Here is a 57,671-nt window from a genome sequence, read left to right on the forward strand (position 1 = left end):
GATCCTGCGGTTCGCCACCGACCTGACGGTCCCGTTCTCGAACAATCTCGCGGAGCGCGACGTCCGGCCGGTCAAGGTCCAACAACGCGCCTCCGGCGGCTGCTGGCGCACCCTGGAAGGCCTCGCCGACTTCGCGATCGTCCAGTCCTACCTGTCCACCGCCAGCAAATGGGGCCTCGACACCCTCGACGCCCTCACCCGGCTCTTCACCACCGGCCCCTGGCTACCACCAGCGGCACAACCCGTCTGATGACCAGCACAATCAGCTACGACGCCAGCTGAACAGCTACCTCGCGAGCATGTGGATGCCGCCCGTGCCCGAGGACGCGCTGGCGCCGGTCACCGAGCCAGACCTTCACGTCACGTACGCCAACGACGAATTTCTCCTAGCCACGAAGCTGATCGCCCAACGCCGCAAGGACTCACTCGACATCCTGGAACTCGCGGCGCGCACGGGAATGATGGATGCCACCGCGGACAAGCTCGAAGCACTGATCTACCGTCACTCCACCGATGTCGGAGCATTCGAGTTCATCGTCGACGGTACGGATATCCCGACGGAAATTCGGCTACTGGCCGAGCATGCTGCCCAGCTCCTCGCGCGTGCCCGGTCACTCGACGGGTGAGCCGCGCCGGCTCGCCGACGTGGTGGCGCTACGGCGCGGACAGCGATCAAGGCGGTGCGCAAGCCTGTGCCAGCAGCTGGTCGCCTGAGGCGACCTGGCCCGGCCTGACCTGACCTGGCCTGGCCTGGCCTGGCGAACGGGTCGCGCGAGCACCTCCAGCGCGGTCCGGTCGCGATTGACTCGATCGCCCTCGGCCCCCGGACGCCCACACAACCCGTTCCGCCCGTCCCGGCGACTACCATCCTTTCGAATTCGAACAGACGAACGAACACGGAAGCGATGCTCCCCGAAGGGGCCGCGGCTGGCCGGTATAGCTGTCGGCCTAGCACGTTGAACTGGCTTGTTAAGCCGAAACCAGGGTTCACCGGACCCCGCCGCCCTATGATTCTGGCGAGTCAAGGCGAGGGGTGGTGACGTGGCCGCGACCGGATCGCGTGTCAACCGACCCGCCGGAACGGGCAGCCGCGCGTCAGCCATTCCGGCGACGACGGAAAACGGCGATTACCTAACGCAACCGTCGGCCCTGGCCAAGGCAGCCCAGCTTGCCCTGGACATCGACGGAATCGAGCGCCAGATTCTGCAGCTCAAGGACCTCCTGAGGCAGCTGCGGCGTCATCACGAGAACTGGGTGGCCGGCGGGCGTGGCGAGCAGAACGTGACTCGCGTGCTGGTCGGGATGGACGACGCGGGGTGGCACGTCCTCCCGGACCGGCGGTGGCCCGGCAGCCGCCGCGCGAACATCGACGTGATTCTCGTGGGGCCCGGCGGGGTCTTCGTCATCGACGTGAAGAACTGGCGGGAGGCGAGCGTCCACGACGGCCGGCTGTGGCGGGGCGACGCCGACGCCGAGGACGACCTGGGCAAGCTGGTCAGGCAGACGGTCGCGGTGGAGGAGGTGCTGGCCGAAGCGGGCCTGCCACCGACCGAGGTGGTTCCGCTGCTCGTCCTGGCCGGTCGGCGCGGTATCAGGGCGTCTCTCGATCGGGTGATCGTGATCGGCGAGGACGACCTGGTTCGTGAGGTCGTCCCTCGCGGTGCCCGGCTGGCGCCGGAGATCGTGGAGCGCCTGCTGAGCTGCCTGGAGCAGGGCTGCCCGCCCATGCCACGCACGGAAGCCCTGGCGCGCCAGCCCGTTCGCCCTCGGACGGCCACCCCGCCGCCGCCGGCCGGGCCCGCGGTCCCGCCGGCTGCGGTCGAGGCGAGGCGCATCCCGTCGCGGCGAGACCCCGCGTCCTCGCCGGCGCCGGGCTGGACGCCGACGATCGAGGTCGAGCCCGCGCAGCCAGTGCAGTCCGCGCAGCCGGTACAGCCCGTACAGCCCGTACAGGAAACGCTGATGACCCGGGAGGAGCTCTGGCGAGAGCTCCTCGACGCCGCCGCGCGGGAGCCGATCGAGTCATGGATGACCTGGCTGCATCCGACGCAGGCTCGGCTGCCAGGCCGTCGCTTCTCCGGCCCGGCCCGGATTCGGGGCGCCGCCGGCACCGGCAAGACGGTGGTCGCCCTGCACCGCGCCAAGTACCTGGCCGCCCGCGGCGACCGCGTCCTGTTCACCTCGCTGGTGCGCACGCTCGGACCGGTCTACCGCCAGTTGATGACCACAATGGCTCCCGACCAGGTCGATCGGGTGGAGTTCGCCACTGTCCACGCCGTCGCCACGCGTTGCCTGCGCGAGCACGGCCTCGAGCGGCGCCACCAGCAGGATGCCGCCGAGACGTGCTTCTGGCGCGCCTGGGCGCAGGCCGGGAAGGGCTCGGTCCTGCCCGGGCTCGGCCTCTCGCCGCAGTACTGGAAGGAGGAGATCGGCACCGTCATCAAGGGCCGCGGGCTCACGACGTTCGAGCAGTACGCGAAGCTGGCGCGCATCGGCCGCCGCACCCCCCTGCCCGCGGGGCACCGCCGAGCGGTCTGGGACCTGTACGAGCTGTACGAGCGGCTGCGAACGGAACGCGGGATCCTCGACCGGGACGACGTGCTGCTGCTCGCCGCCGAGCTGGTCCGGGCGGACGGGCGGGCGCGGTACGACGCCGTGATCGTCGACGAGGTGCAGGACCTGACCTGTGCCGGTCTGCGGCTGCTGCACGCGTTCGTCGGTGACCGGCCGGACGGCCTGCTCGTCGTCGGCGACGGGCAGCAGTCCATCTACCCCGGCGGTTTCACGCTGGCTGAGGCCGGCGTCTCCGTCGTCGGCCGTTCCACGGTGCTCACTCGCAACTACCGCAACCGCGAGAGAATCGTGCGGTACGCGCAGGCCGTCGTCGCGGACGACAGCTTCGATGACCTCGACGGCGTCCAGGAGACCGGCAGCCGCGCGGTCGACGTCGACCAGCCCGGCGGAGACGTTTACGAATTCGCCGTCGCCTCGGCCACGGCCCAGGAGAAGGCGCTCTGCGACCACCTCGTCGCGCTGCACACCGCCCGGAGGGTTCGGTACCGCGACATGGCCGTCCTGGTCCCGACGAACGCCGCCGTCGCCTACTGGTCGCGAGTGCTGGCGCGGCGCGGCATTCCCGTGGTCTCCCTACGGGACTATGACGGGAGTGGCGACGAGGCGGTCAAGATCGGCACCTTCCACCGGGCCAAAAGCCTCGACTTCGGCCACGTATGCGTTCCGGACCGCAATCGCTTTCCCGAACCACGCCGCCCCGCCGAATCCGCCGAAGCGTTCAGCGAGCGCGCCCAGCTGGAGCGCCGGCAGCTGTATGTGGCCATCACGCGGGCGCGAGACAGCCTGTGGGCGGGCATGCGTGAGGAACTCGGGGCCGACCGACCGTGTGCTTCCACATAGGCGACATGCTCGTCCGGGCCACCGCCCACGATCTGCCCGACGAGCCCCGCGTGGAGCAGCTCCGATCGCGGTCCAGAATGGTGGTCACCGCCATCCACAGTCCGTTCACCAGCGACGAGCCGGCCGATCTCGGTGCGTCCGCTTCAAGTGCGGACAGCGCAGGAGTTGACCCATCGATGGCCGCGAGCCCGTTCCAGGCAGTTCGGACCTGGCGCCCCGCCACCGCTGCCGCACCCCTGGCCGCGGCCATCGCCCTCGTCGTTGTTCTGTGCATGGCCGCTACCGGATGTTCCTCTGGTGGCACATCTGGGCACCCGGATGCTCCCGCCGCGCCCCTGTCGCCCGCCGAGGCCGTCACCGCCGTACCACCGGGTTCTGGCAGGAACGTCGCGGTGAGCACGTCGGACGAGCTGACCGCCGCCATAGCCGGCGCCCGCCCCGGCGACACCATCGACCTCGCCGACGGCACCTACACCGGCAAGAAGGCGGTCGGGAAATACACGGGAAGCTTCTCCGTCACGACGGCGGGGACCGCGGCCGCGCCCATCACGCTCCGAGGGGGGCGTGGCGCGGTCATCGACGGCGACGGCCCCGGCGGGCACTACGGGCTGTACCTGGTGAAGGCCGACTACTGGCGGATCCAGGGAATCTCCGTGACGAACGCGACCAAGGGCGTGGTGCTCGACGGCTCGAACCATGTCCTGATCGACCGTGTCAGGGTCTCCAACACCGGCCAGGAGGGGGTTCACTTCCGCGCCTTCTCCAGCGACAACACCATCTCGGACTCCGAGGTGACGGCCACGGGCAGGCGCACGGCCGGATATGGCGAGGGCGTCTACATCGGCAGCGCCAACTCGAACTGGGGCACCTACACCGAGGGCCGGCCGGACGCCTCGGACCGCAACCAGGTCATCGGCAACACCTTCAGCGACACCGCCGCCGAGAACATCGACATCAAGGAGGGCAGCACCGGCGGCCTGATCCGGGGGAACCACTTCGACGGCGCCGGCACGGGACAGACGAAGGACGGCGTCCGCAAGTCCGCCAACTCCGCCGACTCGTGGATCGACGTCAAGGGCAACGACTACACGATCATTGACAACACCGGCGCCCACGCCCTCTCCAACGGCTTCGAGATCCACGACGTCAAGGACGGCTGGGGCAGGGGCAACGTCTTCCACAACAACACCCTGGACGTCGACGCCTACATCACCGACGACCCCAAGCACTCGGGCTTCGGTCTCTGGGTGCAGAACACCGCTACCGGCAACGTCATCGGCTGCGACAACAMGGTCACCAACGCGGTGTCCGGGTTCGCGAACGTCGCCTGCACGCAGCGGAGCGGCTGATCACCTGATCGCGGCGCTCCGCTGAGGTCAGATCTCGCCGTACCTCGCCAGATACATTCTGAAATCGGCGAAGATCCTGTTCCGCAGTGGAATGATGTCCAGGTATTCCTGCGCGAAGAAAAGGCCCTCCGCGAGCTCCTCCGAAGGAAAATCGACAACCATGATCAGATCCGGGTTATGGGAGCCATAGAGCGTCTTCTTGACGAGCTGGCGGCGTACCACGGTTCCCTGGTTCTTCTCAAGATACGCCCGCACGAGCCCTGAGTACTCCGCGAAATGCGCCTCATATCCTTCCCTGAAGGAACCCTCGACCACGATCGTCGCCTGGCTCACCCTGACCCCCTCCGGTCGTGCCTTCCGGATCGCGCCCCACGCACGGTCTCACAGGCCGAATCCGCCACCCGGCGCGGCGGCGACCCGGCGAAGATCAGGCGAGCTGCTCGCGCAGCCACGAAAGGGCGTGGCCTTCGAGGCTCGCCAGGCCCTCCTCGGCGGTCAACGCGGTCGAGGCGACGACCGGAAAACGCCGCAACAGCCGGGACGCGGGATAGTAGACGATGCGCTCGCCGAACTCCGACCAGAGCCGGAACGAGCCAACCCAGGAAGCAACTCTTTCGTCCGTGCCCCGCGCGGCGAGCAGCGCCTCGGCGCTGGAGAAACGCTCGACGAGGTCCTGCTGGTCCTTCCGGTCGATCGAGTAGTAGGCGTAGATGTTCTCGATCGGGTCGAAGAAGTAGCCGAACTCGTGCCACTGGTCGGCTTCAAGGGTCAGGAGGGGGTAGGCCTTCGAGGTCACGGCGACGAACTCGCGCACGGAGAGCTGATCGTCAGGCATGTCCCGCACCCTACGACCCGAAGCGGGCAGCCGCGACCTGCGCTATCCGCGCTCGTAGCTCGCTCTCAAAGGCCGGCGTCGTCCAGTCGTCGCCCGCGAACTCGGTCCCCACCTCGGCCGTGACCTCGCCCACCTGCCGGGCGCCGTCGAACACCCTGACCACGTAGTAGCAGAGTTCACGGTACTGGTCGTAGCTGTCGAATACCGCCGTCCACGAGCGCTCGCCGTCGGCGGTCTCGTTCGCCGCGAACTCGGGCCAGGAAAACACCATCACCCGCTCCTGGGGCCGCGGCCCCGGGTGTCGGCATCGTCGCGAAGTCCCGTCCAGCCACAGGAGCCGGGCTACGCACCGCTGCCCTGTTTGCTGGTGGCCGCCAGGAGGTCCTCCGTCTGGGCGTCCGGGAGGAAGAGGGCCGCGACCGCCGCCGCGGCGGCGAGGACCGTGATCGCGATGGCGACGGTGTGCAGGGCGGGCACCTGACCGACGTGTGCGCTGCGCTGGGTGAACAGGGTCGCGACGACCCCGATCCCGAACGAGCCGAGAACCCGCTGGACGACGTTGAAGGCGGTGTTCGCGTCGGCCTGCTGCTCGGGCCGCAGCGGCTCGGTCGCCACCAGGACCAGCGGCGTGATGACCAGGCCGACCGCCGCCGCGCGGAGCGTGAGAATCAGCCCGGTGAGCCACAGCGGCGTTCCCGCGCCGATCGCGAACAGGCCCGCGCTGGAGGCGACCAGCAGGACAAACCCGCCCAGGACCGTCGGGCGTACCCCGATCCGCGCGGCGGCGCCCGCGCCCGCGAGCGTGCCGACGCCGGTCACGATCCCCTGTGGCAGCAGCGCCACGCCGGTGATGAACGCCGAATGGCCCTGGCCCGACTCCAGGAAGATCGGGACCACGAACACGATCGACCAGGCCGCGACCGACGCCGCCCCGCACAGGGTGAAGGCCAGCGCCACGGACCCCTGGCGCAGGATCGACAGGTCGAGCGCCGGATGCGCGACCCGGCCGGAGCGGACCGCGTAGACGGCGAGAACAGCGACGCCGGCGGCGATCGGCCCCCACGTCGCCGGCGGTGTGAGCGCGCCACGGGTGATCCGGTCAACGCCGTAGAACACGGCGACGAGTCCGACCGCGAGCAGGCCGAGGCCGGCGAGGTCGGGCCGGGCCGCCGGCTGGGCCGGCGGCCCGAGGTTCGCGGGCAGCCGCCGGGCCGCGGCGACGGCCAGCAGCCCGATCGGGACGTTGATCAGGAAGATGGCCCGCCAGCCCTCGCCGCCGCCGATCGCGCCGAGCAGCATCCCCCCGATGCTCGGGCCGAGCGCCGGGCCGAGAAAGAGCAGGACGCCGGCGGCCGGTGACATGCGCCGCGATCCGCCGGACCCGCCGAGCAGCATCGACATCGCCAGCGGCACGAGCGGCGCGCCCGCGAGACCCTGCAGCACCCGCGCGGCGATGAGCATCCGCACGCCCGACGACGCCCCGCACAGCGCGGACGCGGCGGTGAAGGCGGCGAGGAAGGCGGTGTACGTGGGGATGGTGCCGAAGCGTCGGGACAGGTAGGAGGTGAGGACGAGTCCTGTGCCGAGAGCCAGCAGGTAGCCGCTGACGATCCACTGCACCGTCGGCAGCGACGTGCCCGTCTGCCGGGAGATCGGCTCGACCGCGACGTTGACGATGCTGGAGTCGAGCATCGTCAACAGCGGGCCGGCGAGCAGCGCGTACTGCGCGCCCGCGCGGAACCGTACTACCTGGGTTGTCTCGGCGGCCGTCCTCGGCATGGCCTCGGTCACCACGTCCGTGCCTCCTCCCTGACCTGTGGCGTCGTGTGCTCGGCCAAACTGTCGGGCCAGGCGCCATCGTGACATGCGTCGTTTGCCTGCCTCGGGTCGGGACGCGCCAGGACAGGCGTTTGGTCCGCGAAGGACACGGTCAGCCCACCCTCTCGGGATCAGCGTGGTGTGGGACCCGCCGCCACCGTGGTCACGGCCATGGCCTCGTCCGGCACCGGGACGATCCCCGCCGCGCGCTCCAGGCCCTCGATCTCGGCCAGCCACAGCTCGGCCAGCTCCTCGGCGCCCGGCACCGGCAGGGTGAAGCCGGCGGTGGCCGTCCGCCCGAGGCCGCCGAGCGTGATGACCACCTGCCGGCGCCCCTCCCGCATGGCCGGTATCGGCAACGCCGTGGTGACCGGCGCTCCCACCACCGCCAGCGGGCCGGGGATCGGTCCCAGGTTCGTCGTGTTCGCGGCGGCCGTGCGGAGCTCCTGGCCGCCCCCGATGGTGCGGCGCCCGAGTCGGCTGGGTACCCGGTCGGACCAGAAGCGCTCGCCGAGGCTCGCGCTGGAGCCCCCCTTGTAGGGAGCGGTCTGGCGGTGCACCTGCTCGAAGCGCTCGGCCGGGGAGGCCGGCCCCAGGGGCAGCGCCACCCGGGTCGCCACGAAGGCGTTGCCGAGCATCGAGCGCTCGGCCGGGCGCCGGGCACTGACCGAGAGCACCGCCCGCACCGGCGACCGGCCCACCGGCGACGACCAGGCGGCGAGCGCCCCGCCCACGGTGACCAGGTAGACGTCGTTGACCGACCCCCCGTAGGCCTGGCCGACCGCGCGTAACCGGTCGCTTCCGATGGACGCCCACCCCACGCTGGGGCGACCGCCGCCCGGGCCGGTGAGCGCCGCGAGCCCGCCGGACGGCCCTGCCCAGCTGGTGGCCTGGCGCCGCGCGGCCGACACGAGCATGCCGGGCGTCAGCTTCCCGCCCCGCGTCCAGGCCGGGCCGGCCCCGGCGGTGGCCTCGTCGCCGAACAGGAACGTCAACACCCGGTTCTGCGAGAGCCCGTCCACCCAGACGTGGCTGGCGCGGAAGAGAACATGGACGTCGCTCGCGCCAGGGCTGGCGAGCAGGCCGACCTCCCAGGCCGGCCCGTCCAGCGGCGTCACCACCCCCGCCAGCCGGACGGCCTCCGCTCGCGCGTCGTCCTCGGTCGCGCCCGCCGGCAGCGGATACTCCCGCACGTGCCGGGTCACGGCGATCGGCCCGCCGGGTTCCCACCGCGGCGCGCGGCCACGGCGCTCCACCAGTCGCTCCGTGAGCACGGGGAACGCCCGGACGCGGTCGAGAACGGCGGCCCGCAACGCGTGGACGTCCGGCGCCCCGGACAGTCGCAGCAGGTAACAGCTGACGCCGACCGGACGGGTGGGATAGGCCCGTTGGAAGTCGAGCATGTACCGGTCCATCCGGCTCAGCGGCCGGCCACCCCCGTACATGCCACCACCGGGCTCCGTGCCCTCGAGGAACTGAGCGCCACCACCGGATTCAGAGCCACCAGCTGACTCAGAGCGCATCCCGACCCCCGTCTCGCGACGCAGGCCCTACGCCGGCGCCAGGCCCGCCGCGCGTGGAAGGATCTCCGTTTCTTCCGGCCGAGGCCGGTAACCACGCGTGACCGTAACGCCCTGTATGGGCTGTACTGCGCCAGCAGCCTACTGAGGCGCCGGCGAGCGGCCGCGAGGTGGTACGGATCCGGTAAACCCGCGGAGCCTGGAGCTTGCTGTCCGACCGGTGCGGGCCGCGGGGGCGGGCCGCGCCGAACCGCGTAGGTCTTCYAGCGGATTGACGGTGCGTCTGGAAACATTCCCGCGGYCGTTTCCACGCACCATTCACGATCATCGTTACTCGGCCGACAAGGCTCACCCCGTGGCCGCGGACCGCGGTATACCGCCCCGCGCCCCACTCCTTCGCGTTGCGCATACCCGCCACGCGATCAGTGGGGCACGGCGGCGCGCCGTCGCCAGCCTCGCAAAGATCAACCGATCATGGTTCCGCATCCCCGACCGGAGCCGGTCCAGAACTCTTATCCTCGTGAATCTCCGACGGAGTCCGTGCGCACGGCGCTATTACACCTCGACCTCCACCCATAGGTAGTCATAAAACAGTACCCATGCTGTCGCGTCGGCGACATCATCCTCCCCGCCCGCCTGCGCGCGCTGTCCAGTATCTGTCTTCGGCCCAGGGTTGCCAACACCTGAGCGCGGGCCTTCCCGGGTCCACCGCGGACCATCGGCAATACCATTTCCCCAGGTCAGGACACCAGCCATGCGGAGCCTCTCCCAAGCCGCCTGGGAGCTGGCCCCCAGGCGAGCCGGGAAATCCCGGGGCCCGCTTACCAGGTCTTTCCCAGGTGCTCGGGCCGTGACGCACCTATATTCATCCTTGTCGTTCGGTTTGCGGCCGGCATCGCCGCAGGGGGCGGCTCCCCGCCCCAGCGCGCCGGATGCAAATCGGTTTCCAGCCCAGCCAGGGAGCCAGTCGTGAAAATCGCGTGGCGAACCATCGGCGTTATCCGGAGCGGTCCGTGATGACAAGGGCGAGCGGCGAGACGGAAACGCGCGGGCGGGCCACGGCGAGCACCGACGGCTACCCGGACGGGCGAGCACTCACCGCCGTCGACAAGATCACACTTGGATACCAGCGGGCGTATCCCCGGACGCGACTCGCGGTCGGGAACCTGCTGGTCGGTCACGGCCMGGCGCCGGATATCCAGGAGCTGCGGGACCTGGTCGCGGACCGGGCCCGCGCCTTTCCACCGCTCACCCACCGCGTCGCGCGGGCGGGGTGGGGCCGCCTGGTCTGGACCGCCGACACCGACTTCGACCCGGCGCGGCACGTCCAGGAGTGCGGGGTGCCGGCCGGCTCGGGACTCGCCGGACTGCGCGAGGCGATCGAGCGGCTGTCCGCCATCGAGATCCCGATGGACGCCCCGCCGTGGCAGGTCTGGCTGCTCCACGGCAGTCGCCCCGACGGCTTCGCCGTGCTCTTCCGCGGCAGCCACGCCCGGATGGACGKGGCCGCGCTGGACCTGGTGCTCGGGAAACTGTTCGGCCCGCCCAGCCCGGGGGCTCGGCGCGAACCTCCCCGCCCGTTGCCCGACAGGCGCCGGCACAGCCTCCTCGCGGTCGCCACGGCGGCGGCGCGGTCGCTCGGCTGGCTGGCCAGCACGACCGCGATCGGCCCGTTCACCGCGGCCCCGACCGGGCAGACCCGCCACGCGTGGCTGGAGATCGACCTCGCCAGGCTGCGGGCGATCGGCCGGGCGTACGGGGCGACCGTGAACGACATCTTCCTCGCCGCGCTCGCCGGTGCCCTGCGCGCATGGTGCCCCCCGGAGGCCGGCGCGGCGCGCCGCGCGGCGGCCGGCCGGGGCGCGATACACGCCGCGATGCCGGTCAGCACCCGCCTCGCGGCCCAGCGGGACGTGGTGGGCAACTACCTGACCACCGTGCGCCTCGCGCTGCCCTACGGCGAGGCGTCCATGCGCGGGCGGGTCGAGGCGGTCCACCGGCAGACCGCCCGGCTCAAGCGGAACGGGGCCCCCGGCGTCGCGGAGCGCCTCTTCCTCTGGACGGTTCCGGCCCCGTTGCGGACCGCGGTGCTGTCCACCGGGATCGCCACCCGCGGCTTCGCGCTGACCGCGTCCAACCCGGCCGGCCTGACCGGCCCGTTCGAGATCCTCGGCCGGCCCGTCGTCGACGCCGTTCCCGTGCCGCCGGTCCCCGCCGGCCAGCGCCTCGCGGTGCTGCTCAGCGGGCTGGACACGCAGGTGCGCGTCGGCTTCTCGACGGACGCCTCGGTGCCCGGCCACGCGCGCCTGGCCGAGCTGTTCGCGGCCGAGCTCGACGCCCTCGAGGCCGCCGGCGGCATCCACCCCGACCCGTCGGGCGGGCCGGTGGCGGGCCCGGTGGCCAGCCTCGCCGGGCTGACCCGCCCGGCCACACCGCATTCCCTCGACACACCCGCCGTGGGCCCCGGCCCGCGGCCGGCGGATCCGTCGACCGCGGGTCCGGGACCGTCCAGCAGACCAGACAGCGACGAAAGAGCGGTTCAGCGATGACCATGCATGCGCGCCTGGTTGATCTCACGGTGGTGACGGCGCCAGACCCGGACACCGCGCCTCCCGTCCCCACGGCCTCTGCCCCCGCCGCTGCCACCTCCGCGGCTCCCGCGTCCGCGGCCGACCTCGTGGACGCCGCCGACCTCGCCGACCTCGCGGGCCTGCGGGTCCTGATCGTCGGGACCGGCCTGATCGGCACGTCAGTCGGCATGGCGCTGCGCCGGCACGGGACCGACGTCCTGCTCTACGACCGCGACCCGGCCCAGACGGCCGTGGCCGCGCGCCGCGGCGCCGGCCGGGCCTGGCCGTTCCCGGATCCCCGCCAGGCCGGCGTCATCGGGCCGCGGCAGGCGGGCACGGCGGATGACCCGGCGGCGGGCGACCCGGCGGCGGGCACCGGCGGCGCCGTGGCGAGCGTCGGACAGGCCGTCGACCACGTCGTGATCGCCGTCCCTCCGCGCGACGTCGGCCAGACGCTCGTCGCCTGGCAGCTCCTGCTTCCCCGGGCGACGTTCAGCGACACGGCGTCCGTCAAGGTCGAGCCGCTGACCGACGCCGAGCGGCTGGGCGCGGACATGTCCCGGATCTGCGGCGCCCATCCGGTGGCCGGCCGTGAGCGGGGCGGTCCCGAGTGGGCCGTGGCGGACCTGTTCGTCAACCGGCCCTGGGTCGTCACCCCGTCGGCGGTGACGTCCCGGCTCGCCCAGCGGCACGCGAGCCTCATGGCCGTCGGCTGCGGCGCCTGGGTCGCGCACCTCGACCCGCGCACGCACGACTTCGCCCTCGGCCTGCTCAGCCACCTGCCGCACATCGTGGCCAGCGCCTTCGCGGCCCGGCTGGCGACCATGCCGGAGGACCTGGCCCGCCTCGCCGGTCCCGGCCTGATGGACTTCACCCGGATCGCCGGGGCGAACGCCGACCTGTGGACGGAGATCGTCGGGGCCAACGCGTCCCCGCTGGCCGACCTGCTCGCCGACGTCGTCGCCGACCTCGGCCGGGTGCGGGACGCCCTCGGGGCGGGCGCGGTCCAGGGCAGCGGGACCGATCCGGTCGTCGAGTCGCTGTTCCGGATGGGGAACACGGGCCGCTGCCGGCTGGAGGCGGCGAAGGCCCTGCCCGCCCCCCGGGCAGCCGTCGACGACCACCTGAGCGGCGTCAACCACCTCAGCGGCGTCAACGGGCGGCTGTCGGCATGACCACCGAGGCCGCCGGCGGGCTCGGCCCGCTCGTCGCCGGGCTGCTCCCCTCGCCGTCGCCGATTCGTTTCCTGGACCCCGCCGGCGCGCGGGTGGACGAGCACGGCGGCTACCAGCCGCCGCCGGACGAGCTCCTCGGCCGGGCGTTCGAGGCCATGGCGCTGGTCCGCCGCTTCGACACCCAGGCCACGGCGCTGGCCAGGCAGGGCCGGGTCGCGGCGTTCCCGTCATCCTCGGGCCAGGAGGCGTGCCAGGCCGGCGCGGCGCTGGCGCTGCGCCCGGGCGACTGGCTGTTCCCGACCTACCGGGACAGCGGCGCGCTGCTGACCCGGGGTGTCGACCCGCTGGAGGTGCTGGCCCCGGTCCGCGGCCACGTGCACTGCGGCTACGACCCCCTCGCCCATCGATGCGCCCCGATGAGCACGCCGCTGGCGACGCAGGCACCGCACGCCACCGGCCTGGCCGTCGCGTCCCGTTGGAAGGGCACGGACGAGGTCGCGCTCGTCCTGCTCGGCGACGGGGCGACCAGCGAGGGCGACTTCCACGAGGCACTGAACTTCGCCGCGGTGTTCCGCGCACCGGTGGTGTTCCTGGTGCAGAACAACCGCTACGCGATCAGCGTGCCCCTGTCCCGGCAGAGCGCGGCGCCGTCGCTGGCCTACAAGGGCGTGGGCTACGGGGTGCGCGCCGAGCAGGTCGACGGCAACGACGCGGTGGCGGTGCTGGCGGTGCTGGCCGAGGCCGTGGGCCATGCCCGGGCCGGCCTCGGGCCGATGCTGGTCGAGGCGCACACCTACCGGATGGGGCCGCACACCAGCTCGGACGACCCCGGCCGCTACCGGGACGACGACGAGGTGGCCCTCTGGCGGGCACGCGACCCGATCGAGCGTCTGCGGGCGTACCTGCGCGGGCGCGGCCTGCTCGACGACGCCGCCGAGGCCGCCGTCGCGGCGCGGGCGGAGACGCTCGCCGCCCAGGTGCGGGCCGGCGTGGCCGACGACCCGCGGGTCGCCCCGACAGAGATGATCGACCACGTCTACGCCGTCACGCCACCCTTCCTGGCCGAGCAGCGGGCGGCGCTGCTGTCCGAGCTCGGCGCGGGCGGCGGGGGCGCGCGATGACCACGAGCCAGTCCACCGCGGTCCCTTCCAGGGCCCCCGCGGGCCCGGCGGAGCGGATCCGGCGGGTTCGAGGGCAGGCCGGTGCTCCGCCGTCGGCGACGGCATCGGCCCCAGGCATGGACGCGGGCACGGGCACGGACCCGGGCGAGGCGGGGCCGGCGTCGGCGTCGGCGTCGGCGGTGACCATGACGCAGGCGCTCAACCAGGCGCTGCGGGACGCGATGGCGGCGGACGAACGGGTGCTGGTGCTCGGCGAGGACGTGGGCCGCCTCGGCGGGGTCTTCCGCGTCACCGACGGGCTGCTCGCCGCCTTCGGCGAGCGGCGCTGCCTCGACACGCCGCTGGCGGAGGCCGGGATCGTCGGGTTCGCGGTGGGCCTGGCGATGTACGGCCTGCGGCCGGTCGTGGAACTGCAGTTCGACGCGTTCGCCTATCCGGCGTTCGAGCAGGTGGTCAGCCATGTGGCGAAGCTCGGCGCGCGGACCGCGGGCCGCCTCCGGCCGGCCATGGTGCTGCGCATCCCCTACGGGGGCGGAGTCGGCGCGGTGGAGCACCACTCGGACAGCTCGGAGGCGTACTACGCGCACACGGCGGGCCTGAAGGTCGTCACCCCGGYGACCGTCGCGGACGCCTACTCCCTGCTCCGGGACGCGATCGACGATCCCGACCCGGTGGTGTTCCTGGAGCCGAAACGGCTCTACTGGAACCGGTCGCCGGTGGAGCTGCCCGTGCGCGCCGAACCGCTGGGCCGGGCGGCGCTGCGCCGGGCCGGGCGGGACGTGACGGTGGTGACGTACGGGGCGACCGTCCCGGTCGCGCTGGAGGCCGCCGAGGCCGCCGCCGGGTACGGCTGGGATGTCGAGGTCGTCGACCTGCGCTCGATCGTGCCGTTCGACGACGACACGGTCGTCGCCAGCGTGCGGCGCACCGGCCGCTGCGTGGTCCTGCACGAGGCCCAGGGGTTCGCCGGGGTCGGCGCGGAGATCGCGGCGMGCGTCCAGGAGCGCTGCTTCCACTCGCTYGCGGCGCCGGTCCTGCGGGTCACCGGGTGGGACGTCCCGTACCCCGCRCCAAAGCTGGAACGCCACCACCAGCCGGGTGTCGCGCGCGTCCTGGCCGCGTTCGAGCGCCTGCAGTGGGACGACGAGCCGGACACCCGCTGGCTCGACCCGCCGGGGAGTCGGACGTCATGACCGGTACACGTGAGGCAGCCACCGCGGTCCCCACCGCCCGCGCGGGCGGCACCGGTGGCGCGAGCGGAGGCGGAGGCGGGGGCGGGGGCGGGGGCGGAGTCGGAGGCCGAGTCGCCGAGTTCGCCGTCCCCGACCTCGGTGAGGGGCTGACGGACGCCGTCGTGGTGCGGTGGCTCGTCGAGGTCGGGGACCAGGTCGAGGTCGACCAGCCCCTCGTCGAGGTGGAGTCGGCGAAGGCGCTCGTCGAGGTGCCCTGTCCCTACGCCGGGATCATCGAGGCCCGCCACGGCCACGCCGGCGACGTCCTTCCCGTCGGCTCTCCTCTCGTACGGGTCCGGGAGCGGACTGTCCCCGTCCCCGACCGGCCCACGCGGCCGGCACTCCCGCGGGTCCCGGATCCGATGCACCCGCCGGTCACGGGCCCGCCGCGGGCGATGGGTGAGACTCCGCGCCGGGCTCCGGCGGTGGCCGCGCCGGCACTCGTCGGCTTCGGCCCCGCCCCGACGGAACCCGCCCCGGCCAGGCGACCGAGGCCGCCGACGGCGCCCAGCGCGACCAGCGCGACCAGCGCGACCACCGCGACCACCGCGACCACCGCGACCACCGCGACCACCGCGCCGAGGGTCATCTCGCCGGTGGTTCGGCGGCTCGCCCAGGCCGCGGGCCTCGATCTGGCCGCGGTGCCCGCCACCGGCGCCGGCGGCGTCGTCCGCCGGGCCGACGTCGAACGGCTGCTGCCCGCGCCCGGCCGCGCCCAGAGCGATCCCCCGGAGTCCCGCGAGCCGTCCGCCGCGCCCGCGGTCCGCCGGATCCCCCTGGCGTCCCGGCGGGCGGTCGTCGAGCGGATGGTGCGCAGCCGCCGGGAGATCCCGGAGGCGACGGCCTGGCGCGACGTGGACTTCACCGGTCTCCTCGCGGCCCATGACGCGATCAACGCCCGGAGCCCGGAGCGGCCGGTGAGCGTGCTGGGCCTGCTGGCCAGGATCTGCGTCGCGGGGCTCGCGCGGCATCCCGAACTCAACGCCACCGTGGACACCGAGCGGGGCGAGATCGTCCGGTATCCGTCGGTCAACCTGGGATTCGCGGTCAACGGCGCCGGGGGCCTCGTCGTCCCCGTGGTCAGGAACGCCGACGCGCTGACGGCGCCGGGGCTGTCCGAACGGCTCCGTGAGCTGACCTCCCGGGCCCGTGACCGCTCGCTGACGCCAGCCGAGCTCACCGGCGGCACGTTCACCATCAACAACCACGGCGCCCTCGGCACGGACGGCGCCGTCCCGATCATCAACCATCCGGAGGTCGCGCAGCTCGCGGTGGGCCGGATCGCCGAGCGGCCGTGGGTCGTCGACGGCGAGATCCGCCCGCGGCGCGTGGCTCAGCTCACCGTCGCCTTCGACCACCGCGCCTGCGACGGCGCACCGGTCGCCGGCTTCATCACGTTCCTGGCCCGCTGCGTCGAGCAGCCGCTCCTCATGATCGCCGAGCTGTAGGAAAGAACGAAGGACGAGGTACCGAAGATGGGCGCGCGAACCGGCAAGGAGTTCCTCGAGGGGCTGCTGGACGACCGCGAGGTCTGGCTGGACGGCCAAAGAGTCACCGACGTGACCACRCATCCGCGGACCGCCGGCGCCGCCAGGAGCCTCGCCGGCCTGTTCGACCTGCAGCACGAGCGGCCCGACCGCTACCTGGCCGTGGAGCCGGAGAGCGGCGAGACGGTCGCGGTCACGCACCTGATCCCCCGTTCGGCCGCGGACCTGGCCCGCCGGCACGACGCGATCGCCGGCATCGCGCGGCGCACGCTGGGGCTCATGGGCCGCAGCCCCGACTACCTCAACGTCACGCTCGCCGGCTTCACCGGGCGTCCGGACGTGTGGAGCCGCGGCGGCAACGACGAGGGCACCGCCAACCTGATCGCCTACCACCACCAGGTGATGAACGACGACCTGGCGCTGACCCACGCGATCGTCAACCCGACCGTCGACCGGTCGCTGCCGGAGACCGCCGCCGGCGACGGCGAGGTCGTCGTGCACAAGGTGGCCGACACCTCGGAGGGGATCGTTGTGCGCGGCGCCCGGGCGCTGGCGACGCTCGCGCCGTTCGCCGACGAGATCTTCGTCTACCCCGGCTATCCACTGGCCGAGGGCGACGAGCGCTACGCCGTGATCTTCGCCATCCCGATGTCGACCCCCGGCCTGAAGGTGCTCTGCCGGGACAGCTACTCCTCGCCGGCGCCGGCGGCCGACGCCCCCCTGTCGAGCCGGTTCGACGAGCAGGACGCCGTCATCGTCTTCGACGACGTGGAGGTGCCGCGCCACCGCGTCTTCCTCGACGGCGACGTGGACCTGTACAACCGCGTGATGCAGCGGTCCGRCTGGACCGCGAACGTCATGCAGCAGACGACGATCCGGGCCGTCTCGAAGCTTCAGTTCGCCTGGGAGCTCGCGACCAGGATGGCCGAGGCGGTGAACAACACCAGCCCCGCGGCCGTCGAGATGCTCGGCGAGATCTGGAGCTACCTGGAGCTGACCCGGTCGGCGCTGACCGCCGCGGAGGCCGGCGCCCACGAGTGGGGGGCGGGAACGTGGTTCTGCGCCGAGCCCCCGTTCGCGGCCCTGCGCCCCACCCTGCCACGCTGGTTCCCGCGGGTGACCGAGATCATCAAGCTGCTGGGCAGCCACAGCCTGCTGGCCACCCCGACCCGGGCCGAGCTGGCGAACCCGCTGCTGCGCCCGCTGCTGGAGCGCTACTACCAGGGCGCGAACGGCCTGCCCGCCGACGAGCGGACGGCGTTGTTCCGGCTGGCCTGGGACTTCGTCGGCACCAGCCTCGCCGGCCGCTCCGACCTGTACGAACGGTTCTACCTCGGCTCGCCGGGCCGTTTCCTGCAGCTCGCCCAGCGCCAGGCGGCCCGCGACGCCGACTTCTCCCTGGTCGCCTCGGTCCTTTCCTGACCTGGCCGCGGCGAGCGCCACCCCGGGTTCTGCCTGCGACCCGGCGTAGGCGAGCGGTCGCGGCGGCATGATCTGATGGGATTTTCGCCGCTCTGGCTCTGAAAATTCCACCAGATCATGAGGAAACGGCGCCACCGGGAATCCGGACAGGACGACAGCTCGCGGTCTTCTGTCAGACGCCTGTTTTCGCCGCGTTCATCCGACGGACGGCGCCCGGTCGGCGGGACCGGCCGTGCGAGGCCTGGAACCGAGCTTTGTCGGGCAGCCGTCAGCGATCGGAGAGAACGGTGATTGACAGGTGTCGGCGGCCTGGGAGGAGGATCGGGGCATCGATTCCACGCAGAGAGATCCCCGATGAACACGTCAGTTGTGCTGCCGGTCGCCGGCGGCGTCGTCGTCCTGGCGGTGATCGCGCTGGCTGTGTGGGCGGTGCTCGCCCACAACCGGCTCGTCCGGCTCCGGACGCAGGTCCAGTCGTCGTGGGCGCAGATCGACGTCCAGCTCCGGCGGCGCCAGTCGCTGGTCCCCAACCTGGTCGACACGGTGAAGGCGTATGCCGCCCACGAGCGCGCCGCCCTCGACGCGGTCGTCGCGGCCCGGTCGGGCGCGATGGCGGCGGCGAGCCCCGGGCAGCGCGGCGCGGCCGAAGGAATGCTCTCCGAGGCGATCGGCCGGCTTTTCGCGGTCGCCGAGGCATATCCCGATCTGAAGGCCAGCCAGAACTTCCTCGCGCTGCAGGGTGAACTCGGCGAAACCGAGAACAAGATTGCCTATGCGCGGCAGTTCTACAACAGCGCCGTCCAGTCACTCAACGCGGCCGTCCAGTCCATCCCGACGAACATCGTCGCGGGCGCGGGCGGTTTTCACCAGGAGCCGTTCTTCGAGGCGGCGCAGGCCGAGCGCGCGGACGTCCGCGTCCGGTTCTGATGGGCTTCGAGCTGGGCCTCGCGGTCCCCGCGGTCGTCGGCTGGTTCGCCCTGTTCGGGGCATGCCTGCTGGTGACCAGACCGCGCCAGGTGACGCCCGCCGCGCCGACGCAGGACCTCGGCGGCGACGAGCCGCCGGCCGTCGTGAGCCTGCTCGCGAACGGCTGGCGGCACACCGGCGCCGCCGCCCGCTCGACCCTGCTCGACCTCGCCGCCCGCCGCCTCGTCGAGCTGCGCCAGCCCGGTGGCGACCCACGCCAGACGACGGTCCACCTGCCCCGGCGGGACGGGGACGGCGGCGCCAGCCTCACGGGCTACGAGCGACGCGTTCTCGACCGGGTGCGGGGCCTCGCCACCGGCGACGTGGTCCCGCTGACCGCGCTCACCTTCCGCGACTCCGGCCAGGCGAAGGCCTGGTCCCGGCGGCTGAAGGCCGAGGTCATCGCCGACGCCCGCCGGCGCGGGCTGACCCGCCGCCGGTTCACCCGCCAGATCAGGACCGTGCTGATGGTGGCCGCGGCGGTGGCGACGCTCGCGGTGCTCGTCGCGACGCTGCACTACGACCACCGCGCGCATCCCCACGACAACCCGGCCGCCCCGGTGGCGATCATGACCTTCCTGGTGCTGGCCGGGATCGCCAGCGTGCCCCTGGGCGAGCGGGACACCCCGGCGGGCCGGGCGGCGGCGGCCCGCTGGCTGGGGCTGCGGGAGTTCCTGCGCGGCGACGAGGCGTTCACCGAGCTCCCGCCGGCCGCGGTCGCGGTCTGGGACCGCTACCTGTCCTACGGCAGCGCCCTCGGCGTGACCCGCGTCTGCGACGAGGCCATCGACCTGGGGATGGGCGACCGCACCCTGGTGTGGTCGTCGTTCGGCGGCGGCTGGCACCAGGTGCGGGTGCGGTATCCGAGCCTGTGGGGCCGGTACGGCATGAAGCCGCTCCCGCTGGCCGTCTGGGCCGCCTGCTGCCTCGTCGCCGGCGTCGCCGTGCTGAACTACCGCGGCCGGGTCGGCGGCGGCGGGGCCGGCCAGGTCCACGACCTGCTCTGGCTCGTCAGCCTGCTGCTCGGTCTCTACCTGGCGATGCGGGGGGTGTACCGGCTGTTCCGCGTCGCCGTGGACGTGTCCTCGCCGGTGACCGTGACCGGCGAGGTGCTGTGGGACGAGCCCTGGCGGTCGAACTCCAGCGGGGACGACGGCGACAGCGTGCCCTGGCTGTACTACCTGGCCGTCGACGACGGCGGCACGGACGGCTCCGGGTATCCCGGCACGACCGCCTGGGGCGCGCCCAGGGAGCTGTGGGACCGCTACCACGTGGGCGACGTCGTGCGCCTGACCGCCCGGCCGTGGACCCGCCGGGTGCTGGAGATCACCGTCGTCGAGCGTGGCCGGGCCCGTGAGCTGCTCGAGTCGACGTCCGGCGACTCGACCGAACAGCTCGTCGCCGACGCGATGGGAGTCCCGCGAGCCGGCAGGAGGCGGGCCGAGACCGGTGGCAAGGGCGTGCCGGCCGCCGGCGGGCTACTGACCGTGGAGGAGGTCAGCCGCGCCGTGGGCAGGCAGGTGACAGCACTCGCCTCGCCGGTCCCCACACCGATGCCGGCGTCGATCCAGCTCTTCGAGGCGGACGGCCGCCAGGCGGCCGCGGTCGTCGTCAGCACGGGACTGGCCGGCCGGCTCGCGCTGCGCTCCCGCCGGGGCGGCACACCGCTCGCGGGCATCGGCGACGAGGCCTACCTGGGTGACCGGTGGGCCGTCGCCCGCACCGGGGACCGCGTGGTGAGCGTACGAATCGAGAGCCGGGTTGGCCCGGCCCACCCCGACAGCCTGCCCTGGCTCCTGTCGACCGCGGTGAGCCGCCTGCCGCGCGACCAGCCCCGCCGCGGCATCCCCAGCTCTTCCGCGTCGTAGTGAGCTGTTGGCACCGCCGCCCCCGAGCCGCGGCGGTGCCAACAGCGGCGCGCCTCCCGCTCGCGGCCTGCGCGGGAAGCACGCTGCCAGGTTGGACGCCGGGCATGGCGGGCGCGTTGCTCCGTCTTCGGCCGAATCCGCGACGAGTTTCCGGCCGGACAGGTCCCAGCCAGTCGGTCTGCCTGCCGGGCGGCCTGCCGGGCGCACGGCACGGCCGCACTCGGAATTCGATACTCGGGCCGGCCGCGGGCGGGCGGGCGGTTCAGCGCTGGCTGCCGCCCAGTTGAAGGCCGATGACACCGAGGATGATGAGCCCGAGGCAGCTGGCCTTGAGGACGCTCATCTCCTCCTTGAAGGCCAGCACACCGATCATGGCGACGATCGCGGTGCCGGCACCGGACCAGATCGCGTACGCGACCGCGAGCGAGATCGTCCGCAGCGCCCGGGAGAGCAGATAGAACGACACCGGGTAGCAGGTCGCGACCAGCAGGGTGGGCCAGAGCCTGGTGAAGCCGTTGGACTGGCGCAGCGCGGTCGTCGCCACGATCTCCAGCACGATGGCCAGGGCGAGCTGCACAGCCGCGGTCACTATCCGACCCTAGCCCGCGAAACCGCTGGCCGCGGGCCTGATCCGGCCATGTCACGCGGCGTTCAGCCGACGTCCTCGCGACCGCGCGGACGCGGTCGCGAGGGGCCCCGGGACGGTTACCAGGGGCGACCGCCGGGCCCTCCTGGCTGGCCGAACAGGCCGCCGAGGGCACCGCCCAGGCCGCCCTGCAGGTGGCCGGGCTGGCCGGGGCCGTGCGGGTTGCCCTGGCCGCCGAGCCGGTTGCCGGCGAAGCCGCCCTGGCCCATGCCGAACAGGCCGGCCGGACCATTGCCGGACAGCGCCTGGTACGGCGGCAGCAGCTCACTCGGCTGGATGATCGCGTAGCCGTCGCCGGCGAACGACATCTGCCAGCTCTCGCCCGTGTTGCCGCGCGGCTTCCACGCCGACGAGGACGTCACGGCGGCCTCCATCGAGACCTGCAGGCCGCTCGACCAGCCGACGACCGCGTCCGCGTCCGCGAAGTAGTAGTTCTGCGGGGTGACCCGCATGACCAGCGGCGCGCCAGTGGTGCAGAGCGCGATCTTGCCAGAGCCGGTCAGCTCGACCTGGTAGCTGCCGACGCCCGCGATGCCGACGTCGCTCTGGATCCGGACGATGTTCCAGTTCAGGCTCATGTCGAAGGCGAGTACGTTGCGCCCGTCGATGGTCAGCCCGTCGCGGCCGTCCAGGTCGAGCAGGAAGATGTCCTGCGCCTGGTAGGCGAGGAAGACGCTGCCCGCGCCGGAGACCTTCATCAGGTGCAGGCTCTCGCCGTCGCCGAAGAGGTGGCTGAAGTGCCCGGCCCAGCCTTCCCACTGCCCGTCGAACTGGGCGCCGCCCTGGTAGGCGACCATCGAGCCGGCGCGGGCGAAGAACTCCCGCATCCCCTGGGCGCCGAGCGTGGCCTTGAGCATCTTGCCGTTCTGCAGCGTGAACCGCTCGGTGCTGGCCACCTCGGGGTTGTCCAGCAGCGGGCTGCGGATCCCGGCGCTCGGGTTGCCGCCCGGCATGCCGCCCATCCCGGGCGGCGGGGGCGGCATGCCGGGTGGCATGCCGCCGGGCGGGGGCGGCATGCCCGGAGGCATCCCGCCGGGCTGCGGCGGGTAGCCGCCGGGCGGGGGTGGGAAGCCGCCTCCGGGGGGAGGCGGGTAGCCACCGCCAGGAGGCGGGGGCGGAAAGCCACCGGGCTGGGGCGGGTAGCCCCCTCCGGGGGGAGGCGGGTAGCCGTGGCCGGGCGGCGGCGGTGGGTAGCTCATGACGTCGTCCTTCCAGCCACGACGGGACCAGCGGCGGACCTGCTGACGGTGGGCGGCGTGGTCAGCCCTGGACCGAGTGGCATGGTCAGCCCCGGACCGAGAAGTGCGGGMGCTCGTCCTCGCTCGGCTGCACGATGACGAAGCCCTGGCCGTGGAAGCCGAGCTGGAACGACTCACCCGAGCCGCGGCCGAACATGCTGCCGAAACCGGCGGTGCGCCGCTTCTCGATGCTCAGGCCCTCGGTGTAGGCGACCAGCGCGTCGGTGTCGACGAAGGTCGGCGCCTCGCGGGTGTCGAGCATGATCGGGTTGCCCTTGGAGACCATCGCGACCCAGCCGGCGCCCTGGGTGTTGTTGCGGATGACCACGTTGAACATGCCCATGCCCGAGAGCATGGTCACGCCCTTCACCCGCTCGATCCCCCACTGCAGGCTGGCGTCGAACGCGAGGATGTTCTTGCCGTTGACCGACACGGCCTCACCGGGGGTGAGCTGCAGGACGATGACGTCCTTGCCGTAGTCGGCGAGGTAGAGYAGGCCCTGGCCGCGCGCGGTCATCAGCGGCACGCCCTCGCCGGTGGCCCAGCTGGACGCCAGCCGGCGCACCTCCGGCGGCTGCGGGTCGAACTCGATCAGGCCCTCGTAGCCGATCATCGAGCCGGACCGKGCGAACAGGTCGAAGCCCGGCCACATGACCACCTTGGCGATCTTCGACCCGTGCTTGCTCATCCGGTCCATGACCGGGGTCGGGCCGTAGTGCTGAATCAGCTGTCCCTGCACCGCGGGCTCCTCGTCTGCGTCTGCGCCGCCAGAGTCGCCTCTGGCCAGGTACGGGCCGTGGTCATCCGCGGGCTCACACCTCGTACGGCTGGACGACGACGAAGTGGCCGCCGCCCATCCCCTGGAACTGCAGGTTGTGGGACTCGCCGCTGGCCGTGTGGTAGACCTGCCGCGAGATCCGGACCTGCGACGACACGCTGACGCGCATACCGACGGTCCAGGCGACCAGCGCGTTGATGTCCGCGAACGTCGGCCCCTGGACGGGCAGCGTCATCGGCGTGCCCTTCGTCATCACGACGATGGTCCCCGGCCCGGACATCTCGAAGTGGAAGATGCCGCCGCCCGGGATGCCGGCGCTCTCGATGCGCTTGACCTCGTTGGTGATGGTCGCGTCGAACGCCAGCACGTTCTTGGTGTTGACGCACAGCTTCTGGCCGGGGCCGAGCTCGACGATGTGCAGGTCGGAGGCGTCCTGGGCGAGGAAGACCTCGCCCTGGCCCTTGCAGGTCATGAGCTTCAGGCCCTGGCCGGTGAGCTTCTCCTCGAGCATCCCGCGCAGGCCACGGCTCTTGTAGTCGAAGTCGATGTTGCCCTGGTAGGCGACCATCGAGCCGCGCAGCGCCAGCGCGTCCTCGCCGAGGCGGACCTTGACCAGCTTGCTGTTCTGCGCCACCCACCGGCCCTGCGCCTGGTTCTCGGCGTACGGGGTGAGGCTCGCCATCGCGCCCGGCGGCACCGGCTGCGCCTGCGACGGCGGCGGCTCCTTGTACAGGTTCACCAGCGGCGACGCGGCGCCCGCCGCCGCTGCCGCGGCGGGTGGCTGGCCGTAGCCCGGCGCCTGTGGCGTGGCGGGCGCCGGCGGACGTGCGGCCGGTGCGCCGGGAGGCGGCGCGAAGCCGCCCGCCGGAGCGGGCGGCGGGGCGAACCCACCGGCCGGCGGCGGGGGCGGGGCGAAGCCGCCCGCCGCGGGCGCGGGCGGCGGCGCGGGCGCCGGATCCTCGACCTCGCCGCCGAAGGAGCGGATGAGCTCCGCGAGCCCGCCGGCGAAGCCCTGCCCGTTCGCGGTGACCCGCCAGACGCCCTTGCGGTAAACGTCGCCGATCATGACGGCGCGCTCCGAGGTGAAGTCGGCCCCGGTGAACGGGTACCGCATCACCTCCTGGCCGCCGACGACGATCCGGAAGTAGCCGGAGGTGATCTGGCTGGCGCTGCCGGCACCATCGAGCGCCGCGCAGAACGACAGCTTGTGGATCGAGGGCGGCACGGCGTCGAGGGTGAGCCGGAACGACTCGGTGTCGCCCGACTGGGCACCGAGCTGCTGGATCGAACCCTCCGGCGACTTCGGCTGGTTGAAGAAGATGAAGAACCGGTCGTCGGAGAGCCGGTCGTTCGCGTCCAGGCCGAAGCAGGAGATGTCCCAGCTGGTGCCCGGAGCGTTGACCTGGATCCCGATGTACAGGTCAGTGCCCTGCGTGATCGCGGACAGCTGGCTCTTCTGTCCCCGACCGAACTGCGTGACCACGCTGTTCCTCCCGCCCCGCCCTACGATCCCCGACCGCGATCCCGGCCGGCCCGGCCCAGGCCCCGACGCTGATCCGGCGCCGCGGCCACCGGGTGCCGACACCGCCGCTGTGACCAGCCCCATGGTCGCACCACCGGCGGGTACCCGATGTGGACCGGACTGACCGGAACCTAACAGTCCACAGCCAAGGTCATCTCATCACCCGGTGCCACCGTGGTGTCAACCGGCGGACAGCGCGGGACAGGACACGCACGTCGGGGGATGTGGGGCCTTGCTAGGACGGTCGTTCCACGTCGCCTAGCGGCATCCTGGGGCGCGAGACCTCGCCATCGTCCTGCCCCTCCGGGCCGGGGTCCTCCGAGCCGCCAGCACCGCCAACGCCAACACGATCAGAACCGGTCGGTGCCGCGCCGTTCGGTGCCGCGCCGTTCGGGCTCGCGGCGTCCGGGGTGTCGACGCCGGGCGCGGATGGCCCGTCGTCCGCGAACGGCAGCGGACGCGGCTGGAAGGCCGACGCGGCGGCGAACACCGCGTCCGGCTCAGCCAGCCCAGCCGGTTGCGCCACCAGCTCGGTGCCTCGGCGCCGGCCGCGCGGCCAGGGTGCCGGCAGCCACAGCGACAGCGCGAGTACCAGCAGCGCCGTCAACGGCAGCACCAGGTACAGGCCGGTCGAGCGCACCCGCATGTCGACCAGGCTTATGACGTAGCTGCCCGCGTTCGGCGGCAGCTGGTCCAGCACGCCCGGCGAGCGGACCAGGTGGCCGATCCAACCAGCGAGCAGGGAGCCAGCGAACCCACCGGCCGTGAGTCCCACGGGCACCGGCCAGCCGGCGTCGGCCGCCCGGAGACGGGCGAGCACCCCGGCGGCGATGCCGGCGCCGAGGCAGATGAACCCGAACGTCGCGTCGATGTCGGCCTGCGTGGTGAACGCGTTCTCGCTGCCGCTGATGCTGGCCGCGACGTCCAGGTGCGGCGCGGCGGCCGCCCACAGCAGACCCAGCAGCGGCCCGGCGGCGGCGAGCGCGAGCAGGCAGACAATCCCGGCGCGCACCCCGGGACGCCGGTACAGCCGGACGAACCACCCGGCGAGGCCGGCGAGGACGGACCCGATCTGCTGGTTCACGCGGTCCCTGCCCGGCGGAGCGCCCCGGCCGCGGCCACCAGGGTGGCGAGCGCGACGAGGGCGCACACTCCCAGGTCGAGGGCGACGACGCCCCAGCGCACTCCGGGCAGGAACGTCTCGGTCAGCGCGTCGACGGCGTAGCTGCTCGGCAGCACGTCGCGCACGAGCCAGCCGACGCCGGGCAGGCGGTCGGCTGGGATGATCCCGAGGAAGAGCACGACGCTCATCCCGAGCTGGCCGGCGACGGTGGCGAGCTCGGGGCGCGGGGCGAGCAACCCGACGGCCGCGCCGATGCCGGCGAGGCTCGCGCCGGCGAGCAGTGCCACCGGCGCGAGGATCCACAGCCCGGACAGCGGAAGATCGAACAGCAGGGCGCCGGTGACGGCGGTGACGACGACGCCGGGGACGGCGAACGTCGCGTAGGAGGCGGCCGTGCCGAGCACGACGGCGGTGCCGGGCACCGGCAGTGTCAGGTAGTAGTCGAGCGCTCCGGCGGCGCGCAGCGCGCCGAACCGCTGCGCGAGCAGGTTCAACGCGACGAAAGCGACGACGAGCACGGTGCATCCGGCGACGACCTGGGCGCAGGTGGCCACGTCGGAGATGCTCACGACGCCGCGCAACAGCAACAGGATCCCCACCGACTGCAGGGTGGCGACGAACATCAACGGCATGCGGGCGACCTTGCCGCGCGAGAGCTGCCCCCGGTAGACGGCGGCGAAGGCCGCCAGGAACGGCGTACGTCGCGGAATCACGGGGACGGCCGGCGCGACGCCGCCGCGCGCGCCGCCCGCGGCGGTGGCCGCTCGCGCGGCTTCCAGCCGGTCGGCTGGGCCGGGCGGGGAGGTCTGGGGGCCGCCGGCCGCGGGAATGTCGCCGGGGGCGACGGGTGCGACGGTCACCGGGGCACCAGCCCTGGCCGGGGGTCGCGCGCGCGGATGGGAGTCATGTGCGCTCCAGGTCGCGGGAGGTGCCGCCGAGCGACAGGTAGACGTCTTCCAGGGACGGCGTCGCCAGGCTGAAGTCGTCGAGGGCGGCGAACGCCGGGCCGGTGGTGAGTAGTGCGAGCGCCTCGCGGGCCCGCTCCGGGGACATCCGGACCGTCCAGCGCCGGCCCGCGCGGGTCGCCTCGGCCCCGAGCCAGCGCACGGTCGGGTCGTCGTCCGGCGGGTCCTGGCGCCAGGCCAGTTCCAGGCGCACGTCCGAGTCGACGAGGGCCTTCAGGCGGCCGGGGGTGTCGCAGGCGATCACCCGGCCGGCGTCGAGCACCGCCACCCGGTCGAGCACCGTCTCCGCCTCCAGCACGTTGTGGGTGATGAGGACCACCGTCACACCGGCCTCGTCGCGACGCCGCCGCAGCGCGGTCCAGACCGCCCGCCGGCTGCGCGGGTCGAGCCCGGTCGTCGGCTCATCCAACACCAGCACCGGCCGGGAGCCGACCAGTGCCGTCGCGACGCAGGCCAGCCGGCGCTGGCCGCCGGAGATCTTCCCGAGCGGCCGGTCGGCGACGTCCGCGAGCCCGAGCTCGTCGAGCACGGCGTCCCGCTCGACCCTCGCCGCGGCCTTCGTCAGACCGCGCATCCGGCCGGTGGTCTCGACCGCGGTGGCGACCGGCAGGTCGGCCAGCGCCAGATCGCTCTGGCCGAGATAGGCGGCGAGCCGCGCCGGCAGGTCAGGCCGGGCGACGACGTCGTGCCCGAACAGCTCGATACTGCCTTCGTCCGGCCGCAGCAGCCCCATCAGCAGCCGCACCAGCGTCGTCTTCCCCGCGCCGTTCGGCCCGAGAATCCCGAACACCTCGCCAGCGGGGACGTCGAGGTCAATGCGGTCGTTGGCGACCACAAAGGTGTCCCCTGCCCGGTGCCGACGGGTCAGGCCCCGGACGGCGAAGCTACGCACCCGACCATTGTCCCGTACGCCAGGCGTTGTCCGTACGGCCGCACTGTCCGGAACGTCACTCACCCGGCCGCGCTCGGTGCGCGCGCGAGGCCGCGCGACCGCGGACAGGGCGAACGTCACACTCTTCGAACGTCACGACACTCTCATCCGTGCCCTGCCTCAGACCGCGCTGCTCATCCAGACGACGATGTCCAGCATCCGCAGCGAGGAGACGGGCGGGCCGCCGACGGGGACGAGGGTCGCCAGGCGCTGGAACTCCTCGGCGTTCTCGCGCAGGTCGTACTGCATGGCGCGGACCAGCAGCTGCATGTACTGGCGCCAGGAACGGCCGTCCTTCGGTGCCGCCGGGACGCAGTTCTCGTGCTGGTAGAAGATCCGGACCTTGGAGTCGAACAGCGGGACGAGGGCGGGCCGCTTGCGGTGCAGCACCTTGGCGATGAGCGAGCCCTTGACGTCGCGGTCGAAGACGTCCGGGTCGTCGAGCGGGTCGTACAGCGCGGCGACGAGGTCGAGGGTGACGTCGTCGGCCTCGATGAGCTCGATCCCGGGCGGCAGCCTGTCCAGCGCGCGCTGCAGCAGTGGCAGCAGCGCGGTGAGGGTGTGCAGCCGGTCGATGTCCACGCCGACGCCCAGCAGGCAGGGCGCGAGCAGGTCCCCGGTGCAGAGCAGGTCCGGATCGCCGTTCGTGACCAGGCCGTCGTAGTACGGGTAGGCGTAGCGCAGCCCACGCTTGCGCGGTCCCAGATACTCCTCGAGCAGGCTCTCCGCGTCGAAGACCTCCCGGGTGCCCATCGCCAGCTTCACCGAAAGCTCCCCATCCTTCACGTCTGGTGCCGTCTCTGGCCGCGCGGGCGCCGTTGCCGTCCGCCTGTGAGGGGTGTTTCCCCCGGTACCGGGGCACGCGAGGCCAGTGCCCCAAACAGTACGGCCGAGCGTGGCGCTCCGTGACCATCCGTCGGAATCGTCACTGATCGCCCCGAGCACCCAGCGGCGATCCCCGCGCGCCACTTTGGTCGGTACGGGCATCTCATCATCTCCCGACCCGCCATCCCCGGGAAGCACCGGTTACCGCCCGCGGGCACGCCGCCAGGCTGTCCCCGGCTGTCCTTTTTGGACCAGCCACGGCCGGCGGAACAGGACGGCGTCACCCGAGCCAGCGACAACGGGGAGACGCCCGCCATGAGTCGCCACGACGTCGTGACGTGACGGTCACGATGTGGTGACGTAGCCGTATGGAACAGTTCCGAGCCGACGTCATCGCGGTCGCCGCGTGCCTCCGGGGTGGCAGCGGCGGCAGCCCCACCGCGGTCGTCATGGACAGCCGAGGGCTCGACGACGCCGAGCTGGCGCGCATTCCCGCGAGGATGGGCGCCTCGCACGTGGCGGCCATCGCCCCGGTCCCCGCCGTCCCGGCCGCCGGCGCGCGCAGCGAGCGGGAGGTCCGGTTCTTCACCGCGACGGGCGAGCTGTCCGGATGCGGCCACGGAACGGTCGCCGCGATCGCCGTTCTCACCCTCCAGGCGGCGGGGGCGGCTTTCCAGGGACCGCTGCGGATGGCCGGGAAGGACGTCGAAGCCGCTGGCGGGCTCGCGGCCGGATCTGGCGAGGGCGACGTCGTCGAGGCCTGGTTCAGCCAGGGACTGGTGGAACACCGCGCCGCCACGGACGCGGAGCGCGGCGCGTTCCTGGACGCTCTCGGCCTGCCGCCGGACGCGCTGCACCCGAAGGACGACGTGTCCATCGCGTCGCCCGGCCGGGAGCGCCTGCTGATCCCCGTCACCGACCGCGCCGTCCTCGCCGGCATCCATCCCGACCAGGAGCGGCTGGTCGCCGCGAGCCGCCGGCACGGGCAGCTCGGCTGTTTCGTCTACGTCCCGCCGTCACTCACACAGCCCGCGGCGGCCCGCATGTTCGCCCCCGCCATCGGTGTGCCCGAGGACGTCGCGAACGCCAACAGCACCGGCTGCCTCGCCGCGCACCTCCTGCTCAGCGGTCACCTCGGCGACGACAACCCGACGGTCACCGTCGACCAGGGTGACGCCCTCGGGCACCCGTCCACCGTCCACGCCACCGCCACCCGCACCCCCCGCGGCATCACCACCCGGGTAGGCGGCACCGCCCGCGTCCTCCCCTGGCCCTCACGGCCGGCCGCGGCCGCACCCATCCGGTCCACCGCGTGGACGCGGTAGGTGCTGGGCATCGACGACGAAGCGACGACCTGTGCGAGCTCGATCCTGACCTCTAGCTGATCACGGTCCAGAACCGGGTCCGCGTGGCTGGGCCCGTTCCGCGGAACGGGCCCAGCCACGCGGGCGAGGCCGCCTGGGCCGCTAGCGGGCCGCCGGTTCGGCGACGCCGAGGGCGAAGGTGAGGCCCAGGTCGTCGGCGGTGTGGTGGATGCCGGCGGGGAGGTCGCCCTCGACGAAGCGGACGGCCAGGACCTCGTCGGCGACCGCGGCGGCGTGCTCGCGCAGCGCCAGGGCGCTCGACGCCCTGGTCGCGGCCCACCAGACGTCGATACGATCGGTGATCTCCAGGCCGGCGCTCTTGCGGGCGTCCTGCAGGACGCGCACGACGTCGCGGGCGAGGCCCGCGCGGGCGAGCTCCGGGGTGATCTCCAGGTCGAGCGCGACCGACAGGCCGGACTCGGAGGTGACCGCCCAGCCCTGCCGAGGCGTCTCGGTGACGATCAGCTCGTCGCCGGAGAGCTCGATCCGCTCGCCGTCGGCCTCGACCGTGAGCACCCCGTCGACCGGGAGGCCCGCGGTGGCGACGGCCGCCGCGACGACCGGCGTGCGCTTGCCGAAGCGGCGGCCCAGCGCCCGGAAGTTCGGCTTGACGGTGACGTCGACGACGTCGGCGGTCGCGCCCTCCACGCCCGCGACGTTGAGCTCGTCGGCGATCTGCGCGCGCAGGTCGGCGGGCAGCGCCTCGAACGCGGCACCGCCGACGACGGCGCGCGGCAGTGGCTGGCGGGTGCGCACCCCGCTCGCGGCCCGGGCCGCGCGCCCGAGCTCGACGATCCGGCGGACCAGGTCCATCTGCCCGGACAGCGTCTCGTCCACCCATGCGGCGGGCAGCTGCGGCCAGCTCGCCAGGTGCACCGAGTCCGGCGCGCCCGGGGCCGCGGCGAACAGCCGCGCCCACAGCCAGTCGGTGAGGAACGGCGCGAGCGGGGCCATCGCCCTCGTCACGCCGTCCAGGCAGCGGTAGAGCGTGTCCAGCGCGTCCGGGTCACCGTCCCAGAAGCGGCGCCGCGAGCGGCGGACGTACCAGTTGGACAGGTCGTCGATGAACCTGGTCAGCCGCCGGCCGGCGCGCAGCGAGTCGAAGCCCTCCAGCGCCTCGTCGACCTCGCGGACCGTCGCCGCCAGCTCCGAGAGCGCCCAGCGGTCGAGCACCGACCGGTCGGCCGGTGCCGTGGCGGGCGCCGCCGCGGGGTCCCAGTGCGCGGCGGAGGCGTAGAGGGCGAAGAACGACGCCGTGTTCCAGTAGGTGAGCAGGACCCTGCGGACGATGTCGTCGATCGCCTCGTGGCCGACGCGGCGGTCCGACCACGGCGAGCCGCCGGCGAGCATGAGCCAGCGGACCGCGTCGGCGCCGTGCCGCTCGAACAGGGCGAACGGGTCGAGGACGTTGCCGATGTGCTTCGACATCTTGCGGCCCTCGGCGTCGAGCAGCAGGCCGAGGCAGAGCACCGTCTCGTAGCTCGACTTGTCGAAGACGAGCGTCCCGATGGCCATCAGCGTGTAGAACCAGCCGCGGGTCTGGTCGATCGCCTCGCAGATGTACCGCGCCGGGTAGTGCTTCTCGAACTCGGCCTGGTTGCGGTGCGGGGCGCCCCACTGGGCGAACGGCATCGCGCCGCTGTCGTACCAGACGTCGATCACCTCGGGCACGCGCCGCGCGGTGCCGCCGCAGCCCGGCCGCTGGCAGGGCAGCGTCACCTCGTCGACGAACGGGCGGTGCGGGTCCAGGCCGGACTGGTCCCGGCCGGTGAGCGTCGACAGCTCGGCGAGCGAGCTGACACAGGTCAGGTGGGTCGCGTCGTTCTCGCAGCGCCAGATGGGCAGCGGCGTACCCCAGTAGCGGTTGCGGGACAGCGCCCAGTCGACGTTGTTCCGCAGCCACTCGCCATAGCGGCCGTGCTTGATCCGGTCCGGGTGCCAGTCGGTCTTCTCGTTCTCCTCGACGAGCCGGTCGCGGACCACGGTGGTGCGGATGTACCAGCTGGGCAGCGGGTAGTAGATCAGCGGCGTGTGGCAGCGCCAGCAGTGCGGGTAGCTGTGCACGAAGCTGGTGCCGCGCCAGAGCAGCCCGCGGGCCCGAAGGTCGGCGGACAGCGGCTCGTCGGCTTCCTTGAAGAACATCCCGCCGACGAGCGGCACCTCAGGCAGGAAGTGGCCGTTGGAACCGATCGGGTTGACGACCGGCAGGCCGTTCGCCCGGCAGACCGCGAGGTCCTCGGCGCCGAACGCCGGCGACTGGTGGACCAGGCCGGTGCCGTCGGTGGTGGTGACGTAGTCGGCGAGCACGACCGAGTGCGGGGCGGCGGGCGCCGCGCCGGTGGCGTGCCGGCCGGCGACGCCGTCGGCGCCCGGCTCGAAGCGGGCGGCGTCGAGCAGCTCGAACGGGCGGCGGTAGCGGGTGCCGGCGAGCTGGGCGCCGGTCAGCCGGTCGACGACCTCGGCGTCCTCGGCGGCGTCGCCCAGCGCGGCCGCCAGCAGCGGCTCGGCGACGACGACGTGCTCGCCGGCGGCGGTGCGGGCGAGGACGTAGGTGACGTCGGGGTGGGCGGCGACGGCGGTGTTGGAGACCAGGGTCCAGGGCGTGGTCGTCCAGACCAGCAGCCTGGCGTCGCGCTCCGGGGTGAAGAAGCCCTCCGGCCCCGTGCCGGCCACGACCGGGAAGCGGACGTAGACGGACGGGTCCGCGACGTCCTTGTACCCCTGGGAGACCTCGTGGTCGGACAGCGGCGTCTCGTCGCGGGGGCAGTACGGGGTGACGCGGAAGTCCTCGACCAGCAGGCCCTTGTCGAAGATCTGCCGCAGCGACCACCACACCGACTCGATGTAGGGGGTGTCCATCGTGCGGTAGGCGCCGTCGAGGTCGACCCAGTAGCCCATCCGCTCGGTCATCGCGGCGAAGTCGGCGACATGGCGCAGCACCGACTCGCGGCAGCGGGCGTTGAACTCGGCGATCCCGTAGGTCTCGATGTCGCTCTTGTTGGTGAAGCCGAGCTCCTTCTCCACCGCGAGCTCGACAGGAAGGCCGTGGCAGTCCCAGCCGGCCTTACGGGGGACGTGATAGCCCTTCATCGTCCGGTAGCGCGGGAAGACGTCCTTGAACACCCGCGCTTCGACGTGATGGGCGCCCGGCTTGCCGTTGGCGGTCGGCGGGCCCTCGTAGAACATCCACAGCGGCGCGTCGGCGCTCGCCCGCAGGGAACGTTCGAAGACCTTGCTGTCACGCCAGCGGTCGAGCGTCTCCTGCTCGAACGCCGGCAGGTCGACCTTCGCCGGCAGCGGCGCGAAGACCGCCGGGCGGGCGGCATCGGGCACGCTGGACGCGGCGGCTGGGGTGCTGGTGGGTGTGGGGGTGCTCATCGCTGTGGGGTCCCGGTCTCCGTCGGACGTGGCAGTTCCGGCGGAGGGACGACGCCACACCACTTTCCCAGGGCCGCTGACGGCCTCGGGACGGGCGGGGCACCGCGGTACCACCCTCCTTGCGCGCCGCCAGGTCAYCGACCCGCGACGGCCACTCATGAGCGCCACGGCTGGCGGATCTACTGACKCCCCAGATCACTGAAATCCCAGGACGCGTTCTTCCGACGGCTCCGGGGTGATCTTCACGACGCGCTAGCCACCGGGCTTCCACCATCCCCGGCTCGCTCAGGCCGCGCCCGCCGCTACTCGTCCCCATCGACGCCTTGCCGCTGGCTTGCTGCGCCCAGCGTAGCTGAATCATCGACGAGCTGGCACAGGGGTTTCCCATGCAAGATCACGTCGGGTGGCGACCGAGTCGGCTACCAGAGGCGACCGACGCGACAAGGCGTGACGAGATGAACAGCGACGAATCGGCGAACAGCCGGCGCCGCGCACCTGTGGGCCCAGAATCGCCGGACGCTCGCCTGGCGTAGCGGAACCACGGAGCGGCGGCGCGCACCCGTGTCCGGCCGGAACCAACCGGTGCCGCGGCGAAACCGAGCACACGGATGGCGCGGAACCGCCTCCCGGGGTTTCGGCGACGGTCACGTCGACGTTCCCCCGGCTCGACGCCCGTGCGGTCATACTCGATATCAGGTAAAAGTCGGCCCTTTCCGGGGCAGCCCGGATGGACGCTGAGGACGGGTGAGCATGAGCGCGTCGACCTGGGAGCGGTTCGCGGAGAAGCTGCGGCAGGCGAGCCGGAAGAAGTCGGTGCGAACGCCGTTCGGAGTCCGGATGTCCGACGGCGAATCGTTCCTGGTCGGTGACGGCGAGCCACGGTTCTGGCTCCAGAGCCGGGGCAGCGCCGGGGATCGGGCGCTGTCATCGATGGACCTGTTCCAGGTGGGTGACGCGTTCATTGCCGGCGCGTTCGACATTGACGGCGACGTGGTCGAGGCCTTTGCCGCCCGCAGGGTCTTCTCCGACTTCCACCCGATCGTCTGGATCAGGCGGTTCGCGCCGCTCGCGCTCGGCGCGCGCGGCCAGCGCAAGAAGGACGACGAGGCGATCGCCGCGCACTACGACGAGGACGCCGACTTCTTCCGCACCTTCCTCGACGACGAGTTCCGCTGCTACACCCACGGGGTCTTCACCGCGGACACGGAGCCGCTCGAGGCCGCGATGGCGAACAAGATGCGCTACGCCTATGACGCGCTGGAGCTCACGCCGGGGGCGCGGGTGATCGAGGTCGGCGGCGGCTGGGGGGCGTTCCTGCAGTTCGGCTCGGAGCAGGGCGCGCGGGTCACCTCCCTCACGCTGTCGCGGGCGTCCGAGGCCTTCATGAACGACCTCGCCAAGGAACGCGGCTACGACGAGGCCAGGGTCGTGCGCCAGCACCTGTTCGCCTACGAGGGCGAGGGTGAGACCTACGACGCGCTGGTGAACATGGGGGTCACCGAGCACCTGCCCGACTACGAGACCACGCTGCGCAGGTACGCCGCGCTGGTCCGCCCCGGCGGGCGGGTCTACCTGGACGCGGTCGCGATGCGCCGCAAGCACCATCTGTCGAGCTTCATGAGCCGCCACATCTACCCGGGCCGGTCGACCCCGCTGGTGCTGCACGACTACCTGGCCTGCGTGGCGAGGTCAGGGCAGTTCCGGGTGCGGACCGTGATCGAGGACACCCACAACTACATGCTGACCTGCCGGGCCTGGGCGCTGAGGCTCGACGCCGCGCGCGAGCAGGTCGCCGATCGCTGGGGCCAGGAGACGTACCTGAAGTTCCGCGCGTTCCTCTGGGGCTCGACGGCCGGTTTCGTCACCGGCCAGCTCGAGGCCTACCGCGTCGTCCTGGAACGCCTGGGCACCCCCGACCCCGCCCCGCTACCCACCTGACCACCCGTCCAGCCGAAACTCCCGACTGGACAATCTGGCCTGCCAACCACGCCGCGCCCCCACCACCCCGGCCAGTGACGGCGCCCCAGCGCAGTGCCAACACAGCCACGTCGTCAGCCCTGGTTCAGCCCCACCATCTCCATATGCCAGGGTCCGGAACCACGCGGGGAGGGCGCCCAGCGCCCGACCGGCCGCGCCCGGCGGCGGGCGCGAAGCGTCCGGCACCGGGACAGCCGTACAGTTGACGACGTGGGAGAGGCGCCGACCAGCGAGGGTGACGTACCCGGGCCGGGGGCGCGGGGCGATGACGAGGAGACCTCCATCGCGCGCGCATACCTGGACTGGGGCAGGGGCCCCGATCTGGCGGCCGGGAAGGCCACCGGCGCGCACGCCGGTCAGTCCGCGCAGCCGCGGGCAGACGGTGCGCCCGGCGGGGTCACCCGGCCCGGCGATGACGGGGAGGATGGAGGGGGCGGAGGGTCCGCCCCACACACCGCCCCGTCCCGCCGGTCCGACGGACGGGTGGTGGGCGTGCGGCGGCCAGTCGTGGTGCTGCTCGCCACCAGCCTCGGTGTGATCCTGCTGGATGCCATCACGAAGATCATCGTGGTGGCGAAGCTGACCGGGCACGGTTCCGTCACGCTGATTCCCGGCGTGCTCGAGCTGCGGCTGACCCGCAACCCCGGCGCCGCGTTCAGCGTCGCCGGCGGCGCGACGGCCCTGTTCAGTCTCATCGCGGTGGCCGTGATCGTCGTGGTCGCGTTCACCGCGCGCAAGCTCGGCTCCCGCGGCTGGGCCGTGGTGCTCGGCGCGATCGTCGGCGGCGCGGTCGGGAACCTCATCGACCGGCTGGTGCGCGCACCCGGACCGCTGCGCGGCCACGTCGTCGACTGGATCTACCTGCACCACTGGCCGATCTTCAACGTCGCCGACTCGTCGATCGTCGTCGGCGCCGTCCTCGCCGTCACGCTCTCCGCGCTCGGCATCGGCCTCGACGGCTCCCGCCTGGCCCGGCGGGACCCTGCCGGGCGGGCCGAGGCAGTCGAGCCGGCCGGGACGGCCGGGACGGGTGACGCGTCGGGTGCGCCCGACCGGGACAGGCCGTCCGAGCCGGCGGGACGGGAGTGACAGCGGTGCGGGCCGGCGAGCGGCGGTCCCTGCCGGTTCCGGACGGGCTCGACGGCCTGCGTCTGGACGCCGCGCTCGCGCGGATGTTCGGCCTCTCGCGGACGGTGGCCGCGGCGATGGTCGACGACGGACAGGTCAGCGTCGACGGCCAGGTGCCCGGCCGGTCTGACCGGGTCCGCGGTGGCGCCTGGCTGGACGTCGAGCTGCCGCCCCCGCCGGGCCCGGCCGTCGAGGCGGCGCCGACACCGGTCGAGGGCCTGACCATCCTGCACGACGACGACGACATCATCGTGGTCGACAAACCGGTCGGAGTCGCCGCGCACCCGGCGCCCGGGTACGTCGGCCCGACCGTGATCGGCGCGCTGGCCGCCGCGGGCTACCGGGTCTCCACGTCCGGCCCGGCCGAGCGTCAGGGGGTCGTGCACCGCCTCGACGTCGGCACGACCGGGGTCATGGCCGTCGCGAAGAGCGAGCACGCCTACACGGCGCTCAAGCGGGCCTTCCGGGAGCGGACCGTCGACAAGCGCTACCGCGCGGTGGCGCAGGGACACCCTGACCCGCTGCGCGGCACTATCGACGCCCCGATCGACCGCCACCCTCGCAAACCAGGGCTGTTCGCCGTCGTCGCGGGCGGCAAGCCCAGCATCACCCACTACGACACCGATGAGGCGTTCCGGGCCGCGTCGCTGTTGATCGTTCGGCTGGAGACCGGGCGGACGCACCAGATCCGGGTGCATCTCGCCGCGCTGCGCCACCCCTGCGTCGGTGACCTGGCCTACGGCGCCGACCCGACGCTCGCGGAGAAGCTCGGCCTGCGCCGGCAGTGGCTGCATGCCTTCGAGCTCTCGTTCGAACACCCGGCAGACGGGCGGCGGGTGACGTTCACGAGCCCCGACCCGCCGGACCTGGCCGAGGCGCTGGAGCGGCTCCGGGCGATGTCGTGAGCCCCCTTCCGCCGACGGTGCGCACCAGCGACCCCGGCGACGATCGGACCTCCCAGCAGACCTCCCAGATCACGACCTCCCAGATCGCTTACCTCCCAGATCTGCTTCGCAGCTCCGGCAGGGACCCTGTCGCCGATCCGGCAGGGACCCCGTCCGCAAGCGCCGTCGATCCGGCGGGAACCCCGGATCCGGCAGGAACCCCGGCTTCGCGATCCGGCAGGAACCCCGGCCGGGTGCGCGAAGGAAGAGCATTTTCGCGCACCCTCTGGTCGTTCAGGGCCCGTTCGGCGCGCGACGCGGCGGACACGGTCACGCGCCGGGCCACCGCGACGGTGGTGGAGGCCGCGACGGCCGGCGGCGCCGGGCTCGCGAAGGCGGCGGACCGGGCCGGGCCGGTGCTCGACCGGCTCGACGACGCGCTCGTCCCCAGGACCGGCCAGGCGCTGGAGGCGGTGGTCGGTGCCGCCGCGGCCACCAGCAGGACGGTCACGGCGGGCCTGCTGCGTCTCGTGCTGCGCGCCCGGCTGCTGCCCGGGCGGCCCGGACCGCCGCCCAGGCCCCGGCCGGCGGGCGGCGGCGCGCCCGGCCCAGACGCCAGCGCCAGCTCGTCCCCCGCCACGCGGGAATCCTCCGCTGTGGCTACGGCGGAGGAGCCCTCGGTCGGCCGGGCACTGCTGGAGCGCGGTGCGCGGATCGCCGTCCTCGGCCTCGTCGCGATGATCGTGTTAAGCGCCGCCGCGGCCCTGCTGCCCGGGATGGACGGCCAGCGCCGCGACGGGGGCGGCACCGAGCCGACAAGCCCGGCGGGCGGCGCACCGGCCGGGCCGGCCGACGCGGCCGTCGTGCCCAGCGTGACGATCGGACCGACGTCGGGCGAGTCGATGGCGGACTACGTGGGCGGCGCGGATCAGTCGCTCGCGGCGCTCGCCGAGGCCGCGCCGGAGGCGGACCTGCTGGCGGTGGTGAGTCTGGCCGGCTACCGCACGCCTGACGGCCTGCAGGCGCTTCTCGCCACCTACCGGGTCACGCAGGTCTTCTTCACCGTGCCGGGGTCGGGCACGGTGCACCAGGCGGCGGTGCGCACCCCGGTGGACGATGTGCTGGCGGCGCTCGCCGCGCAGGCGGCCGAGTCGTCGAGGCGATCGGCGACGACCACCGACCCGGCGGCCCGGGCGCGCGCGTCGGCGCAGGCGCAGACGATGCGCGGCGGCCGGAGCTGTTCCTGCCTGTTCGCCGCCGTCGTACGGGCGTCCGCCGGCCGGCTCCTCGCGCTGCGTCAGGACCCTTCGGTCCGCGTCATCGACGCCGCCCCACCCGCCACCCTGGAGAACGCCGTCCGCTTCATCCCGGTGCCCCCCGAGTCCTGGTGATTCCCGGCCACCCGTGACGAGCGCCCGCGGCCGACCTGGCGGGTGGCGGGCGGGCCGCCGGAGGCGGCTCAGGAGCTGACGGGACCCCGGGCCTCGGCGTGGCGGACCCGCCGGGCGGCGCCCAGCGGTAGCACGCCAGCCGCGAGGAAGATCAAGGCCAAAGAGGCATAGACGCAGGCGGTCGGGCCCACCACGCCGACGGCCAACAACACCGCGGCGACCACCAGTGCCGCGCCGCTCAGAACGATCACTTTGACCACCTCCGTCGTTTCACCACTGTCCCCGCCGGCGACGTCCCGGCAGGTGAGGCGCTGACGGAGACAGCCGGACGCGGGCGCGCTCATGCGCGCGCCCCGCGATCACCGGGAAGCGAGACGCCAGGAACCCGCCCCACGACCCCGTCCGCCCATGGCCGCCCGTCGATGCCGGCAGGTGCGAGAACCCCGCACCGTCGACCACGCGCCGAGCGCGCCGCCGCGTGGCGACGCGACGAAACCGGCGCGGCACCTCATGGCGACCGGAGGACCGCCGGCCGGCACCGCCCGCTGAGGAGCGCCGGCGCGACCACCAGTTCCTGTGCGCGCCGGAGGACCGCCGGCCGGAAGAAGACACGGTTCATCGTCCGCCGCCCGGCGAACCCTGGCTGGGTCAGTGAGCCAGGGGGTCAGTGAGCCAGGGGGTCAGAACTCCTGCATGCCGCCGGCGCGCGGGTCGCGCTCCGCGTGGTTGACACCGTTCTGGCCGCCCATGGCGGGCGGGCCGGCCTGGTAGGCCGCGGCCGGCACCCCGACGCCCGCGGGCTGGGGCTGCTGGGGCTGCTGCTGGCCGCCCTGACCCGGGTTCAGGCCCGGGCGGGGTGGGCCGCCGGCGCCGACGGCCGGCTGGGTCGGCATGCCGTCGAGGTCACGCAGCTGCATCTCCAGGTAGGCCCGCAGCCGGGTGCGGTACTCACGCTCGAACGCGCGCAGCTGCTCGACCTGGCCCTCGAGGCGGCGCTTGTCCTCCTCCAGACCGCCGAGCTGCTCGGCCACGTGCGCCCGTGCCTCCGCGAGGATGCGGTCGGCGTCCGAGCGCGCCTCGCGGCGGGCCCGTTCCGACTCGGTGCGCGCCTCACGCAGCGCCTCGTCGGCGGTCCGCTGGGCGAGCACCAGGGTGCGGGCGACCCGCTGCTCGATCTCGGCGTCGAGCTGGGCGCCCTGGGAGCCGGTCGTGGCGGGCACGTTGCCGCCGCCGCGCTGGCCGACGGCGGGCATGACCTGGGTGGCTCCGCCGGGGATGGGCACCGGTGAGGTGGACGGGCCTCGGGCGGCAGCCGCCTGCGCCTGTGCCTGCGCCTGCTGGGCGGCGGCCTGGGCCTGGGCCGCCGCCCTGCGGGCGTCGTCGAGCTGCCGGCGCAGCTGCTGGTTCTCTTCCAGGATCTGGGGGGGCACACCGGGGCCGCCGCCACCGGTGCGGCGCGCCTCGTCGAGCTGGCGGCGCGTGTCGGAGTTCTCGTCCAGCAGTCGCGTCAGCTCGGCCTCGACCTCGTCGAGGAAGGTGTCGACTTCGTCCTCGTTGTACCCGGTCCGGAACCTCGTCGGGCTGAAGACCTTGTTCTGCACATCCTGTGGTGTCAGCGCCACGTCGCCTCCTCTTGCGGCATCGCCGCTCCCCGAAGAGAGGGCGGTCTACGGGCAGTCTCCCGCGCTCGTGTCAGCGGTGTGCACACGACCCCGTCACAACCTCGTCGMATAGTTCTGCAACACCACGATCACGATGAACAACAGCAGGAAACCGAGGTCGAAGGCCACAGCCCCCACGCGCAGCGGCGGGATGAAGCGCCGCAGCAATCGTAACGGCGGGTCCGTGGCCGTATAGACGACCTCGCAGAGCACCACCCACGGGCCGGTGGGTCGGAAGGAGCGACTCACCGACTGCAGCAGGTCGATGACCATCCGCGCTATCAGGAGCAGGAGGTACGCGGTCAGCACCCAGTAGATCACRGTGCCGAAGATGCTTATGGCTGCCTCTCCCTGCCTGGCGGACGCCAGCGGTCAGGCACCGCGGCGTCAGGACTGGTTGTAGAAGCCACCTTCGGCGATACGACGCTTGTCGCTCTCGGTGACCTCGACGTTCGAGGGGGTCAGGAGGAAGACCTTGTTGGTCACCCTCTCGATCCTCCCGTGCAGACCGAAGATCAGTCCAGCGGCGAAGTCGATCAGCCGCTTGGCCTCGACGTCGTCCATCTCGGTGAGGTTCATGATGACGGGCGTGCCGTCCCTGAACTCCTCACCGATCTGACGGGCGTCATTGTAGCTCCGCGGCTGGAGCGTTGTGATCCGGTAGGGGGATGCTTCCTCGACGGCCGCTACCCTCCGCATCGGAACGGGTCCGGAGGGGCGCAGCGGTTCGACGGAGGAGGAACGTCTGGCCATTGTCGGCGGCTCCTCGCGTGCGTCGATACGCCGCACAGTCCGGTCGAACGGAACGGGCTCGCGCACGTCCCGCCGGTCATCCTGCCGGTCGTCCTGACCATCGTCGTCGTCGTAGTCGTCGAGATATTCGTCGTCCTCCTCGGCCAGACCGAGGTAGACCATCGCCCTGCGCCCGAGCCCCATGGCGCGACTCTAAGGGACAGGGCGCCGCTCACCGAACAAAGCGGTGCCGATCCGTAGGTGTGTCGCGCCTTCGGCCACCGCGGCCTCAAGATCGCCCGACATTCCGGCACTGATGACCCGCGCCTCGGGGTGGTTCCGCCACACCCCTTCGGCGACTCTTCGTAACCGGGCAAACGCCGGCTGTGGGGGTTCCCCCCGGGGAGCCACCGCCATCACACCCGCGAGCCGCAGCCCCGGGGCCTCGGCGACGAGATCTGTCATCCGGGCGACATCGCCCGGAGCCGCGCCGCCCCGGCCGGTCGTGCCGGGTGTGTCCAGACACACCTGGACGCAGACCGCGATCATACGGCCCCGGCTCGCCGCCGCTCTGGACAGGCTCGTGACCAGTTCCGGCCGGTCGACGGACTGCACCCAGTCGGCCCAGCGGGCGACCGCGTTCGCCTTGTTCCGCTGCAACTGACCGACGAAATGCCACAAGGGCGCCCCTTTGGGCAACCGGGCCGCGGTCCCAGGCATGTCCTCGTCCCCGGCCGCATCCAGTCCCCCGGCCGCGCCCGGGGTCCCAGCCGCGCCCAGCCGGGACAGCACGTCCGCGACCTTCGGGGCCGCCTCCTGCTCACGGTTCTCCGCGAAGTGCGTGACGCCCAGCGCGTGCAGCGTCAACACGTCCGCGGCGGGCCAGGTCTTGCTCACGGCGATGAGCGTGAGCTCGGCCGGCTCACGGCCCGCGGCGCGCGCCGCCACGGTGATCCGCTCCCGGACCTCGCCCAGGTTCGCCCGCAGCCGCGCCAGGTCAGCATCCGACGTCACCGTCACACCCGCCGGCCCCTCCCGTTCGCTGTCCGGGCCGGTCGGGACACCGCCGGCCCGGTCGGTGAACGGCGCAGATCCGGCTACTTGAGGAAGTCGGGGACGTCCAGCTCGTCATCCTCGTCGGCGATCGGCCGGACCGGCCGCCGGGGCGGCGGGTAGCTCGGCCGCGCTCCCGGGCGGACGCCGGCCGGGTCGGCCCCGTAGCCGCCCCCCGGCCCCTGGCCTTCGCCGGGCGCGTGCTGGGCGGCATAGCGGGCCGGCGGCTCGTCCAGGTCCGGCTGTGGGTCCAGCGGCTCGGGGATGTACTGCGGCGGCGCGGGCTGCGGCGCGGCCGGCGGCGGGCCCAGGGGCGGAGCGTAGCTCGGGGTCGGCCGCGGCGCGGGCGGCGGCGTCGGGGCCACCACGGGGATCGCCGGCAGCGCGCCCGTGGGCGCCGGGGCGGCCGCGGCCGGCGGCGCCGTGGGCCGCGCGCGCTGCGGGGCGATGCCCTTCGCACGGCGGTCGGGCACCGTGTCGAAGCCGGCGGCGATGACGGTGACCCGTACCTCGTCGCCGAGCGCGTCGTCGATCACGGCACCGAAGATGATGTTCGCCTCGGGGTGGGCGGCGTCGGCGACCAGCTCGGCGGCGGCGTTGATCTCGAACAGGCCGAGGTCGGACCCGCCGGAGATGTTCAGCAGCACGCCCTGCGCGCCGTCCATGCTGGCCTCGAGCAACGGCGAGGCGATCGCCTGCTCGGCGGCGACCGTCGCCCGGTCGTCACCGCGGGCACGCCCGATGCCCATGAGCGCGCTGCCGGCGTGCGACATGACCGTCTTGACGTCGGCGAAGTCGAGGTTGATCAGACCTGGCGTCGTGATCAGGTCGGTGATGCCCTGGACACCGGAGAGCAGAACCTGGTCGGCGCTGCGGAACGCGTCGAGCACGCTGATGTCGCGGTCGGTCATCGCCAGCAGGCGGTCGTTCGGGATGACGATGAGGGTGTCGACCTCGTTGCGCAGCGTGTCGATGCCGGCATCGGCCTGGTTCGCGCGGCGGCGGCCCTCGAAGGTGAACGGCCGGGTCACCACGCCGATCGTGAGCGCGCCCAGCGAGCGCGCGACGTTCGCCACGACCGGCGCCCCGCCGGTGCCGGTCCCGCCGCCCTCGCCCGCCGTGACGAAGACCATGTCGGCCCCCTTGAGGACCTCCTCGATCTCCTCGCGGTGGTCCTCGGCCGCCTGCCGGCCGACCTCCGGGTCGGCGCCGGCGCCGAGGCCACGGGTGAGCTCCCTGCCGACGTCCAGCTTCACGTCGGCGTCGCTCATCAGCAGCGCCTGGGCGTCGGTGTTGATGGCGATGAACTCGACGCCCTTGAGACCGACCTCGATCATGCGGTTCACGGCGTTGACGCCGCCACCACCAATGCCGACAACCTTGATGACCGCTAGGTAGTTCTGCGGGGCAGCCATTGCGGGGTCGGTCCTCCAGCGGCGTCGGTGGGGCGGGCGGGCATACGCCCGGCTCGCACGGCAGGACCGTCGGGACGGCTCCACCGGGACGAGACGGGAGAAGTAGCCGCCGAGCTCCAACCTTCACCGTCCACTAGACGGTTAGAGTTATGTCAACTTGCGACTGTGGTTGGACAGTAGGCATGGCGTCCGCATGGGTCAAGGAACCTCCCGGCGAGTCAACCGATGGAATTCGCCGTCCCGTTCGTCACACCCTCCACACGCATGGTTCCCCTCCCGGCGGGCATCCCCATCTGTCCGCTTCCTCCTCCCCGCCCCTGGTAGCTGGCTCCGGTGCGATGTCCTCGCCAGCCATGGGCGAGCGGCCGCCCGCACCGGTCGCGAGCCGAACCGCTGGCTGGCCAGCCGGTGGAGGAGGATGGCGTCCGTGAGCACGCGTGTGCACTTCCTCGGTATCGGCGGCTCGGGCCTTGCCCCGCTGGCCCGGATCGCGTTGGCCCGCGGCCATCTCGTCTCCGGCAGCGACCAGGAGCCCTCGGCGCGGGTCGAGGCGCTGCGGGCACTGGGCGCCCGGGTGCGCACCGGCGCCGTACCCGGCCCGGCGGAGTTGGCGGCCGAACTCGCCGGCGTGGACGTCGTCGTGGCCTCCAGCGCCCTGGGCGACGACCATCCCGAGGTCGCGGCCGCGCGGGCCGCCGGCCTGCCGGTGCGCCGCCGCTCCGACTGGCTGCCCGAACTGACCTCCGGCTACCAGCTCGTCGCCGTCGCCGGCTCGCACGGCAAGACGACCACCTCCGCGATGCTGACCCTCGCGCTGCGCGCCGCGGGCGCCGACCCGACTGCGGTGATCGGCGCCGAGGTGCCGCAGCTCGGCGGCGGGGCGCTGGTCGGCTCCGGCGAGCTGTTCGTGCTGGAGGCCGACGAGTACGGCGGTGCCTTCGGCGCGCTGGACCCGGCGCTCGCCGTGGTCACGAACGTGGAGTGGGAGCACCCGGACCTCTTTCCCGACGAGGCGGCCGTGCGGGCGACGTTCGCCGCCTTCACCGCCCGGGTCCGCCCGGGTGGCGTCCTGGTGGCCTGTGGCGACGACCCTGGGGTCGCCTCCGTGCTCAGCGCCCTGGCCGAGCAGCCGGGCGGCGGCCCGCGGGTCGTGCGCTACGGCCTGGGCGACGGCCTCACCTGGCGCGCGACGGACGTCACGGCCGTCGATGGCACCACTGGTGGGTCCGCGGGCAGCCAGGACCTGAGCGGGATCCCCGGGGACGCGCCGGCCGTCGTGACACGGGCCACCGTGCTGCGCGACGGGGAGCCGGTCGGCACGCTGCGCCTGGCGCTGCCGGGCCGGCACACGGTCCTCAACGCGCTCGCGGTGCTGGCCGCCACGGGCGAGCTCGGGGTGCCCGTCGAGGCGGCGCTCTCGGCGTTGGCCGGCTACACCGGGGCCGCCCGGCGCTTCCAGCGCGTCGGCGCGGCGGACCTGCCGGGTGCCGGCGGCACGGTCGAGGTGATCGACGACTACGCCCACCATCCGACCGAGATCCGGGTGACGCTCGCCGCCGCCCGGCAGAAGGCCGCCGGCCGGGAGGTCTGGGCCGTCGTCGAGCCGCACACCTACAGCCGCCTCGCGGCGCTGCTGGACGACTTCGCCGTCTCCTTCGTCGACGCCGACCGGCTCTACGTCACCGACATCTACGCCGCCAGGGAGCATGACGACCTCGGCCTGCACTCCGCTGACCTCGCCAAGCGGGTGCGCACCCCCGCCGACACGAGCTACGTCGGCCGGGCCGAGCTGCCCGCGCGTCTGGCCGCCGACCTGCCCGGCCACGACGTCCTGCTGCTGACCCTCGGCGCCGGCACGATCACCGAGCTTGGCCCCCACCTGCTCGCCGGGCTGACCCTCGCCCACTGACCCGCGCGGGCGACGTCCGGGCGCGCGGCCCGGGCGTCGACGTCCGGCGGGTCGGTGTGCGGTGTGTTCCGCCGCGTGTCAGTGGGCGGCGTGGCGGCCGCCGGCGCGGCGGCGGGACGCGGCGGCCTCGTGGATCATCGCGACGATCGTCTGGGCGGCCTCGGGGTGGCCCATGCCGGCGCAGGCGGCGCTCATCTTCGCCAGCCGCTCCGGCACCGTGAGCACCGGCAGCACCTCACGCGCGATCCAGTCGGCGGACAGCTCCGCGTCGTCGACGAGCAGCCCGCCGCCGGCCTCGACCGTCGGCAGGGCGTTGCGCCGCTGCTCGCCGTTGCCATGCGGCAGCGGCACGTAGACGGCCGGCAGGCCCACCGCGGCGAGCTCCGCGCAGGTCATCGCCCCGGACCGGCACAGCACCAGGTCCGCGGCGGCGTAGGCCGACGGGATGTGGTCCAGGTAGGGCACCAGCACGTAGGGCGCGGGCAGACCGGGCGGCAGCGCCGCCGCCACCTCGTCGAAGTTCTTCGGGCCGGTGGCGTGCAGCACCTGCACCCCGGACTGGGTGAGCGCCCGGGCGGCCCCCGCCATCGCCTGGTTGAGCGAGCGGGCGCCCTGCGAGCCACCGAAGACGAGCAGGGTGGGGCGGTGCGGGTCGAGGCGGTAACGGGCCCTGGCGGCGCGCATGGCGGCCGGGGACCGGTCGAGGGTGAGGATCTCCGCGCGCAGCGGGATGCCGGTGAGCCTGCCGCCGCGCAGCGGCGTCCCCGGGTAGGAGATGGCGACATGCGAGGTGAGCCGGGCACCGAGCCGGTTGGCCACCCCGGGCAGCGGGTTGGCCTCGTGGACGACGATCGGGACCCCGCGGCGGCGGGCGGCCAGGTAGGCGGGCACGGAGACATAGCCCCCGAAACCGATGACGACGTCGGCATGGGTCTCGGTGATGATCCCGCCGGCGCGGGAGATGGCGCCCGCGAGCCGGCCGGGCACGGTGAGCACCTGCCTGGACGGGCGCCGGGGCAGCGGCACCTTCGGAACGGTCGCCAGCTCGTAGCCACGCGCGGGCACGACGCGCGCCTCCATGCCGGTCTCGGTCCCGAGGAGGGTCAGCCGGATCCGCGGATCGGCCGCGCGCAGCGCGTCCGCGACCGCGAGCGCGGGTTCGACATGGCCGGCCGTACCGCCGCCGGCGAGCAGCACACTCTTCAGCATCGGCTCTCACGATGGCACACCGGCCGGCCACCCGGAGCGGCCGGCCCGCTATACCCGTCGACTCCCCGTGTGCCCGGCCTGGCGGCCACGCCCGGCCACAGCCTGGTCCACCGGCCACGGCGGGCTCAGCCGGCGGCGGGCGGCCCGTCGGGATCCGGGCGCCGGGGGCGCCGGTAGGGCCCCGGCTCGACGGGCTGGGGGGAGGCGGCCTTCCTCGCGGCGGGGGCGCTCCTGGCGCCGTCCTCGCCTGACCGGACACGCGGCGCGCGGCGGGCCGAAGAGGCGGATCCGGAGCGCGGGCGCTGCGGCGACCGCGCCGGGCGAGCGTCCCTCGCGCCGTCGGCGCCAGCGCGGGCACCCGCGGACGGGTCTCGTTCCCTCGCGCGCCGGCCGTCTCCACGGCGGCCGTCTCCACGGCGGCCGTCCTTGCCGCCGGCACCTCTGGCGCCTCTGGCGGGGTTGCTCTCCTGAGCGGCGCGGTCGGGGCGACGCGTGGCGCGGGTGCCGGCTGGTGCCTCGCGGCCTCCAGTGCGCGGGCGGCCGGAGCCGCGGCGGCCCTGGCGGGCGCGGCGGGCCTCCCGCCGCTCGCGGGCACGCTCGGCCAGCAGCCGGGCGGCCGCCGGCTCCGAGCGGGCGAACGCGAGCAGCATGCCGATCGAGAGCATGGTCGGCACCAGGGACGAGCCGCCGAACGAGACCAGCGGCAGCGGGATGCCGGTGATCGGCAGCAGCCCGACGACCGCGCCCATGTTCACGACGGCCTGGGTGAGGATCCAGCCCGTCGACCCGGCGGCGGCGAGGCGCACGAACTGGTTGTCGCTACGGTGCGCCACTCGCAGCCCCGCGTAGCCGAAGACGCCGAAGAGGATCACCACGAGCAGGCAACCGAGCAGGCCCAGCTCCTCGCCGATGATCGCGAGGATGAAGTCGGTGTACGAGGCGGGCAGCAGGTCGGGCCACTTCTGCCGGGACGCCCCCAGGCCCTCGCCCCACCAGCCGCCCGAGGCCAGCGCGTAGATCCCGTGGACGGCCTGCCAGCCGGTGGTCTGGGCCTTGTCGAACGGGTCTCGGTAGGACAACAGCCGCTCCAGCCGGTACGGCGAGATCACGGCGAGGATGGTGCCCACGACCCCGATCGCGCCGAGCAGGCCGCCGAAGACCCGGCCGGGCGTGCCCACCACCCACAGGACGACGAACAGCACCGAGAAGACGACGATTGTCGTGCCCATGTCGGGCTGCAGCATGATCAGGCCGCCGACCAGCGCCGTCACCGGCACGATCGGAATGATCAGGTGTTTCCAGTCGCCGAGCAGCCGGCGCTTCCTGGTCAGCAGGTCGGCCGACCAGAGCACCAGCGCGAGCTTGGCCAGCTCGCTCGGCTGCAGGCTCAGCGAGCCGAGGCCGAGCCAGCGCTGGGCGCCGTTGGACGACACCCCCAGCGGCGAGAGCACCGCCAGGAGAAGCAGCAGGGTGAGCGCCATCAGCGGATACGAGACCCGGCGGAAGACCCGCGCCGGCATCCGGCTCGCGGCGAGCAGCACAGGCAGGCCGATGCCCATCCAGGTGGCCTGCCGGACGAAGATCGTATAGGAGGAGCCAAATGCCTCGTACGAGCGCACGTTCGACGCCGAGAGCACCATGACCAGGCCGAGCAGCAGCAACAGCCCGGCCGACGAGCCGAGCAGGTAGTAGGAGGCCAACGGCCGCTCCAGCAGCGGCAGCTTCGCCAGCGCCGAGCCCTGGGCATCGAGGTCCGGCACCGGGCGCAGCAGGGGCCGCCGTTGTCCGGGCCGAAGCGCGACGGCCCTGGCCGCGCCGCTCCTGGCCGCGCCGGCCCGATCGGCCGAGCTGCCAGCCGCGTCGCCGCTCGGTGAGCGCCGCCGCGGCGGCCGGCCGGTCTCCTCGCCGGCCGGGCGCGTCGGGGCCGGCGTCTCACGAACCCGGGAACCCGATCCGGACGGCGCCCCGGGACGGCGCACGGCCGGCGCCATCGCGTCACGCAGGTTGGTCGCCCGCCTCCCCGACGCGGCCGGCGGGCCGCCCGCCCCTGGCGCCCCGGGCGGCTTGTCCCGAGTGCCGGCACGCACATCCCGGGACTGTCCCTGTCCCTGTCCCTGTCCGTCGCGCCGCGCCGGGCGAGCCTGGCCGCCGGCGGGGCCCTCGTCACCGGCGGAGGCGCGGGGGCGCGTGGCCGACCCGGCCCGCGGCGCGCCGGCGCGGGTGGCCACGGTGGGTCTGGCACGGGCGCGTTGGCCGGACGCCGAACCGGAGCCGGAACCGGCTCCGCCGGACCCGGCACCCGACCTGGAGCTCGGCGCCTCGCGCACGCTGCCGCCAGCCTCCTCGACTCCGTCGCTGCGGGGATCGGCCCCGCGGCCCCCGGCCCTATCTTTCCGGGGTAACGGTCCCCCGGGCCCTGCGGCGACTGGCCGCCGCGGCGATCAGATCGCCACGTTCGGCGCAGTCATGGAACATGTCCAGCGAGGCGGCGGCGGACGCGGGCAGGACCGTGTCGCCCGTCCCAGCCGGACGCGCCGCGGCCTCCACCGCATCGTCCATGCCCGTGGCCCTTTCCACGGGGACATCGGGGGCGTGTCGGGCGAGAGCCGTCATGATCTCGCCCGCCTGACGCCCGATCAGGAGCACGGCACCCGGCCGGTCCCCGGGCCGGCGGCGGCTCACCGGCCTCGCGGCCCCGCGCTCACAGGCTGCCGCCATGAGAGAGGAACTCGGCGTAGAACAGACCGAGCCCGAACGCGACCGCGAGCCCGGAGACGATCCAGAACCGGATGATCACGGTCGTCTCCGGCCAGTCGGCGAGCTCGAAGTGGTGATGGATCGGCGCCATGTTGAACACGCGTTTCCTGGTCAGCTTGAAGCCCGCGACCTGCACGATGACCGACACCGTCTCGATGACGAACAGCCCGCCGAGGACGAACAGCAGCAGCTCGGTGCGGCTGACGATCGCGATGCTGGCGAACGCGCCGCCGAGCGCGAGCGAGCCGGTGTCCCCCATGAAGATCTTCGCCGGGCTGGCGTTCCACCACAGGAAGCCGAAGCAGGAGCCCATCGCCGACGCCGCGACCAGCGCGACGTCGAGCGGGTCGCGCACGAGGTAGCAGCCGGCCTCCAGGTTGCCCGGCTCGCACAGGTTGCCGAACTGCCAGAACGAGATCACCACGTAGGCGCCGAAGACCATCGCCGACGTGCCGGCCGCGAGCCCGTCGAGGCCGTCGGTCAGGTTCACCGCGTTCGACGTCGCCGCGATGACCATCCAGGCGAGCAGCGGGAAGCCGACGATGCCGATGGAGATGTCGGTGTCCCGGATGACGGAGATGAACGTGGAGCCGGGCAGGAGCCCGTTCGCGTTCTTGAACCGCACGGCCAGCAGGCCGAACGCGAGCGCGACGATCGCCTGGCCGGCGAACTTCGTCCGCGCGGTCAGGCCGAGGCTGCGCTGCTTGCGGATCTTGATGTAGTCGTCGAGGAAGCCAACCCCGCCGAGTCCGGTCATCACCATCAGCACCAGCAGGCCGGACGCGGTGAACCCGGCGCCGGTGACCAGGTGCGTGACGAAATAGCCGATCAGCGTGGCGGTGACGATGACGGTGCCGCCCATGGTCGGCGTCCCGCGCTTCTTCAGGTGGGTCGACGGGCCGTCCTCGCGGATCTCCTGGCCATACCCCTGGCGGCGGAAGAGCCGGATCACCCACGGCGTGCCGAGCAGCGACACCACCAACGCGACCGAGGCCGCGACAAGAACACCCCTCACCCGTGGCCGCCCCGGTCGGCGGCCCTCGGGGCTGCCGGCGCGTCCTGTGGCCCGCGGGCCCTGCTAAACACCCTTTCCCACGTCCCCTCGATCACGGCGTCTCTTCCGCCGTCTGTGCCTTCCTGTCGCCCCCGCGAGCCCGGCCCGATCGCCGACCTCCCAGCAGACCTTCCAGATATTCGTTTCCGGACCTCCCAGATCACGACCTCCCAGATCGGCTTCCGGACCTCCCAGATCGACTACGCAAGCTCCGTCGATCTGGCAGGAACCCCGGATCCGGCAGGGACCCCGTCCGCAAGCTCCGTCGATCCGGCAGGGACCCCGGATCCGGCGGGAACCCTGTCATCCCTCCGGCCGGTCCGCGGCGCCGGCTCACCGGCCGTCGCCCCGGCCGTCGCCCCGGCCGTGCTGGTCGCCACGAGGCTCGGCGAGCACCCGCGCGAGCCGCTCCAGCCCGTAGGACCGGCTGGCCTTGACCAGCACGACGTCACCGGCACGCAGGCCGGCCCCTGCGAGGTGGTCAGCCGCCTCGTCGAGGCCGCTGACCCAGGCGGCTCGCGCGCCGGCCGCCGCGGCGGCCTCGGCGAGCGGGCGGGCCACCTCGCCGACGGCCAGCACCTGGTCGATCCCGAGCTCGGCGGCGAACCGGCCCAGCTCGGCGTGCGCGTCGTCCGCCGCGGCGCCGAGCTCCCCCATCGGGCCGAGCACGGCCCACGTCCGACGGCGCCGGGCTCCGCCGGGCGCGGCGTCCGGGTCCGTGACCGGGTCGACCTGGTCCGGCGAGACGCGGCCGAGGTCGACGAGCGCGCGCAGGGCGACGCGCATCGACTCCGGGTTGGCGTTGTAGGCGTCATTGACGATGACCAGCCCCGCCGGAGTGGTCGTCACCTCCATGCGCCAGCGGCTGCGCGGCCGAGCGGCGGCGAGCGCCGCGGCCGCGGCGGCGGGCGTCATCCCGACGGCGCCCGCGGCGGCGGCCGCGGCCAGCGCGTTGCTCACCTGGTGGGCGCCGACCAGCGCGAGCGCCACCCGGTGGCGCTCGCCGTCGGCGAGCAGGTCGAACGAGGCCTGGCCAGCATGATCGATCTCGACCCGCTCGGCGCGCACGTCGGCGTCCGGCGCGAGGCCGAACGTCACCACCCGGCCCGTCGCCCGAGCCCGCATGGCCGCGACCAGCGGGTCGTCGGCGTTGAGCACGACCGTGTCGGTCGCGGCCTCGGCGAGCTCGCCCTTGGCCTGGGCGATGCCGGCGCGCCCGTCGGCGTACTCGCCGACATGCGCCGAGCCGACGTTCAGCACCAGCCCGACGTGCGGCCGGGCGATCTCGCACAGCGCCGCGATGTGGCCGATCCCGCGGGCGCCCATCTCCAGGGCGGCGTACTCGGTGCTCTCCTCGAGGCGCAGCAGCGTCAGCGGCAGCCCGATCTCGTTGTTGAACGAGCCGGGCGGGGCGATCGTCGGGCCGAGCGCTCCGAGCAGGTCGGCGAGAAGGTCCTTGGTGGTCGTCTTGCCGGACGAGCCGGTGACCGCCAGCACCGCGGCCTTCGCGAGGTCCCGGACATGCCCGGCGAGAGCCGCCAGCCCGGCCGCCGGGTCGGCCACCAGCACCGCCGGGACGCCTGCCGGGCGGGCCGCGAGCACCGCCACCGCCCCGGCGGTCACCGCGGTCGCGGCGAAGTCGTGCCCGTCGGCCCGCTCGCCCGGCAGCGCGACGAACAGCGCCCCCGGTTGCGCCAGCCGCGAGTCGACGACCACCGAGGTGACGAGCGCGGAAGGGTCGGCGCCACCGTCGAGGCGGCCGCCGGTGGCCGCCGCCACCTCGGCGAGCGTCACCGGGATCACCGGCGCACCCCCGGTGATCCCGTGCCCGCGCCGCCGGCGGTCCCGCCAGCGCCGGCCGGGCCGCCGGGCGCCGCGGCGATCGCGGCGGCGAGCGACTCGCGGTCGTCGAACGGGGTCACCACGCCGTGCTGCTCCTGCCCGCGCTCGTGGCCCTTGCCGGCGACGACGACCGCGTCGCCGGGGCCGGCCTCGGCGACCGCGGCGGCGATCGCCTCGGCCCGGTCGGGGATGACGGTGACCTTCGCCGCCACCGTGCCCCCGGCCTGGGCGGCGCCCGCGCTCATCTGGGCGAGGATCTCCGCCGGGTCCTCGGAGCGTGGGTTGTCGTTGGTGAAGAACGCGAGGTCGGCCAGCCGCGCCGCCGCGGCGCCCATCAGGGGGCGTTTGGCCCGGTCCCGGTCACCGCCGCAGCCGAGGACGACGATCAGCCGGCCGGTGACCAGGCCACGCACCGACGTGAGCACGGTCTTCACCGCGTCCGGGGTGTGCGCGTAGTCGACCAGCGCGAGGTAGGGCTGCCCGGCCTCCACCCGTTCCATCCGGCCGGGGACGCCGGGGAGCTCCCCGATCCCGGCGGCGGYCGCCTCGGCCGGAACCCCGGCGGCGACGAGCAGCGCGAGCGCGCCGAGGGCGTTGGCGACGTTGAACCGCCCGGGCAGCGGGACCTGGACCGGAACCTCCAGCCCGCCGGGCCCCCGGGCGGTGAATGTGCTGCCCCGCTCGCCGATGGCCAGGTCGTCCGGCCACCAGTCGGCGGGCGGCTCGAGCGCGTAGGTGACGGCTCCGGGGATCCGGGCGGCGAGCTCGGCCCCCCAGGCGCCGGCCGCCGCGTCGGTACCGATGACGGAGACGGCGGACCGCTCCGGCTCGAACAGCTTCGCCTTCGCCTCGAAGTAGTCCCGCATCGTCGGGTGGTAGTCGAGGTGGTCCTGGCTGAGGTTGGTGAACAGCGCGCCCGCGAAGCGCAGCCCGTCGACGCGGTGCTGGGCCAGCGCGTGGCTGGAGACCTCCATCGTCGCCGCCGTGACTCCGCGCTCGACCATCACCGCGAACAGCGCCTGCAGGTCGGCGGACTCCGGGGTGGTGCGCACCGAGTCGATCCGCTCGTCGCCGACGCGGGTCTCGACGGTGCCGAGCAGCCCGGTGCGGTGGCCGGCGGCCCGCAGGCCCGCGTCGACGAGGAACGCCGACGTGGTCTTGCCGTTGGTCCCGGTGATGCCGAGCAGGGTGAGCTGGCGTGACGGCTGGCCGTAGAGCCAGTCGGCGACCTGGGCGAGGTCGCGGCGCGGGCTCGCGGTCACGACCACCGGCACGGCGGCGGCGTCACCGAGCATCGCCGCGCCCGCCGGGTCGGTGAGGACCGCTTCGGCGCCCGCGGCGAGGGCGGCGGCGGCGAACGCGGCCCCGTGCGCGTGGGCACCGGGCAGCGCGGCGTACAGGTCGCCGCGGCGCACGGCGCGGGAGTCGTGGGTGACACCGCGCAGCACGGCGTCGTCGGCGGCGAGGACCGGGGCACCGGGCGCGCCGGCGGACGCGAGCCTCCCGAGGCCGGCGAGCAGACCGCGCAGCTCGGTGAGCGTCCGCGCCGGCGAGTGGGCCGGGCGCAGGGCCGGAGAGGTCACGCTGTCGACCTTAGTAGGGCACCTGACGACGCCCGACGCCTGCCGTGGGTGTCGCCGCGTGGCCGTGTCGGCAGCCCTGAGAAAGCCGGTCGCCGGGCACGCGAAGGAAGAGCGTTCTCGTACATCCTTTGCCCCTCCAACGCGCGCTCATCGCTTCGGCCGCCCGCTCATCCGGTTGGCGGCGAGCCGCCCGCCGCCGGGTTCGTCCCCTGGACGGCGGCATCCGCCGGGGACCCGCCTGGTGGAGGCGCCACGCCGCCGGCGGCCTCACCGGCCCCGCCGGCCGTTGTCTGGCCGGTGGCCTCCCCGTCGGCGGCGGCGCCGGGCTGGGTAAGCGGCAGGTGGGGCGCCGCGGCGCCGGCCGGCGGCACGCCCAGCGTGGCGAGGGTGAAGGTCATCACCTTCTGGAACGCCGGCGCCGCGGCGACACCGCCGAAGTGCTCCACCTTCGGGTTGTCCAGGACGACGGCGATCACGACCCGCGGGTGGTCGGCCGGGGCGTAACCGATGAACGAGGAGACGTAGCTTCGCCCGTCCTTGCCGAGGTAACAGCCGCAGGACGGGACGATCTGGTAGGCGGTGCCGGTCTTGCCCGCGACCCGGTAGCCGGGCACGGCGGCGGCGGGCGCGGTGCCGTGCGTCGTGATGACCTGCTCGAGCATGTCGGACAGCGTGCGCGCGGTCTGCTCGCTCACGACCCGCACGCCGGGCGCCCGCGGAGTCGGGACCATCGCGCCGCCGCTCGGGCCGATCGCGTCGACCAGCCGCGGCGTCATCCGCACCCCGCCGTTGGCGATCGTCGCGTAGACCGACGCCATCTGCAGGGCCGTCACGCTCATCCCCTGGCCGAAGGCGATGGTGGCCGCCTGCGAGGTCGACCACTTCGTCGACGGGGCGAGCTGCCCGCCGCTCTCGCCGGGGAAGCCGAGCGCGGTGGGCTGGCCGAGGCCGAAGTCGCGCATCGTCGCCTCGAGGCCCACGGCGCCGACTTTCTCCGAGATCAGCACGGTGCCGATGTTGCTGGAGTGCGCGAGCACGCCAGCGGCGGTGAGCTGCAGCGTCCCGTGCGTCTCCGAGTCGCCGATCGACGAGCCGCCGCGGCGGATGCTCGGGGGGACCGTGACCGGGGTCGTCGGGGTGATCAGGCCGCGGTCGAGCGCGGCGGCCATCGGGATGACCTTTTCCACGCTGCCGGGCTCGAACGCGAACCCGGTGGCTCGATTGCCGAGCACGTCCTGATTGGCCTTGCCGACGTTGTTCGGGTCGAAGTCGGGCGAGTCGGCCATCGCGAGGATGTCCCCGGTGCGCGGATCCAAGATCACGATGGTGCCGGCGGCGGCCTGGTTCTCGCGCACCGCGTCGGCGATCGCCGTCTGCGCCTCCCACTGGATGTCGGTGTCCAGGGTGAGCCGCAGGTCGGAGCCCTCGACGGGAGCCTTCTCGCTGTTGCCCGCCGACGGGATCTCCCGGCCGGCCGGGTCGGTCTCCAGCCGGCTGACGCCGTCCTTGCCGCGCAGCACGCTGTCATAGGCGAGCTCGATCCCGCCGTTGCCCACCAGCAGGTCGTTGTCGCCGAAGCGGGTGTAACCGACGACGCCCCCCGCCACCGTGTCGTTCGGGTAGACCCGGCGGCGCTCGTCGAGCACGCCGACGCCCTTGAGCTTCAGCTTCGTTACCTTCGCCTCGACGTCGGGGTCCAGCCCTCTGGCGATGTAGACGAACAGCAGCTTGCGGTCCCGGGTGATCCGCTTCTCGATCGCGTCCTTCGGCAGCCCGACCAGAGGAGCGAGCTTCGCGGCGACGGCGGCGGGGTCGTCGATGACGCTGGGGTTGGCGTACACGGAACGCGCGTCGATGTCCTGGGCGAGCGTCGCCCCGTGCCGGTCGGTGATCTCGCCCCGGACCGCCGGCAGCGTGACCTCGTGCATCCGCTGCTGCTCCGCCTGACGGGCGTAGGTGCCGGCGTTGAAGCCCTGCAGCTGGGTCAGCCGAATGGCGAGCACGAGCAGCACCAGCACCAGCACGACGACGCCGATGCGCAGCCTGCGCCGCGAGCTGGCCAGCGCGCGCCGGCGCGGCCCGCGCGCGGGCCGGCGCCGCGGCCGCTGGTCACCGGGAACCCGGCGCCCGGTGGCCGCCCGCGCCGCCGCCGCGCGGGCCGCGGCCGTGCGCGCGTGGTCGCTCCTGGTCGGCCGGCCGGCACGCGCGGAGCCGGTCCGCGTCCCCTCCGTCACCAGCCGCAGGCGTGTGCGGCCCCCGGGCGGCAGGAGCGTGGAGCTCACCGCCCGGAGGTCCCCGCGCCGGAGGGCTGCCCGGCCGCCCCGTCGGCGGCCGGCTGCCCCTGCTCCTGTCCCTGGCTGGCCGGGGTCGCGGTCGCGGCCGGCTGGCCCGGCGCCGGGACGACGTAGAGGATGACGCCGCCGTTCGCGTCCCCGCCGCCGGCGACCACCCGGGCGCCAGACGGCAGCGGGGCGCCAGGCGGCCGGTACTCGGGCAACTCGCCGGGCGCCATCCCGAGGGCCTGCGCCCGCGCGGCGAGCGCGCCCGGCGCCGACAGCCGGTCGGACTGGACCGAGAGTGCCTCCTCCTCGTCCGCGAGCGCGGAGGAGGTGCTCTGCAGCGAGTGCTCCTGGAACGCGTTCTCACTGAGCGAGGTGTTCAGCAGCAGCAGGCAGACGAGCCCGCTGCCCATGAGTACGAGCAGCAGGATCACGAACGGGGCCCGAGGCGCCCGCTGCGACCGGGCGGCCTTGGCCCGGGCTCGCGCCAGCGCCGTCGGTCCCGGCGCCGGGGTGGCCCGCGGCCCGGGCCTGGCGGCTGGCCGCGCCGCCGGCGCGGCGGCGGCGGCCGACTGCCCCACGCGGCGGGGTCGCGGCTGGCGTGCCGGTGGCTGGCGAGCCGGGCGCGGCGCCGGAGCCGGGGCAGGGGACGACTGCGGTGCCAACGCGGTCGCGCCGGCCGACATCGGCAGCTGTTCGTCGTTCGGCGCGGCGGTCATGAGGTTCCTCCCCTGAAGCTTCCCGTTCTTCCCGTGGCGGTGGCCGGGCGTCTTCCTGCGGCGGCTGGGCGGACCCGCTCGGCGGCGCGCAGCCGGGCGGACGCGGACCGCGGGTTCGCCGTCACCTCCTCCTCGGACGCGGCCTGCGACCCACGGGTGAGCAGCCGGAAGGTCGGCTCGGCCTCGGGGGGTACCACCGGCAGGTCGGGTGGTACCTGGCTGGTGGTCACCTCCACCAGCGCCCGCTTCACCATCCGGTCCTCCAGTGAGTGGTAGGCGAGCACGGCGATCCGGCCACCCACCGCGAGCCGGTCGAGCGAGGCGGGCAGGGCCCGGTCCAGCACGTCCAGCTCGCCGTTGACCTCGATGCGCAGCGCCTGGAACGTGCGCTTGGCCGGGTTCCCGCCCGTGCGCCGCGCCGCCGCCGGGATCGCCGCGCGCACCAGCTCGACGAGCCGGGCCGAGGTGGTGAACGGCTGTCTGGCCCGTTCGGCCGCCACCGCGGCGGCGATCCGCCGGGCGAACGGCTCC

Annotated in this window: 47 protein-coding genes (1 of these 47 running past the window's edge); 18 read left to right on the forward strand and 29 right to left on the reverse strand. The window is 73.6% G+C overall.

The features are described 5' to 3' along the window. The 4 genes from BL253_RS13435 to BL253_RS13450 all read left to right on the forward strand — a co-directional run. The coding region (locus BL253_RS13435) for an IS66 family transposase (RefSeq protein WP_158230354.1) at nt 1-250 on the forward strand (250 nt) is incomplete at its 5' end. A 64-nt stretch (nt 251-314) separates the two neighbouring features. After that, the gene (locus BL253_RS13440) at nt 315-626 is read left to right on the forward strand and encodes a hypothetical protein (RefSeq protein ID WP_076816887.1); all 312 of its coding nucleotides are present in this window, start codon (nt 315-317) and stop codon (nt 624-626) included. 655 nt (nt 627-1,281) lie between these two features. After that, nucleotides 1,282-3,414, forward strand: a complete 2,133-nt coding sequence (locus BL253_RS13445; RefSeq protein WP_241834760.1) for a nuclease-related domain-containing DEAD/DEAH box helicase — start codon at nt 1,282-1,284, stop codon at nt 3,412-3,414. Nucleotides 3,415-3,806: 392 nt separating this feature from the next. Continuing rightward, nucleotides 3,807-4,763: a right-handed parallel beta-helix repeat-containing protein gene (locus BL253_RS13450; RefSeq protein ID WP_198946259.1), complete on the forward strand. Its 957-nt coding sequence runs from the start codon at nt 3,807-3,809 to the stop codon at nt 4,761-4,763. Nucleotides 4,764-4,790: 27 nt separating this feature from the next. Here BL253_RS13450 and BL253_RS13455 read toward each other — a convergent pair whose 3' ends face one another. The 5 genes from BL253_RS13455 to BL253_RS13475 all read right to left on the reverse strand — a co-directional run bounded on the left by BL253_RS13455 (nt 4,791) and on the right by BL253_RS13475 (nt 8,861). After that, the gene (locus tag BL253_RS13455) at nt 4,791-5,096 is read right to left on the reverse strand and encodes a DUF1330 domain-containing protein (protein ID WP_076816889.1); all 306 of its coding nucleotides are present in this window, start codon (nt 5,094-5,096) and stop codon (nt 4,791-4,793) included. A gap of 94 nt (nt 5,097-5,190) precedes the next feature. Then, the gene (locus tag BL253_RS13460; RefSeq protein WP_076817061.1) at nt 5,191-5,598 is read right to left on the reverse strand and encodes a hypothetical protein; all 408 of its coding nucleotides are present in this window, start codon (nt 5,596-5,598) and stop codon (nt 5,191-5,193) included. A gap of 10 nt (nt 5,599-5,608) precedes the next feature. After that, nucleotides 5,609-5,869: a hypothetical protein gene (locus tag BL253_RS13465; protein WP_131831490.1), complete on the reverse strand. Its 261-nt coding sequence runs from the start codon at nt 5,867-5,869 to the stop codon at nt 5,609-5,611. A 71-nt stretch (nt 5,870-5,940) separates the two neighbouring features. Continuing rightward, complete coding sequence (locus BL253_RS13470; protein WP_076816893.1) at nt 5,941-7,392, reverse strand: MFS transporter; 1,452 nt, start codon at nt 7,390-7,392, stop codon at nt 5,941-5,943. 155 nt (nt 7,393-7,547) lie between these two features. Beyond that, a complete protein-coding gene (locus tag BL253_RS13475) occupies nt 7,548-8,861 on the reverse strand; it encodes a wax ester/triacylglycerol synthase domain-containing protein (RefSeq protein ID WP_076816895.1) in 1,314 nt (437 codons plus the stop codon). 1,091 nt (nt 8,862-9,952) lie between these two features. Here BL253_RS13475 and BL253_RS13480 point away from each other — a divergent pair. The 8 genes from BL253_RS13480 (at nt 9,953) to BL253_RS13515 (ending at nt 20,777) form a co-directional block, all read left to right on the forward strand. Further along, nucleotides 9,953-11,485: a wax ester/triacylglycerol synthase domain-containing protein gene (locus tag BL253_RS13480; RefSeq protein WP_076817062.1), complete on the forward strand. Its 1,533-nt coding sequence runs from the start codon at nt 9,953-9,955 to the stop codon at nt 11,483-11,485. Beyond that, nucleotides 11,482-12,681, forward strand: coding sequence for a prephenate dehydrogenase/arogenate dehydrogenase family protein (locus BL253_RS13485; RefSeq protein WP_096335991.1), 1,200 nt, complete (start codon nt 11,482-11,484; stop codon nt 12,679-12,681). Before BL253_RS13480 ends, BL253_RS13485 begins: the two co-directional genes overlap by 4 nt. Next, nucleotides 12,678-13,802, forward strand: coding sequence for a pyruvate dehydrogenase (acetyl-transferring) E1 component subunit alpha (gene pdhA / locus BL253_RS13490; RefSeq protein WP_076816898.1), 1,125 nt, complete (start codon nt 12,678-12,680; stop codon nt 13,800-13,802). The genes BL253_RS13485 and pdhA overlap by 4 nt, the downstream gene beginning before the upstream one ends. A 116-nt stretch (nt 13,803-13,918) precedes the next feature. Continuing rightward, nucleotides 13,919-14,995, forward strand: coding sequence for an alpha-ketoacid dehydrogenase subunit beta (locus BL253_RS13495; protein ID WP_081438286.1), 1,077 nt, complete (start codon nt 13,919-13,921; stop codon nt 14,993-14,995). Further along, complete coding sequence (locus BL253_RS13500; protein ID WP_076816900.1) at nt 14,992-16,482, forward strand: dihydrolipoamide acetyltransferase family protein; 1,491 nt, start codon at nt 14,992-14,994, stop codon at nt 16,480-16,482. Before BL253_RS13495 ends, BL253_RS13500 begins: the two co-directional genes overlap by 4 nt. Nucleotides 16,483-16,509: 27 nt before the next feature. Next, nucleotides 16,510-17,943 carry a 4-hydroxyphenylacetate 3-hydroxylase family protein gene (locus BL253_RS13505; protein ID WP_076816902.1) on the forward strand — a complete coding sequence of 478 codons (1,434 nt, stop codon included), beginning with the start codon at nt 16,510-16,512 and terminating at the stop codon, nt 17,941-17,943. A gap of 354 nt (nt 17,944-18,297) precedes the next feature. Further along, the gene (locus BL253_RS13510; RefSeq protein WP_076816904.1) at nt 18,298-18,870 is read left to right on the forward strand and encodes a LemA family protein; all 573 of its coding nucleotides are present in this window, start codon (nt 18,298-18,300) and stop codon (nt 18,868-18,870) included. Beyond that, a complete protein-coding gene (locus BL253_RS13515; RefSeq protein WP_076816906.1) occupies nt 18,870-20,777 on the forward strand; it encodes a DUF2207 family protein in 1,908 nt (635 codons plus the stop codon). The genes BL253_RS13510 and BL253_RS13515 overlap by 1 nt, the downstream gene beginning before the upstream one ends. Before the next feature lie 262 nt (nt 20,778-21,039). Here the strand turns inward: BL253_RS13515 and BL253_RS13520 are convergent, their stop codons facing one another. From BL253_RS13520 to BL253_RS13555, 8 genes are all read right to left on the reverse strand, one after another. Next, nucleotides 21,040-21,366, reverse strand: a complete 327-nt coding sequence (locus BL253_RS13520; protein ID WP_076816907.1) for a DMT family transporter — start codon at nt 21,364-21,366, stop codon at nt 21,040-21,042. A gap of 116 nt (nt 21,367-21,482) precedes the next feature. Beyond that, the gene (locus BL253_RS13525) at nt 21,483-22,622 is read right to left on the reverse strand and encodes an AIM24 family protein (RefSeq protein WP_076816909.1); all 1,140 of its coding nucleotides are present in this window, start codon (nt 22,620-22,622) and stop codon (nt 21,483-21,485) included. Between the two features lie 85 nt (nt 22,623-22,707). Further along, on the reverse strand, nt 22,708-23,400 hold the full coding sequence (locus tag BL253_RS13530; protein WP_076816911.1) for an AIM24 family protein: 693 nt from the start codon (nt 23,398-23,400) through the stop codon (nt 22,708-22,710). Between the two features lie 73 nt (nt 23,401-23,473). Continuing rightward, entirely contained in the window at nt 23,474-24,922 is a 1,449-nt protein-coding gene (locus BL253_RS13535) for a TerD family protein (protein WP_076816913.1), read from the reverse strand. Nucleotides 24,923-25,196: 274 nt separating this feature from the next. Continuing rightward, nucleotides 25,197-26,045, reverse strand: a complete 849-nt coding sequence (locus BL253_RS13540) for a hypothetical protein (RefSeq protein WP_241834761.1) — start codon at nt 26,043-26,045, stop codon at nt 25,197-25,199. Next, a complete protein-coding gene (locus BL253_RS13545) occupies nt 26,042-26,944 on the reverse strand; it encodes an ABC transporter permease (protein WP_076816915.1) in 903 nt (300 codons plus the stop codon). The genes BL253_RS13540 and BL253_RS13545 overlap by 4 nt, the downstream gene beginning before the upstream one ends. Nucleotides 26,945-26,987: 43 nt before the next feature. Continuing rightward, nucleotides 26,988-27,941 (reverse strand): ABC transporter ATP-binding protein, encoded by a 954-nt coding sequence (locus tag BL253_RS13550; RefSeq protein WP_076816916.1) that lies wholly within the window; start codon nt 27,939-27,941, stop codon nt 26,988-26,990. Nucleotides 27,942-28,100: 159 nt separating this feature from the next. Continuing rightward, complete coding sequence (locus tag BL253_RS13555) at nt 28,101-28,745, reverse strand: DUF6308 family protein (RefSeq protein ID WP_076816918.1); 645 nt, start codon at nt 28,743-28,745, stop codon at nt 28,101-28,103. A gap of 428 nt (nt 28,746-29,173) precedes the next feature. Between BL253_RS13555 and BL253_RS13560 the strand changes: the two genes are divergently transcribed. Beyond that, nucleotides 29,174-30,130 carry a PhzF family phenazine biosynthesis protein gene (locus BL253_RS13560; protein ID WP_076816920.1) on the forward strand — a complete coding sequence of 319 codons (957 nt, stop codon included), beginning with the start codon at nt 29,174-29,176 and terminating at the stop codon, nt 30,128-30,130. Nucleotides 30,131-30,271: 141 nt separating this feature from the next. Here BL253_RS13560 and ileS read toward each other — a convergent pair whose 3' ends face one another. Continuing rightward, nucleotides 30,272-33,547, reverse strand: a complete 3,276-nt coding sequence (ileS, locus tag BL253_RS13565) for an isoleucine--tRNA ligase (RefSeq protein ID WP_076816922.1) — start codon at nt 33,545-33,547, stop codon at nt 30,272-30,274. 750 nt (nt 33,548-34,297) lie between these two features. Between ileS and BL253_RS13570 the strand changes: the two genes are divergently transcribed. The 4 genes from BL253_RS13570 (at nt 34,298) to BL253_RS40295 (ending at nt 38,927) form a co-directional block, all read left to right on the forward strand. Further along, nucleotides 34,298-35,485, forward strand: coding sequence for a class I SAM-dependent methyltransferase (locus tag BL253_RS13570; RefSeq protein WP_076816924.1), 1,188 nt, complete (start codon nt 34,298-34,300; stop codon nt 35,483-35,485). Nucleotides 35,486-35,734: 249 nt separating this feature from the next. Continuing rightward, nucleotides 35,735-36,613 carry a signal peptidase II gene (gene lspA, locus BL253_RS13575; RefSeq protein WP_076816926.1) on the forward strand — a complete coding sequence of 293 codons (879 nt, stop codon included), beginning with the start codon at nt 35,735-35,737 and terminating at the stop codon, nt 36,611-36,613. Continuing rightward, nucleotides 36,610-37,557: an RluA family pseudouridine synthase gene (locus BL253_RS13580; RefSeq protein WP_081438287.1), complete on the forward strand. Its 948-nt coding sequence runs from the start codon at nt 36,610-36,612 to the stop codon at nt 37,555-37,557. The genes lspA and BL253_RS13580 overlap by 4 nt, the downstream gene beginning before the upstream one ends. Before the next feature lie 233 nt (nt 37,558-37,790). Then, a complete protein-coding gene (locus tag BL253_RS40295) occupies nt 37,791-38,927 on the forward strand; it encodes a hypothetical protein (protein WP_096335992.1) in 1,137 nt (378 codons plus the stop codon). Between the two features lie 68 nt (nt 38,928-38,995). Here BL253_RS40295 and BL253_RS13590 read toward each other — a convergent pair whose 3' ends face one another. The 6 genes from BL253_RS13590 to ftsZ all read right to left on the reverse strand — a co-directional run bounded on the left by BL253_RS13590 (nt 38,996) and on the right by ftsZ (nt 43,788). Beyond that, a complete protein-coding gene (locus BL253_RS13590) occupies nt 38,996-39,271 on the reverse strand; it encodes a hypothetical protein (protein WP_241834762.1) in 276 nt (91 codons plus the stop codon). 336 nt (nt 39,272-39,607) lie between these two features. Beyond that, nucleotides 39,608-40,549, reverse strand: coding sequence for a DivIVA domain-containing protein (locus tag BL253_RS13595; RefSeq protein ID WP_076816928.1), 942 nt, complete (start codon nt 40,547-40,549; stop codon nt 39,608-39,610). A 93-nt stretch (nt 40,550-40,642) separates the two neighbouring features. After that, nucleotides 40,643-40,897 carry a YggT family protein gene (locus BL253_RS13600; RefSeq protein ID WP_076816930.1) on the reverse strand — a complete coding sequence of 85 codons (255 nt, stop codon included), beginning with the start codon at nt 40,895-40,897 and terminating at the stop codon, nt 40,643-40,645. A gap of 78 nt (nt 40,898-40,975) precedes the next feature. Beyond that, nucleotides 40,976-41,524, reverse strand: coding sequence for a cell division protein SepF (locus BL253_RS13605; protein WP_076816932.1), 549 nt, complete (start codon nt 41,522-41,524; stop codon nt 40,976-40,978). Between the two features lie 9 nt (nt 41,525-41,533). Next, nucleotides 41,534-42,334 (reverse strand): YggS family pyridoxal phosphate enzyme, encoded by an 801-nt coding sequence (locus BL253_RS13610; protein WP_241834763.1) that lies wholly within the window; start codon nt 42,332-42,334, stop codon nt 41,534-41,536. A gap of 83 nt (nt 42,335-42,417) precedes the next feature. Beyond that, nucleotides 42,418-43,788, reverse strand: coding sequence for a cell division protein FtsZ (gene ftsZ, locus BL253_RS13615; RefSeq protein ID WP_076816935.1), 1,371 nt, complete (start codon nt 43,786-43,788; stop codon nt 42,418-42,420). A 418-nt stretch (nt 43,789-44,206) separates the two neighbouring features. On the opposite strand from ftsZ, the gene murC reads away from it, so the two are divergent. Next, entirely contained in the window at nt 44,207-45,697 is a 1,491-nt protein-coding gene (murC, locus tag BL253_RS13620; protein ID WP_076816937.1) for a UDP-N-acetylmuramate--L-alanine ligase, read from the forward strand. A gap of 78 nt (nt 45,698-45,775) precedes the next feature. Here the strand turns inward: murC and murG are convergent, their stop codons facing one another. The 9 genes from murG to rsmH form a co-directional block, all read right to left on the reverse strand. Next, nucleotides 45,776-46,906 (reverse strand): undecaprenyldiphospho-muramoylpentapeptide beta-N-acetylglucosaminyltransferase, encoded by a 1,131-nt coding sequence (murG, locus tag BL253_RS13625; RefSeq protein WP_076816939.1) that lies wholly within the window; start codon nt 46,904-46,906, stop codon nt 45,776-45,778. A gap of 125 nt (nt 46,907-47,031) precedes the next feature. Beyond that, nucleotides 47,032-48,993, reverse strand: a complete 1,962-nt coding sequence (ftsW, locus tag BL253_RS13630; protein ID WP_241834764.1) for a putative lipid II flippase FtsW — start codon at nt 48,991-48,993, stop codon at nt 47,032-47,034. A gap of 298 nt (nt 48,994-49,291) precedes the next feature. Further along, complete coding sequence (locus tag BL253_RS13635) at nt 49,292-49,465, reverse strand: hypothetical protein (RefSeq protein ID WP_420801656.1); 174 nt, start codon at nt 49,463-49,465, stop codon at nt 49,292-49,294. 142 nt (nt 49,466-49,607) lie between these two features. Further along, complete coding sequence (gene mraY, locus BL253_RS13640; RefSeq protein ID WP_076816942.1) at nt 49,608-50,678, reverse strand: phospho-N-acetylmuramoyl-pentapeptide-transferase; 1,071 nt, start codon at nt 50,676-50,678, stop codon at nt 49,608-49,610. Nucleotides 50,679-51,050: 372 nt separating this feature from the next. Continuing rightward, nucleotides 51,051-52,520, reverse strand: a complete 1,470-nt coding sequence (locus BL253_RS13645; protein WP_076816944.1) for a UDP-N-acetylmuramoyl-tripeptide--D-alanyl-D-alanine ligase — start codon at nt 52,518-52,520, stop codon at nt 51,051-51,053. After that, a complete protein-coding gene (locus tag BL253_RS13650; RefSeq protein WP_076816946.1) occupies nt 52,517-54,142 on the reverse strand; it encodes a UDP-N-acetylmuramoyl-L-alanyl-D-glutamate--2,6-diaminopimelate ligase in 1,626 nt (541 codons plus the stop codon). The genes BL253_RS13645 and BL253_RS13650 overlap by 4 nt, the downstream gene beginning before the upstream one ends. Before the next feature lie 167 nt (nt 54,143-54,309). After that, nucleotides 54,310-56,424: a peptidoglycan D,D-transpeptidase FtsI family protein gene (locus BL253_RS13655; RefSeq protein ID WP_158230355.1), complete on the reverse strand. Its 2,115-nt coding sequence runs from the start codon at nt 56,422-56,424 to the stop codon at nt 54,310-54,312. Then, a complete protein-coding gene (gene ftsL, locus BL253_RS42255; RefSeq protein ID WP_076816948.1) occupies nt 56,421-57,140 on the reverse strand; it encodes a cell division protein FtsL in 720 nt (239 codons plus the stop codon). Before ftsL ends, BL253_RS13655 begins: the two co-directional genes overlap by 4 nt. After that, nucleotides 57,137-57,671, reverse strand: partial view of a 16S rRNA (cytosine(1402)-N(4))-methyltransferase RsmH gene (gene rsmH, locus BL253_RS13665; protein ID WP_076816949.1) — the 3' portion only. 476 nt of this gene lie beyond the right edge of the window; 535 of the gene's 1,011 nt are visible here — the last part of the coding sequence; the start codon falls outside the window, past its right edge — the gene reads right to left on this strand; it ends in the stop codon at nt 57,137-57,139. The genes ftsL and rsmH overlap by 4 nt, the downstream gene beginning before the upstream one ends.

Source organism: Pseudofrankia asymbiotica (assembly GCF_001983105.1).
Lineage (GTDB): Bacteria > Actinomycetota > Actinomycetes > Frankiales > Frankiaceae > Pseudofrankia > Pseudofrankia asymbiotica.

Coding starts and splice junctions, on each gene's coding strand:
- BL253_RS13460 (WP_076817061.1), bottom strand. CDS start 5,598: ATGCCTGACGATCAGCTCTCCGTGCGCGAGTTCGTCGCCGTGACCTCG.
- BL253_RS13465 (WP_131831490.1), bottom strand. CDS start 5,869: ATGGTGTTTTCCTGGCCCGAGTTCGCGGCGAACGAGACCGCCGACGGC.
- BL253_RS13475 (WP_076816895.1), bottom strand. CDS start 8,861: ATGTACGGGGGTGGCCGGCCGCTGAGCCGGATGGACCGGTACATGCTC.
- BL253_RS13485 (WP_096335991.1), top strand. CDS start 11,482: ATGACCATGCATGCGCGCCTGGTTGATCTCACGGTGGTGACGGCGCCA.
- pdhA (WP_076816898.1), top strand. CDS start 12,678: ATGACCACCGAGGCCGCCGGCGGGCTCGGCCCGCTCGTCGCCGGGCTG.
- BL253_RS13500 (WP_076816900.1), top strand. CDS start 14,992: ATGACCGGTACACGTGAGGCAGCCACCGCGGTCCCCACCGCCCGCGCG.
- BL253_RS13510 (WP_076816904.1), top strand. CDS start 18,298: ATGAACACGTCAGTTGTGCTGCCGGTCGCCGGCGGCGTCGTCGTCCTG.
- BL253_RS13515 (WP_076816906.1), top strand. CDS start 18,870: ATGGGCTTCGAGCTGGGCCTCGCGGTCCCCGCGGTCGTCGGCTGGTTC.
- BL253_RS13525 (WP_076816909.1), bottom strand. CDS start 22,622: ATGAGCTACCCACCGCCGCCGCCCGGCCACGGCTACCCGCCTCCCCCC.
- BL253_RS13560 (WP_076816920.1), top strand. CDS start 29,174: ATGGAACAGTTCCGAGCCGACGTCATCGCGGTCGCCGCGTGCCTCCGG.
- ileS (WP_076816922.1), bottom strand. CDS start 33,547: ATGAGCACCCCCACACCCACCAGCACCCCAGCCGCCGCGTCCAGCGTG.
- BL253_RS13570 (WP_076816924.1), top strand. CDS start 34,298: ATGAGCGCGTCGACCTGGGAGCGGTTCGCGGAGAAGCTGCGGCAGGCG.
- BL253_RS13590 (WP_241834762.1), bottom strand. CDS start 39,271: ATGAGCGCGCCCGCGTCCGGCTGTCTCCGTCAGCGCCTCACCTGCCGG.
- BL253_RS13605 (WP_076816932.1), bottom strand. CDS start 41,524: ATGGGGCTCGGGCGCAGGGCGATGGTCTACCTCGGTCTGGCCGAGGAG.
- ftsZ (WP_076816935.1), bottom strand. CDS start 43,788: ATGGCTGCCCCGCAGAACTACCTAGCGGTCATCAAGGTTGTCGGCATT.
- murC (WP_076816937.1), top strand. CDS start 44,207: ATGGCGTCCGTGAGCACGCGTGTGCACTTCCTCGGTATCGGCGGCTCG.
- murG (WP_076816939.1), bottom strand. CDS start 46,906: ATGCTGAAGAGTGTGCTGCTCGCCGGCGGCGGTACGGCCGGCCATGTC.
- BL253_RS13635 (WP_420801656.1), bottom strand. CDS start 49,465: ATGGACGATGCGGTGGAGGCCGCGGCGCGTCCGGCTGGGACGGGCGAC.
- ftsL (WP_076816948.1), bottom strand. CDS start 57,140: ATGACCGCCGCGCCGAACGACGAACAGCTGCCGATGTCGGCCGGCGCG.